This window comes from Mesorhizobium sp. ESP-6-2 (assembly GCF_020164675.1).
Lineage (GTDB): Bacteria > Pseudomonadota > Alphaproteobacteria > Rhizobiales > Rhizobiaceae > Mesorhizobium.
Genome location: NZ_JAIUGT010000013.1, coordinates 57554 through 114865, shown reverse-complemented (window position 1 = coordinate 114865; position 57312 = coordinate 57554). Strand labels below are relative to the sequence as shown.

Here is a 57312-nt window from a genome sequence, read left to right as displayed (position 1 = left end):
CTCGATGAAAAGATTGCCCCAGGGCGGGATCATGGCGACGAACGCCTGCGGCAGGATGATCCGGCGCAGCATTTGCGCGCGGCTCATGTTGAGCGCCGTTCCTGCCTCCCATTGGCCGCGCGCGACCGACTGGATGGCGCCGCGCACGCATTCGGATCCGTAGGCGCCAACATTCAGACCAAGCGCCAGCACCGCGACGGGAAACGCGTCGAGCGTGACGCCGAATTGCGGCAGCACGAAAAACAGCCAGAACAATTGCACCAGCGCCGAGGTGCCGCGAAAGATTTCGACATAGACAGTCGCCAGCCATCTGAGCGGCGCTGGACCATACATGCGCGCAAGCGCGGCGAGCACGCCCATGGCGACCGCCAGCAAGCTGCCGAGGACAGCGATCTCGATCGTCAGGACGGCGCCCTGCAATAGTCCCGGTAGGAACAGCCTGTACGTCTCCTGCGTCGCCAGCGCCGCGATCACGGCCAGCGAAACGACCAGCATGGCAACGAGCGTGCGGATGCCCATCTGCTTCTCCGAGGAAAAAAGAGGGCGGCGCTTTCACGCCGCCCAGCAGTTGGGAATTTATTCGCCCTTGCAGAGCTCTGCAGTCGTCTTGTTCGGCAGATAGTCCTTGCCGAAGCCGAGCGGCTCGACCAGCGCGATATGCTCCGGCGTGCCGAGGAACTTCTTCAGTTCGGCGTTGAATGCTTCCTGCAGATCGGTGTCCTCCTTGCGGAAGCCGAAGCCGCCATGGCCCTTCACCGACTTGCCGGCAACTTCACCGAAGGGCTTGGTCGATTCGACCCCATCGGCCTTCTTGGCCATGTCGGCGATCGAGAGCGCGGTTAGCGCGGCGGCATCGGCACGACCCGACTGGACGGCCGCGACCAGGCTGGATTGGTCGGGCAAGGAAACGACTTGTCCTTGGGCAACGCCGGCGTCCTTCGCATATCCCCCCTCGACGGCGCCCGCCATCACGGCGAGCTTGAGATCAGGATTATCCTTGATGCTCGAATAGTCCTTCACGCCTTTCGGATTGCCCTTCGCGACAAGCATGGCCTGGCCGATGCCATAGGACGGTTCGGAAAAATTGATCTCGGCGCAGCGCTTGGGATTGATGAACATGCCGGCGGCGATGATGTCGAAGCGGCCGGCCTTGAGACCCGGAATGAGCGAGCCGAATTCGGTCAGCACGCCGTCGACCTGCGCAATGCCCATCTTGGCGAGCACCGCCTTGGCGACTTCCGGCGCTTCGCCGGTCAATTTGCCGTCAGGCGTGGCGAAACCGAACGGCGCCTCATTGGCGAAGCCGACCCGGATATAGCCGTCCTTCTTGGCGCGTTCCAGCGTCGTTTCCGCATGGGCCAGCTGTGACGTGAATGCGGTCGCGGCGAGCGCAAGACAGGCTGCGGCCTTCACGAGCGCGCGGCGGGATATCTGTGACGTGAACATGCATTCCCCTTTTCTTCTTCGATAATTGTCGGCTCGAACGACGTTTCTCCACCATCGTGTCAAGCGCACTAAGAGGTATACAACTCATCTGGACATATCGCAAGACGCACTGTACGAATCTCGAAAAATCGCCACATAGCTTGATTTGACGGCTTGGCGATGTGCAAGTTGTGCACAATTAAAGGTGTGCTTTCTCGATGCGGGTACGAACCGCATTTGGATGAGGGCAGGAAGGAAAACGGCTTTGGACGCGTCGGGCGGGTTCAGCAAGGCGGAATACGCGCAGCGCCTGGCCGAGGTGAGGCAGCGCATGGCAAAGGCCGGCTTCGATCTCATCATCTGTCAGGATCCCAGCGTCAGCGAAGGCGGCGGCGAGTGGCTCTGCCACGTGGCCCGCGATCCCATCGTCATTGACTGACCATCAGCCCAGGACCGGCAACTCAAGGACACCTCAATGGACCGCAATCCCTTTTCCGAAGCCGAGATCGCCGGCCGCTTGTCGAAAGTTCGCACGGCATTGGTAGAGCGCAAGCTCGACGCCGCCGTCTTCGCCTCGCCGGAGACTGTTTTCTACCTCACCGGCCTCGACCATTGGGGTTATTTCGCGCCGCACCTCCTGATCGTCACGCTCGACCGGCGCCCTATCCTGGTCACCCGGTCGATGGAGAAGGTGACGATCGAGAACCAGGTGAAGGCGGCGGAATTCCGTGGTCACTCCGATAGCGAGACCGCGGCCGACCTCACCGCACGCGTCATTTCCGAACTCGGCCTGGCCGGCAAACGTATAGGCCTCGAACACTGGACCTCCGGACTCAGCCACGGCCTCGCCCTGAAGCTCGAGGCGCAGGCGGACGCCAAATGGAGCGACGTCTCCGGGCTGGTCGACAAGATGCGGTTGGTGAAGAGCGCCGAGGAACAGGTGCTGATGCGCCGCGCCGCCAAGGTCACGGATGCTGCGGCAGGTGCCGCGATCGCTGCCATCTCCGACGGCGCCGCCGAGCAGGAGGTTGCCGCCCAATGCGTGGCGGCGATGGTGCGCGCCGGCGGCCACGCGCCGGGCTTCGGCCCGTTCATCCGGCCCGCCGCCCGGCTCGGCGAGGAGCACACGACCTGGGGCGACGGCATCTATCGCAGCGGCGAGCCGGTCTTCGTCGAACTGTCGGGCTGCGTCTCGCGCTATCACGCACCGCTTGGCCGGCTGATCCGCATCGGCACCATCAAAGACGAAGATGCCGCCATGGCCGAGGTCACGGCCAAGGCATTCGATGCCGTCGTCAGGGCGCTCGAGCCCGGCGCCAGGGCGCGCGATGTCTACGCCGCCTGGCAAGGCGTCGCCGACGATGCCGGCCTCTCGCATTATCGCCGCCATCATTGCGGCTATCTCGTCGGCATCGGCCAGCCGCCCTCATGGACCGGCGGCAATTCGGTGACGGGCCTCAGGCACGATTCCGATCTCGAAATCGAGAGCGGGATGAGCTTCCACATCCTGTCCTGGCTGATGGGCACCGGCCGCGGCGACCATTTCATCTCCAACACCGTGCTGCTGACCGATGCGGGGGCCGAAGTGCTGACCCGCACCCCGGCCGGCCCGATCGTCCGCTAGACCATGAACATGGCGCGCTATTCGGCGTTTTCGATTTTCCGCAACGCCCTTTCCGGCCAGAAGAACTGGCGGCGCGCCTGGCGCGCGGCCGAGCCGAAGCCCGCCTATGACGTGATTGTCGTGGGTGGCGGCGGGCATGGCCTCGCGACGGCTTTCTACCTCGCCGAGAACCACGGAATCCGCAATGTCGCCGTTCTGGAGAAGGGCTATGTCGGCGGCGGCAATGTCGGCCGCAACACCACCGTCATCCGCTCCAACTACCTGCTCGACGGCAACACCCAGTTCTACGATTTCTCGGTCAAGCTGTGGGAAGGCTTGTCGCGGGCGCTGAACTTCAACGTGATGTTTTCGCAGCGCGGCCAGATCGTCACCGCCCATTCGGCCGATCAACTCGACACGTTCAGCCATCGCGCCAACATCATGCGCCTGAACGGCATCGACGCCGACATTCTCGACCGCGACGCGGTGCGCCGGCTGGTGCCCTATCTCGATTTCTCCGAAACCGCGCGATTTCCGATCCATGGTGCGATCCTGCAGGGGCGCGCCGGCACTGCCCGCCATGATGCCGTCGCCTGGGGCTATGCGCGCGCTGCCGACGGCCACGGCGTCGACATCATCCAGAACTGCGAGGTGACCGGCTTTGTCCGCGACGGCGAAAGGATCGTCGGCGTCGAAACCAGCAAGGGCCGGATCGGCGCCGGCAAGGTCGGCCTCGCCGTTGCCGGCCATACTTCGCTCCTTGCCGCCAAGGCCGGCCTGGAACTGCCAATCGAAAGCCATGTGCTCCAGGCTTTCGTCACCGAGCCGCTCAAGCCGCTGGTCGATCACGTCGTCGCTTATGGCGCAGATCATTTCTATGTCAGCCAGTCCGACAAGGGCGGGCTGGTCTTCGGCGGCAATCTCGACGGCTACAATTCCTACGCCCAGCGCGGCAATCTCGGCGTCGTACGCGAAGTGGCGGAGGCCGCGATAGCCCTGATGCCCTGCATCTCGCGTGTCAGGCTGCTGCGCCACTGGGGTGGCGTCATGGACATGACGCCCGACGCCAGTCCGATCATCTGCCCGACCCCGATAGAAGGGCTCTATCTCAATGGCGGCTGGTGCTATGGCGGCTTCAAGGCGACGCCGGCCTCCGGCTGGTGCTTTGCCCATATGCTGGCCACCGGCAAGCCGCATCCGCTGACCGCCGCCTACGCGCTCGACCGTTTCCGGACCGGCCACACGCTCGACGAGGCCGGCGCCGGCCCCTCGGCCTGGCTGCAATAGAGAGCGAGAGAAATGCTTCGTATCGACTGCCCATGCTGCGGCCCGCGCGACCATGACGAGTTCCGCTATGGCGGCGACGCTTCCGCGGTGCGCCCGGCGCATGACGATCCCGACCCGGAGGCGTGGTATCGCTATGTCTATGTGCGCAAGAACCCGGCGGGGCTGCACCGGGAATTCTGGCAGCATTTGACCGGCTGCCGGCAATGGCTGGTCATCGAGCGCGACACGAGGAACCACGCTATCGCATCGGTCGGCTTCGCCAGGAAAATGCCAGCATGAAAATGATTGGAAATCGTCTGGCCGCCGGCGGCCGCATCGACCGCACGCAGCCGCTCCGCTTCACATTCGACGGCCGCGAGCTGGGCGGCTATCGAGGCGATACGCTTGCTTCCGCGCTGCTTGCCAATCGGGTCATGCTGACAGGCCGCAGTTTCAAATACCATCGGCCGCGAGGCATCTTCTCGGCCGGCCCGGAAGAACCCAACGCGCTGGTCACGCTCGGAAGCGGCGGACAGCGCGAACCGAACCTGCCGGCCACGATGCTGGAACTGGTTGAAGGTATGGCTGCCGAAAGCCAGAACCGCTGGCCGTCCCTTGCCTTCGACATGCAGAGCGTCAACGGCCTGTTTGCGCCCCTCCTTTCCGCCGGCTTCTACTACAAGACCTTCATGGGTCCGACCCGCCGCGCCTGGATGTTCTACGAGCGCTTCATCCGCAAAGCCGCGGGATTGGGCCGGGCCGGCACCGAACCCGATCCCGACCGTTACGAGACCCGGCATGCATTTGCCGATGTTGCAGTCATCGGCGGCGGCCCTGCCGGCCTGTCGGCGGCGCGCGCCGCGGCAGCCAGCGGCGCCAAGGTCGTCCTCGTCGAGCAGGATTTCGTGCTCGGTGGCCAGCTTCTTGCCGAGCGCACCGATGGCAGGGCGGCAGCCTGGTTGACAAAGACCGAGGCGGAACTTGCAGACCAGCCCAACATCACCTTGATGCGCAAGACGTTGGCGTTCGGCACCTATGACGGTAACACGCTGGGGCTGATCGAGCAGCGCGACGGCCAGGTCGCGCAAGGCACAGCTCGGCAGGTCTTCACCATGCTGCGCGCCCGCTCGATCGTCTTTGCAGCCGGAGCCATCGAGCGGCCGCTGGTGTTCTCCAACAACGACCGGCCGGGCGTCATGCTGGCGTCCGCCGCCAGGACCTATTTCAACCGCTTCGCCGTGCTGCCAGGGAAGAATATCCTCGTGGCAACCATGAATGACGGCGCCTATCGCGCTGCTTTCGACCTCGCCGCCGCCGGCGCGCAAGTGACGGTCGCGGACCAGCGCGGCGCTCCGCCCGCCGGTCTGGCGGCGGAAGCCGGACGCCTGAACGTAGAGATCCGCTCCGGAACCCGGATCGCTGATCTGCGCGGCAGCCATGCGGTGAAGGCAGCACGGCTTTCCGGCCCGAGCGGCTACTCGGAAATCGCCTGCGATTTCGTCTGCGTCTCCGGCGGCTGGTCGCCGACCGTGCATCTCACCTCGCATCTTGGCGTCAGGCCCGTCTATCGCGACGACATCGACGGCTTCGTTCCGGGCGGCTTTCCGGCAGGCCAGTTCGGCGCCGGCGCGATGATGGGGCGCTTCTCGACCGCCGACGCGATCGAGGACGGCCACCGCGCCGGCATCGAAGCAGCATGCTTCTGTGGAAAACCGGCGGCCATGCCGGCGCCGCATGAACTCGATCTCGAAGAGGCCCCAGCCGCTCCCTTTCGTGCGATCTCTTCCGCGAGGCGCGGCAAGGCCTTCGTCGATCTCCAGATGGATGTGACCACCAAGGACGTCGAGCTCGCCCATCGCGAGGGCTATGAATCGGTCGAACACCTGAAGCGCTACACCACGCTCGGCATGGGGACCGACCAAGGCAAGACCAGCAATTTCGCCGCGCTTTCGGCCATGGCGGCGCTGCGCCGGGCAACGATCCCGCAAACCGGAACCACGACCTTCCGCCCGCCCTACGCGGCGGTCGCGATCGGCGCGCTGGCCGGCCGTGCCGTCGGTCATCATTTCAAGCCGGTCCGCCGCACGCCGATGCACGACTGGCACCTGGCAAACGGTGCCGAGATGCTCGAGGTCGGCCTCTGGATGCGTCCGTATTTCTATCGCGATGCCGGGCGCGACGTGAATGAAGCCTATGTCGCGGAGATGCGGGCCGTGCGCGGCGGCGCCGGGCTGATGGACATTTCCACCCTCGGCAAGATCGACGTGCAGGGACCGGACGCGGCCATCTTCCTCGACCGCGTCTACGCCAACAGTTTCGCCAAGCTTCCCGTTGGCCGCGCGCGCTACGGCGTCATGCTGCGCGACGACGGCATCGTCTTCGACGACGGCACCACCACGCGCTTGTCGCAAAATCGCTTCTTCATGACCACCTCTACCGCCAAGGCCGCCGACGTCTTGTCGCGGCTGGAATTCCTGCTCGACACCGCCTGGCCGGATTTGCGTGTCGCGGTCTCATCGGTCAGCGACGAGTGGGCGGCGATGTCGGTCGCCGGGCCAGGAAGCCGCGATGCCCTCGCCGCCGCCTTTCCCGCGCTCGATGTCTCCAACGAGACGCTGCCGCATATGGGTTTCATCGAAGCCGAGTATGAGGGGCGAGAGCTGCGCATCATCCGCCTCAGCTATTCCGGCGAGCGCGCCTACGAAATCTATGCCGGCGCCAGCGTCGGCAAACGGGTCTGGAGCCGCCTGCTCGAAGCAGGCGCGCCGTTCGGCCTCAAGCCTTACGGGGTCGAGGCACTCGGCGCGCTGCGCGTCGAAAAGGGTCACGTCGCCGGGCCCGAGATCGACGGCCGCACCACGCTCGACGACCTCGGCCTCGGCCGAATGGTCGGCAAACGCGGCGGATTCGTCGGCGACGTCCTGCGTCGCCGCGACGCGTTCCATGCGCCCGACCGCCAGCGCCTCATCGGGCTGGAATGCATCGAGGACGGCAAGCGCCTGCGCGGAGGCGCCATATTGTTCCTGCCCGGCGATGGGGTCACCGGCCACGGGCGCGGGCGGATCACCTCAGTCACCTTCAGCCCGGAACTCGGCCACTATGTCGGACTGGCGCTGTTCGCGGGCAATGCTGCGGCCGAAGGGGACGAGGTCATCGCGGCTTACCCGATGCGGGCAGAGACCGTTCGCGCCCGGATCGTGCCCTCCGTCTTCCTCGACCCCAAGGGAGAGCGCATGCATGGTTGAACCTGTACTGTCGAAGGATTTCAATCTGTGGGCGTCCGATTGCCCGATCGTCCAGATCGAGGGCTGGGACGGAACGCTGGCAAGATTCGAAGCGAGCGTCTCAAAGGCCTTGGGCGCGACGCTTCCTGCCAGCGTCGGCGAGACGGTTCGGCATGCCGGCGCTCTCGTCGTCAGGATCGCCCCCCGCCGTCTTTGGCTGATCGTCGAGACAAGTGCGCAACCGCCAACCATTGCGATCGATCCGGAATTGGGCTGCTCAGTTCCGCTCGGCGAAGGCCGGATGCGGTTCAGGATGGACGGTGCGCGTCTTCGGGACATTCTCTCTGCCTGCCTGCCGGTCGACTGGTCGTCCGCTGCTTCGGCCCCCGGCCGTGCCGTACAAACGTCGATCCATCACGTGCCGGCGCTCTATCTGCGAACGGGCGAGAGCAGCTGCGACCTGATCGTGCCGCGAAGCTTCGCCCGCAGCCTTGCCGACTGGATTGCCGCCGCGCGTTAAAGCAATTCCAGGAAAGGTGCGTAACGTTTTCCGCGCGCGATTGCGTAAGGAAAAGCTGGACCTGTTTGGCGCTCCTGTCGGCCGCTGAGCCCACATTGTCCGCGCGTGAATTCGACAGTGCCTCCTGGCATGGCGAAAGCCGATCACCCTGCCGCGGGGATGCGGCTCAACCGTCAATTATTCGCCGCCGGCACGACAGACATGATGATCTCCGTCCTATCCGCAGCCCTCGCCTCCTTAATCCATATCATGATTTCTGATACAGTCCAGATAATGCGTTGACATGACCTGTGGTCTAATCGAAGATGCCTGACCTAGCGGCATGCCCTTGAGAGCAGCCGCAACGGGAGGATACGGCATGTTATCGAGGAGAACTTTCATTCTGCTCGCAGGGACGGCCCTCGCCAGCAGGAAAGCCTACGCGCAGGCGCAAATTCCGACTTCGGACATTCCACGCGACCAGCTTCTGATACTCGAAAACCCGGAAGGCACGATCAAGAACGCGGGATGGTTCAACATCTGGGCCATCAACGCCGGCGGTCAGTCGACGGGTCTGCACCAGCAGGCGATGGACACGTTCTGGTATATCGATGCCGACCATGGGATCGACGGTGTCTGGGACAACTCCCTTGCGTCGGACAAGCCCCGGTACAATTCCGATTTCACTGAAATGACCGTGAAGCTGCGGTCCGGCATCTTCTGGAGCGACGGCGTCGAATTCACAGCCGACGACGTGATCTACACGGTGGAAACCCACATGAAGACCAGCGGTCTACGGTGGAGCGCGCCCATCCAGATCAATGTCGCCTCAGTCGAGAAGAAAAGTCCGACCGAGATTCTCTTCAAACTGAAAAAGCCGAACTCACGCTTCCATGCGCTGTTTACGGTCCGCTGGAACGCGATGTGGATGATGCCGAAGCACGTCTTTGAAAAGGCCGGCGACGTGCTCAAATTCGACTTCAACCCACCAGTGTCGCTCGGCGCCTACAAGCTGAGGAACTACGACCAGGGCGGCAAATGGTTCATCTGGCAAAAGCGCGATGACTGGAAACGCACCAGCGTCGCCCGTTTCGGCGAACCCGGTCCGACATATCTGGCCTATATCGATCCGGGGCCACCGGAAAAGCGGGTGATCGAGCAGCGCAACCACCAGCTGGATGTCATCCACGACACTTCGCCGGAAGGCATGTTCACGCTGGCCAAGGAATCCCCTTCCTCGACCAGCTGGTTCAAGGGCTTCCCTTACGCTCATCCGGACCCGACATTGCCGGCCGTTATTTTCAATCACCAGATCGAGAAGTTCCAGAACAAGGATGTGCGCTGGGCGTTGGCCTTGCTGATCGACATCAAGGCCCTCGACATGGCCTCGTATCGTGGCGCGGCGACGATCTCGGCGATCGGCGTTCCACCGACGGGTCTTTATCCAAAATACTATTTCGAGCCCATGGAAGAATGGCTGACCAGTTTCGAGGTCGATACCGGCAAGCGAAAGATCAAGCCTTACGACCCGACAATGGGCCAGCAGATCGCGGAGATGCTGCGGCCCTCGATGGGAGACAAGGTGCCATCGAAACCTGAAGACATCGCGACCGCCATCGGGCGCGGTTGGTGGAAGCGCGACCAGCAGGCTGCCGCCGAGCTGCTGGAGAAGGCAGGCTTCACCAAAAAAGGCGACGAATGGTACCAACCCGACGGCAAACGCTTCTCCGTCAAAGTCATGGTCGAGGGCGACCTTCGCCCGGTCATGACGCGGGCGGGCTCGCTGATCGTGCAGTTGTGGCGGCAGTTCGGCATCGACGCCCAGATCGACGTCGCGCAAGGCACTTTGATCGACCGGCGCGGCGTCGGCGACTTCGAAACCTTCATCGGGTGGAGCGTGGAGACTTGGGGCGGCCACCCCGATCTCTCCTTCTTCCTCGACAGCTGGCACTCGCAGTTCGTGGCAGAGCCCGGCAAGGTGCAGCCGCCGCGCAACTGGCAACGGTGGAAGGAGCCGCGTCTCGACAAGATCATCGAGGAGATCAGGACGATCGACTTCGATGCCCCTCGGGGCGTGGAACTCGGTCTTGAATATCTGAAGCTCGCGGCCGAAGAGATGCCCACGATACCTCTGATGTCCTACAATGTGTTCACCGTGATGGACACGACCTACTGGACCGGTTTCCCCAACGCAGAGAACGCGCCCTACACCGACCCGGTGCCGAACTGGGCCAATACCAAGTACATGATGGTGAAGCTCAAATCCACGAAGGCAGGCTAGCAGCAGACCCATCATCCTCAGGGCGGACGGAGGCGCACGCATGGTGCGCCCCCACCGCAGGGCAAGCCGCCAAACCGACCAGAGCGACCGATGCAAGCCTACGCCATCCATGTTCTCAAGCGTCTCGGGCAATTCATCCTGGTTGTCTACATCGGCATCACGATCACTTTCTTCATCACGCATCTGACCCCAGTCGACCCGGTCGAGCATGCGGTGGCGCAGGTTAGTTCGTTCGGCTTCTCCAGTCCTGAATCGATCGAACTCCTGCGCACCTCCCTGCGCGAGATGTACGGCGTGGGCGACGATCTCGGGCTGCAATATCTCAACTTCCTGAAACGGGTTGCGGTACTGGATTTCGGACCGTCCCTTTCGGCCTTTCCTACTCCTGTCGGCGTGCTGATCGGGCGCGCGCTGCCGTGGACGATCGGCCTGCTCGCGATCTCGACTCTGTTGAGCTGGTTCCTGGGCAACCTGCTGGGCGGCCTCGCCGGCTATTACCGGAAGAACCGGCTGCTCAAGGCGATCGGGGTGATCGCGATGGGAATGCATCCGGTACCCTATTACATCGTTGCCTTCGTCCTGCTCATTGTCTTCACCTTCCTCTTGCCGATCCTGCCCAGTGGCGGCGGATATGAGATGAATCTCACGCCCGGCTTCACGCCCCGCTTCATCGGCAGCGTCTTCATGCACTCCATTCTCCCAGCACTCTCACTGATCCTCGTCGGCATCGGCGGCTGGTTCATGGGCATGCGCGCACTCGTTTCCAACATCGTCACGGACGACTACGTCGTCTATGCGGAACTGGCGGGCGTGCCGCGGGGCCGCATCCTCACTTCCTACGTGATGCGCAACGCCTTCATGCCTCAGATCACTGGTTTGGCGATCTCCATCGGATCGATCTTCAACGGCGCCATCATCACCGAGCAGGTGTTCGGCTACCCCGGTATCGGGCGGCTGCTGGTCGATGCCGTTCACGCGGCCGACTATTCACTTGTCCTCGGCATCGCCTCGATTTCGATTATCTCGGTGTCGGCCGCCGTCTTCCTGATCGACATCATCTATCCGCTGATCGATCCGCGCGTGCAGGTGAAGGCATGATCCAGACCGTAAGGGATCTGTTCCGCTACAATGGCGAGTTCGCGATCGGCGCCATCATCATGCTGGCGGTGGTGGCGATGTCTCTCGCGTCTTTTTTCTCGCCCTACTCACCAATCGATTCCTACCTTGTCCCGATGGATGTGCCACCATCGGAACCCTATTGGTTCGGCACAAACTCGCGCGGCCAGGATGTCTTCTGGCAGCTCACTTTCGCCCTCCGCAACACGCTGGCCTTTGGCTTTGTGGTGGCTTTCATCAGCCGCGTGCTTTCTCTCATCGTCGGCCTCCTTTCGGGCTATCTCGGCGGCATGGTCGATCGCGTGCTCATGTCGATCAACGATACCTTTATCGTCATCCCGCTCTTTCCGCTCCTTGTGCTGCTCTACTTCGTCCTGCGTGACGAAATGACATGGATCATGCTGGCGCTGGTGATGTCTTGCCTCGGCTGGGCCTATGACGCCCGGCTGATACGCTCCGTGATGATCAGCCTGAAAACCCGCGAGTTCACCAATGCCGCCGTCTTCTCGGGCATGTCGACGCCGCGCATCGTCGCCGAAGAACATCTGCCCTATGTGCTGCCGATCGTGTTCTCGACTTTCATGAACAACATGAACTGGTCCATCGGCCTCGAGGTCACGCTGGCCGTGCTCGGCTTCACCGACGTGGACACCCCTACCATCGGCAGCATGATCTTCTGGGCCAACCAGCATAGCGCCATGGTTTCGGGCACATGGTGGTGGTACCTGTTCCCGACCTTCTTCATCACCCTGACATTCATCGGCCTCTTCCTGCTGTCGATCTCGATGAACGAGTATATCGACCCGCGCAGCCGGCTGAGCCGGATGGGGAACGGCTGATGTCGGACCGGGGTCTCGCGGATGGCGACGCCAGGGACGCGGTGCTGCGGACCAAGAACCTGCGGGCCTACTACCAAATGAGCTATTTCGGTATCGACCGCGAAGTCCGCGCCGTCGATTCGATCACCATGCATGTCCGCCGCAACGAGATCTATGGGCTGGCGGGCGAGTCCAGTTGCGGCAAGACGACGTTCATCAAGACAATCGCCGCCGCGATCCAGCCGCCTCTCAATGTGATCGGCGGTTCCATCCACTACAGCTTTCTCGACCGCGACATCTATGCGCTGGCGCCTGAGCAACGCGACGCCATTCGCTGGCGGCATCTGTCCTACATCATGCAGGGCTCGATGAGCGTCCTCAATCCTGTTCGCCGGGTCCGGCGGACCTTCGAGGACTTTGCCTTCCGGCATATGGGCCTGCAAAAAGATGCATTCCTGGAGGCCGTGAAAGCCCACCTTGCCCGCCTCCGCCTATCCCCCGATATCCTCCAGGCCTATCCGCATGAACTTTCGGGCGGCATGCGCCAGCGCGTCTGCATTGCGCTGGCGACGGTCTGCCGGCCCGATTTCATCATTGCGGACGAGCCCACCACCGCACTGGATGTCGTCGTCCAGAAGGACGTCCTCACCATGATCCGGGAAACGCAGCGTCAGTTCGGATCTTCGATGATCTTCGTGACGCACGATTTGACCGTGCATGCCAACATCGCCGATCGGCTTGGCATCATGTATGCCGGGCGGCTCGTCGAGGAGGGTCCGACGGCTGCCGTCTTTGCCAATCCGCTGCACCCCTATACCGCACATCTTGTGGCAAGCCTTCCCAGGATCGGCGACGTCACTGCGCGGCCGGCGCTGCCGGGAGCGCCTCCCAACCTGGCCGAGCCGCCGGCCGGATGCAGGTTTCATCCCCGTTGCCCCTTGGCGATGGACATATGCCGGCGCGAGGTTCCCGCCCTCACCAGGCTCGCGCCGGACCATCGCGTTGCCTGCTTTGCAGCCAGCACCGAGGTTCGCCCGAGTGCGGCCGACACGGGGACTGCCGAAGCGATCGGAGAGGAAGGCGCATGACCGGGACCAGCCTTCTCGAGGTCAGCCATCTCACCAAGTCTTATGCTCGCGGTGGCATTCTTGGGCGGCAGAGCTTCGACGCCGTCAGCGACGTGAGTTTCACGCTGCCAGCCGGGCGACCAGAAGTATTCGCCGTCATCGGCGAGTCGGGAAGCGGCAAGACGACCCTCGCCCGCATGATCCTGAACATGATTACGCCGACTGCCGGCAGCATACGATTCAAGGACGGGGATCTAACGGCGCTACGAAGGCGTTCGGCGCGACTTGCCTTCATGAAGCAGGTCCAGCCCATCTTCCAGAATCCGTTCGAAGCGTTCAATCCGTTGAAACGCGTGGATCGTTATCTGCTGATCTCGGCAAAGAACTTCATGGGAGCCAGGTCACGTGACCGGCGTGAGGAGTCCGCCAACGCCGCCCTTGAGAAAGTCGGCCTCTCCCTGGCGGAAATCCGCGGGCGCTTCCCGCACGAACTGTCCGGGGGACAACTCCAGCGCGTCGCGATCGCCCGCGCGCTCGTTTCCGAGCCCTCGCTGATCGTCGCAGACGAACCCGTGTCGATGGTTGACGCGTCGCTGCGCATGTCGATCGTCAACCTGTTCAGGACACTGCGCGACGGTCTCGGCGTGTCGATCATCTACATCACGCACGATCTGGCCACCGCCTATCAAATCAGCGACCGGATCATCATCATGCGCAAGGGAGAGATTGTCGAGAGCGGCCCTGCAAGGGATATCCTCGACCATCCGCAGCACCCATATTCGCAGCTCCTCAAGGACTCCCTTCTGTCGCCGGATCCCTCGGGAACGGGCGTGCTTACCGGTTCCGGCGTGGCCGCGCGGCAGGTGCGCGCCGGCGCCGACAATCCCAAACCGGAGGCGGGGGCTGTCCGGATCGAGTGAATTTCGCACGCATTCATCCACCAGGAAACAGAGCGGTAGGACCATGCAAAAGGCACAAGTGCGTTTCGACAGAGACTTCATCATCGGCGAGACGGACAAACGTCTGTTCGGCGCTTTTGTCGAGCATCTCGGGCGATGCGTTTATGGCGGCATCTTCGAACCCGGCCATCCCACGGCGGACAAGAACGGCTTCCGCCGCGACGTCCTCGAGCTGGTGAGAGAACTGGCACCCACGATCATGCGCTATCCCGGCGGCAATTTTGTCTCCGGATACGATTGGGAAGACGGCGTCGGCCCTGTCGAAAAGCGCCCTCGCAGAATGGATCTCGCCTGGAAATCGATCGAGACCAACCAGTTCGGGACCAATGAATTCATCGACTGGTGCCGGCTTGCCGACATCGAACCGATGCTGGCTGTGAATCTCGGCACGCGCGGGCCGGACGAGGCAAGGCACTATCTCGAATACTGCAATCACCCTTCCGGCACCACGCTTTCCGACCGTCGCCGATCGCACGGCTGGGACAAGCCGCATGACGTGAAATTCTGGTGCCTCGGCAACGAAATGGACGGTACCTGGCAAATGGGCGCCAAGACAGCCCAGGAGTATGGGCGGATTGCAGCCGAAGCGGCGAAGATGATGAAGCTGACCGACCCATCGATCGAACTTGCCGCCTGCGGTTCGTCGGGACGGAAGATGTCGACCTACGGGGACTGGGAAAGGGTCGTGCTGGAACACACGCTCGATCATGTCGAGTACATCTCGCTCCACACCTATCTCAACAACTATGCCGACGACACGCCCTCCTTCCTCGCCAGCCCCGACCTGATGGACAGTTTCATCGAGGAGGTCGTCGCTATCGCCGATTCCGTGGCGGCACGGCGCAGGTCGTCGAAGCGCATCATGCTGAGCTTCGACGAATGGAACGTCTGGTATCGGACGCGGCGTGGCGACGACAACCGCATTCAGACCGGGTGGCCGGTCGCGCCGGCCATCCTCGAGGAGAAATACAACATGCAGGACGCACTGGCCTTCGGAGGCGCCTGCATCTCACTGCTCAATCACGCCGACAGGGTCAAGGCTGGATGCCTCGCCCAACTCGTCAACGCTATCGCCCCTATCATGACCGAAACGGGCGGACCGGCTTGGCGTCAGACGATCTTCTGGCCCTTTGCCGACTTCAGCAATCTGGGCCGCGGACGCGTGCTGCGCACATATGTGGATGTGCCGACCTATTCCGCTCGCTACTACGACCCGACGCGGACCGAAGAGCTTTACGACAAGATCGAAGCCGTGCCGTTTCTCAAGCTTTCCGTGGTTCACTCCGAGGCTGACCGCACGGTGACGCTGTTCATGCTTAACCGCAACCTTTCCGATGGCATCGACGTGAGCATCGAGGCAACCGGCTTCGGCACGTTGACGAAGCGCCTGGCCCATGAACTACGACACAACGATCTCCTCGCCCTCAACACGAAGGAGGCGCCGGACGAGGTTAAACCGACTGAATTCAGTTCCATCGAAACGACGAAAGATCGAATTAGCATCAAGCTTGAGCCGGCGTCCTGGACCGTCGTGCGGTTCGACACATCGAAATGACGGGATAGGTCGGAGGAAGACGAGCCTTACCGTGCAAGGTGAAGGCGCATGACGATGTCCTGGTCGTAATTGCCGAAGCCACGGCCAAAGATGTTCACGCCGCCGGGATGTCGGGCATTGTCGTCGATGCCGATCCTCATCCTTATGGAGTGATGCTCCGCAAGGCCGATATCGGCTACGGTCACGCCGGAGATCGAGATGCCGTCAATGAAGGAGCCGGATTTGTTGATACGCCAGGTCTTGAGCTTGCCGTATTGCGAGCCTTCGAGCTTCCACCAGTTCGGCGTGTAGACGCCGCGCTTGTCGCCGAAATCGCCGGGCGAAGTCCATGTGCCGATGCGGTGGTCGTTCACCCAGAGCGTGATGTCGGAGGGCCAATCGAGATTGGTTCCCGGCACCTCGGATGACAGCTCCATCGAGAACTCCAAGGCCTCGACACGTGGGTTCACCAGCTTGGCGTTGTTGGGAAACTTGTATTCGACAAAACCACGCCCAAACCAGACAAGGGCAGCCTGGACGCGTCCTGGATCGAGGAAGAAGTCCGGTACATCGAGCAGACCGATCACTCCTTCGGTCGAACAAAGACCGCACGGAGCGTTGACCTCGCAGCCCGTGAACAGTCCAAGGGGCATCGCAACCTCGATCTGATTGTCCTTGCGGCGCTCTTCTCCTGAATCGAAGCGGAGGATGATCTCGTCGTATTTGGGGGCGCAGATCTTCTGGTGACCTTTCTTGGCCTTGATCGGGTAGGTATCGACCAGGCCGGCCTCTTCCAGCATCTGAATATTCGTGGCGACGGTGGATTGAGGGAGTCCGAGCTCCTTGCTGATCTCGTTCACATTCAACTTTCCCGACTTGTGGAGAAGCTGGAGAATGCGCATGCGGACCGGGGATGCCAGTCCTTTGAGGACCGGGACACCGTTATCCGGCGTCACGTTCAGGAAACTGCGTCTCATGCAAACTGCTCATGTGCGCTATATATCAGAAAGTCTGATCGCAAGCATACATGAGCGGGCGCTCAAAGCGCTATAGCGTGTTTTAGCCTGTCCGAGCATCTGGCGGGCGCGGCGACGACGGTCGATACAGTCGTCCGCATCGGCGAAGGCTTCGGTAAACTGTGGAGGCCGACACGCCACGCCAGCGCGCCGGCCTCCGCCCTGGTTCGTGGCTCAGTTGTGGCGGATTTCCGTGCCGAGCACCTTCAGGCACTCACGGATAAAGGCGGCCAGCGCCGTCCATCCCTTGGCCGACACCATCGTGCCATCGACATAGGCTTCCGTCGGCGAGAGGTCGATATAGGTTCCGCCCGCGAGAGTGACTTCCGGCTCGCAAGCGCCCAGCGCACCGACCTTCTTGCCGCGCACGACACCGTCGACCGCGATCAGGATCTGCACGCCATGGCAGATCGTGAAGATCGGCTTCTTGGTCTCGTGAAAGTGTCGAACGATCGTCTGCACACGCTTGTCGGTGCGGATGTATTCCGGTCCGCGTCCGCCCGCGCAGTAGACCGCGTGGTACTGGTCGAGCTGCTTTTCCGCATCCGAGAACGTCTTGTTGATCAGCGCGTAGTGCCCGAGCTTTTCGGTGTAGGTCTGGTCCCCTTCGAAATCGTGCAGCGAGGTCTTGATCAGGTCGCCTGCATTCTTGTCGGGGCAAACGACGTGGACCGTGTGGCCGACGGCTTCCATCGCTTGCTGGTAAACGAAAATCTCGTATTCCTCGGTGAACTCACCGGTCAGCATCAGTATCTTCTTGCCTGGCATAGCTCTTCCTCTCTGTTGTTGGCAGGCAAGGCGCGTCACGCGCCTTGTCTCATTCGGATTGCGGCCTTCAGAATGGGGAGTCCGGGAAATAGTATTCCTCGGCGTTGGCCTGGGTTATGAGCGGCGCATCGAGTTTGACGGCACCGCGAACCGGAGCCTGGCCGATCAAGTTCGCCACGGTCATGTAGATCGCGGTCTTGATCATCGCCGGCGGATACGGCGTCTCGACCGGTGTCATCGCATCCCCGTCTATCACCTTCTTCACGATGTCCTTCATGCCGTTGCCGCCGAGCGCCAGCTTGATGTCGGTTCGGCCGGACTGCTTGACGGCCTCGAGCACACCGAGAAGCATGTCGTCGTCATTGGCCCAGACCGCATCGATGTGCGGGTGCTTGGCCAGGTAATCCTGCATGAGCTTGAAGGCCTCGTCGCTGTTCCAGTGCGCATACTGCATGTCGAGCACCTTCAGGCCGGTGCCCTTGATGGTATCCTCGAAGCCCTTGATGCGCTCGTCGTCGATGACGGTGGGAATGCCGCGCAGCACGACGACGTCACCTTTGCCGCCCAGTTTGTCGATCATGAACTTCGCCGTGTTGGTGCCAACCGCGATGTTGTCGCCGGCAAGATACAGGTCCTGGACGGAAGGATCGGTCAATCCCCTGTCGACGACGGTGATGAACGTGCCCATGTCCTTGATGGCCTTCACCGGCTGGGTCAATTCCTCCGAGGTGTAGGGCAGGATCACCAGCGCATCCAGCTTGCGGCTGGCCGACAGATCCTCCAGCGCGCTTACCTGGTCGGCCGCCGAGGGCGACGTCTTAACGACCACGTCGACATCCGGGAAGGCCGCGTTGATTTCCTTTGCGGCGGCCTGCGCGTGATAGACGATGCCGGCCGTCCAGCCATGATCCGCCGCCGGGATCGACACCGCGACCACCTTCTTGTCGGCTGCAAGCGCCTGGCCGGCCACCATCAGTGCGCCGGCAGCCGCAACCGCAACCCATTTTCTGCTAAACATAAATACCTCCCAGAGATATGGACCACACAACAGGCGCCCGTCCGGTCCGAAGACGGGCTATTTCGAAAATCTTTGCACAAGCATGGCGATGATGATGATGACGCCCTGCACCGCGGCGACGAGGTATTCGGAAACGAAGTCCGACAGCACCATCAGGTTGGCGATCAGTTCCAGGATCACCGCACCGGCTATGGTGCCCCAGATGCGGCCCTTGCCGCCCCGCAGCGCAGTTCCGCCAATGACAACGGCCGTTATCACCTGCAGCTCCCAAAGCTGTCCGGTGGTCGGGGTGGCGGCCCCGAGGCGAGGCACGTAACAGATGGCGGCGACCGCCACGCATGCACCCTGGATGACATAGGCAATGGTGCGCGTCTTGACGACCGAGATGCCCGAATAGCGGGCGACGTCCTCGTTGGCGCCTACCGCCGCACATTTGCGGCCATATTTGGTCTTGTAGAGGACAAATGCGCCGATCACCGCAACGAGCGCCGACAGAAGGATCGGCACCGGAATGCCCGCGACGGTACCGAAATAGACCGGCCGGTACGCGTCCCGCAGCGAGCGATCGATCGGGATCGTGCCTCCATCGGTCATATAGGTGATCAGTGCGCGGAAGATACCCATCGTGCCGAGCGTGGCGATGAACGGTTCGATCCTTCCGACCGTGACGATCAGACCGTTCGCGAGGCCGCATAGAAGCCCCGCGATGACGGCTATCACCATGCCTGCCGGAATGGCCCAAAGGCCGAGGCTGGGGGCCATCATGTTCATGAACATGATCGTGACGCCGGCGATGAAGGCGACCATCGAGCCGACCGAAAGGTCGAGCCCGCCCGATGAGATCACGAACGTGGCGCCGACGGCTATGATGGCGACATAAGCACTGCGCGTGATCACGTTTCCCAGGTTTGTCGCGGAAAGAAAATCCGGATTGATGAGGAATCCCGCCACCAGCAGTGCGAACAGTGCAAGGAAAGGGCCGGCATCCGTCCACGAGAAATGGTGCTGCCTGTCGCTTCGGGCGGACATGGAATGGGTAAGCGCCGTCACTGTCTTCCTCCTTGGGCCGTGTCATGGCCTTTGTCGCTGGTCGCCAGTAGCGCGATGTTGCTTTCGATCATCGTTTCGCCCGAGACCTCGCCGCTGATCCTGCCTTCGCGCATGACCAGGATGCGGTCGCAGATGCCGACCAGTTCCTGCATCTCCGAGGAGATGACGATGCAGGCTTTGCCTTGGCCCACGAGCTCCTGGATGAAGGCGTAGATCTGTGCCTTGTTGGCGATGTCGATCCCGCGCGTCGGCTCATCGATGATCACGACCGACGGATTGGTCAGAAGCACCTTGGCCAGCAGAAGTTTCTGCTGGTTTCCGCCCGAAAGCTGCCCCGCCTGGTTGTTCAGGCTCTTCACCCGGATGTCGTAGCTGGAGACGGCCCGCGCGAGCGCCTCGGATTCGCGGCCGCGCAGAACCAGAAGTCCCGGATGCAGAAGGCCAAGTGACGAGAGGGTCAAGTTCGGCGCCAGCCGCTCCTGCAAAAGCAGGCCCTTGCCCTTGCGATCTTCCGTGAGATAGCCGATGCCCGCCTCTATGGCCTCGCGCTGCGAGCGTATCTGTATCGGCGACCCGTTGAACTCGATCGTCGCCGTCGCCGGCCGAAGCCCCACAATGCCTTCGAACAACTCGGTTCGCCCCGCCCCGATCATGCCGGCGAAGCCAAGAATCTCGCCTTTGTGAACGGTAAAGGACACGTCCCGCGCGTAACCCGGAACAGTCGCGTTTCGGACGGTCAGCATGGGCCGGCTCGTACGGACCTCGCGCTTGTGAGGATAAAGCGCGGCGAGTTCGCGCCCGACCATAAGCTGCGCCATGTCGGCCTGGCTCAATGCATGGCCGGGATAGGTGCCGATCATCTTGCCGTCGCGCAGGACGGAGACTTTATCCGCCAGCCGCTGCACCTCGTCGAGGCGGTGGCTGATGTAGAGGACGGCGATGCCCCGCGCCCTGAGCCCGAAGATGATGGCGAGCAAACGCTCGACCTCCCCGCCGGTCAGCACCGCTGTCGGCTCGTCGAAGATGACGACCCTGTGGTCGTCGAGCAACGCGCGGGCGATTTGCACGAGCTGGCGATCCGCCAGCGAAATGTCTCGGACCAGCGCGGTCGGCGAGACCTCGCAACCGATCTCGGCCAGTTTCGCGGCCGCGATGCGGCGCATGGCGCCATCATCGACGATTCCGCGCCTGGAGAGCTCGCGGCCGAGAAAGAGATTGTCGGTCACCGTGAGCGCTTCGGCCAGGAGGATCTCCTGATGCACCAGCGCGATACCTGCCGCCTGCGCCTGGTGAGGTGTCCTGAAACTCACGCGGTCACCGGCCATGGACAGGCCGCCGGCGGTTGGCTCGATGTAACCGGAAAGCAAGCGCATGAACGTCGACTTGCCGGCGCCATTCTCGCCGATGACGGCATGGATTTCGCCGGGGAAAATATCCAGCGTGATGTCCGACAACACGGTTACCGGGCCGTATTGTTTGCAAAGCCCTTCCGCGCGCAGCACCGGGGCCACAGCCGATGTGGGCTCCGGCGGCAAAGCGGTGACGCTTCCGTCGATGCGAGTAGCAACTGACATCGCGGCCTACTCGAATGCAGGCAGGAGCCTGTCCCGCGAATTCTCTATGTGCACGCGCATCGCCTTTTCGGCGGCAACCGGATCGCTGGCCGCGAAAGCGGCGAGGATGGCTTCGTGCTCGTCAAGTGCCTCTTCGGTGACCCGCGAGTGATACATCAGGCGGAAGATGTGGAAGTGGGTGTGCTGGTGGTTCAGCGTTTCGCGGATGAGCTCGTTCTGCGCGAACTCCATGACCTTGTCGTGGAAGATGGCATCCTGGCGGGCGAAGTTCGAATAACGCAGGCGTTCGTCCTTGCCCACGCGCCTGGCCATCACGCCAGCCGCCTCCTGCAAAATCATCAGCCGGGCTTCATCCAGCGCAGCGGCTGCCTTGGCGGCGGCTGCGGGTTCGAGCAGCAGGCGCAGTTCATAGAGCTCGTCGAAACGGCGCCGTGTGATCTGGGGCGCGGCCCGGTACCCGATAAGATGGGTTTTCACCACCAGGCCCTCGCCTTCCAGCCGCCCAAGAGCTTCGCGGATGGGCGTATGCGAGACGTTGAACTCCTTGACGAGGTTGTCGACGGTGATCCGCGATCCCGGAGCTATCTTCAGCGACATCAGCTGCTGGAAGATCGCCTCGTAGACGTCCTCCGACAGGCTGTTGGCACGCTGGATGCGGCCCGTCAACCGAGCGTCGTTGTCGACGGTAAGGTCTGGATTCTGCATGTTTTGCCTCTTGACAGGAGCGACCTCTAACACGATGCTCCGCGTAATTCAATCCTATATCCTATACGATTTTATAGAGGATATTTCGTGAGTCAGGAAAACTCGACGACGGCTCTGGCCCGTGCCTTGCCCGAACCACGCCACGCACGCTGGGCAAGCGATGATCTCCGATCCCCCGCTCGCCAATCCATATTCGAAGGACACAGTTCATGACTCTATTTGCAGCAGCCCGGTTGCCGCGGGAGATTCTTTTCGGCAAAGGCCAGCGTCACGCGCTGCCTGATGTTGCCGCCAGATATGGCCGGCGCGCATTCATCTGCACGGATGAGCGTTTCGCCGGGACGGCAATGTTCGCGCAGATCAGCGCCGCACTGAGAGCAGGCTCGATCGAAACGCTCGTGTACGATCGCATCCTCCCGGATGTCCCCCGTGACAGCGTTGCCGTCTGCGCCGCCCATGCGAAGGACTTCAAGCCGGACATGGTGATCGGGATCGGTGGCGGCAGCTGCCTGGATATGGCCAAAAGCGCCGCGCTGCTGATCAGTCACGGCGGGCGGCTTCAGGACTACTACGGGGAATTCAAGGTGCCCGGCCCCACGCTCCCGGTAATCGCGGTCCCGACCACCGCCGGCACCGGTTCGGAAGTGACGCCGGTGGCGGTGATCTCCGATCCGGAACGGACGCTGAAGGTCGGCATTTCCAGTCCCCATCTCATTGCCGCGGTCGCGCTCTGCGATCCGGAACTCACCGCGACATGCCCGCCCTCCCTCACGGCAATTGCCGGAGCCGACGCGCTCACCCACGCGATCGAAGCCTTCACGTCCGCCAAACGTGGCGCCGATCCGCATTTGCCGCAGCGGCATGTCTTTGTCGGCAAGAGCGCCCTGACCGATCATTTCGCGCTGCTCGCCATCCAGCTCCTGGGCCGCAGTCTCGAAAAGGCGTACCGGGACGGCTCGGACGAAGATGCACGCGCCGATGTTATGATGGGGGCGCTTGCGGCCGGCTGCGCTTTCGGCACGGCCGGAACTGCGGCTGCCCACGCCGTGCAATATCCCGTCGGTGCGCTTACCCACACGCCGCACGGATTGGGCGTGGCGACGATGCTTCCCTACGTGATGAGCTACAACCTGCCCGCCGCGACCGATGAAATAGCGGCGGTCGGCGCTGCTCTGGGGGTGACGGAGACAAAGAGCGCCGAGGCGACCGCGCGCGCCACCATCGATGAGGTGGCCCGGCTGTTCGGTGCCATCGGCATCACCCGTACGCTGGCCGATCTGGGTCTTCCACACGACAAGATCGACTGGACCGCCGAGCAGGCGCTCGGCATCGATCGGCTGATCAAGAACAACCCTCGTCCTTTCGACATCGCCGCGATGCGGCGGCTGGTGAGGGCCGCCTATGACGGCGACATGGCCGCAAGCTCAGTCTGACCAGAGGTGATGAGATGAACGTACCCCAAGGGCAATTCAACGAAGATCCGGACATGTTCGACTACACCACATTCTCGCACGGCCTCTATATTAACGGACACTGGCGACAGTCTTCCGACGGTCGCCTCATTGAGGTGATCGATCCTTCCACGGAGGCCGTGATTGCGGCCGTCCCGGACGCTACGATTGCCGATGCCGCCGCTGCCGTCGAGGCGGCTGCGAAGGCGGCTGCGGGCTGGCGCGCAACCGCGCCGCGCAAGCGTTCGGAAATCCTGCGGCGTTGTTTCGAATTGATGGTCGAACGGTCCGATACGCTGGCGGCGCTGATCTCGCTGGAGAACGGCAAGGCGCTGCGCGACGCGCGCGGCGAGGTCGCCTATGCGGCTGAATTCTTCCGCTGGAATGCCGAGGAAGCAGTCCGCATCAGCGGCGAATTCGGCATGGCGCCGTCAGGCGCCAACCGGATCGTCGTCGACTATCATCCGATCGGCATCTGCGTGCTCATAACGCCCTGGAATTTCCCCGCCGCCATGGCGACACGCAAGATCGCGCCGGCGCTGGCCGCCGGCTGCACTGTCATTCTGAAGCCCGCCAGCGAGACGCCACTGACCGCCTACGCGCTCGCCGCGCTGTACGAGGAGGCGGGCGTACCCGCCGGCGTCGTCAATGTGCTCACCACCTCGAACCCCGGACCGGTGACCGCCGCCATGCTCGCCGATCCGCGGGTCCGCAAGCTATCCTTTACGGGTTCGACCGGCGTGGGTCGCGTTCTGCTGGCCGAAGCAGCCAAGCACGTCATCTCATGCTCGATGGAACTTGGCGGCAACGCCCCCTTCATCGTCTTCGATGACGCCGATCTGGACGCGGCCCTCGACGGCGCCATGGTCGCCAAGATGCGAAACGCCGGCGAGGCCTGCACGGCAGCCAACCGCATCTACGCACAGGCCGGCATCCATGACGCGTTTGCCGAAGGTTTGCGCCAACGCATGGCCGCGCTCAAGCTCGGTTCAGGCACCGACCCGGACACCGAATGCGGTCCGATGATCACCAGGAAAGCCGTCGACAAGATCGATCGGTTGGTCAAGGACGCGGTCGCCCGCGGCGCCAGGATCCTGTGCGGCGGCGTGGTCGCCGACGACAAGGGCTATTTCTATCCGCCGACCGTCCTTCGGGACGTGCCCGCCAATGCCGAGATGGCACAGGAGGAGATATTCGGTCCGGTGGCCCCGATCAGCCGCTTCGAGAACGAGGACGAAGTCATCGCGCGCGCCAACGACACGGAATACGGCCTAGCCGCCTATATCTATACGCGGGATCTGGCCAGGGGCATGCAGGTGGCATCTAGGATCGAAACGGGCATGGTCGCGCTCAATCGCGGCCTGATGTCGGATCCGGCCGCACCTTTCGGCGGCGTCAAGCAGAGTGGCCTTGGCCGCGAAGGCGGACAGAAGCACGGCATTGCCGAGTTCATGGAGGCGAAGTACATCGCCGTCACCATGTGAACGGGCAGCCCATGCAGAATGATCCTTTCCGCATCCGCGACCATGTCGCCGAATTCGACGATATCGTCGCCGAGATCGTTCGTCGCAGCACGGAGGTGCGCGCGACAATACCGATGGTTGCCGACATCGCCTATGGAGCCGATGCCACCGAGACCATCGATCTGTTCTTTCCGGAGGGCAAACGCGACCGCCTGCCGGTCCATATGTTCATCCATGGCGGCTACTGGCGCATGTTCTCCAAGCGCGACTATTCCTATGTCGCCGAGACGGTGACGCGCGCCGGCGCAATCGCGGTCATCGTCGATTATGCGCTGATGCCGGCCGTGAGGATGGCCACGATCGTCGACCAGGTGCGGCGCGCCAAAAGCTGGGTGCTCGACCATATCGGCGATCGCGGCGGCGATACCAAGCGCCTGACCGTGAGCGGACATTCAGCCGGCGCCCAGCTTGCGACGATGCTCTTCCATGACGACGGCCGGACATCGACGATCAAAGGCGCGTTGCTGCTTGGCGGGCTCTACGACCTGAAGCCGCTTCAGACCTCCTTCCTTGCCGCCGAGATCGCGATAACCGACGAGGATGCAGCCAGGTTCTCGCCGCTCACCCGCCGTTTCGATCCGTCAGTGTCGGTCGAGATCGCTGTCGGCGCCGATGAAACGCCGCCATTCCACAGCCAGGCCGAGGCGTTTGCGCGACATCTGAAGGAGCAGGGACTACAGGTCTCGCAGACCACCCTTCCTGCGACCAATCACATGAGCAGCGTTCGCGACCTCGGCTTGGCCGACACCGACGCAGCGACCCTGCTGACAAACCTGGTTTCCCTCTGAGGCCATTGGCGTCGGCGACTTTAGCCAGGGATATTCAGCCGCCGCCCGCCGCGCAGCTCCCGCCCTCCGATCCCGTGCAGATCACCCCTCCGCCCTCGGGCGGGCATTTTGTTATCCTCGGCTTGCTCGATCCTGAAGCCGGATGCTCGGCGCCGCGTCTGTTGCGAGACGAACATCCCCAGCAGGCTCTGCGAAAACTCAGCCGGATACGGCCCTGACCCCTGCGGCCTTGTCGGCGCGCAGCAGCATGCCGAAGAGGTCGCGTGGCTCGTCCGGGTCCGCCAGCAGATCGAGCTCCTCGTAGAGGCCGGTGCGCTGAAGCTGGTCGCGGACGTAGCGCAGCGCGGAAAAGTCCTCGATCGCAAAGCCGACGGAATCGAACAAGGTGATCTGGCTGGCATCCCGGCGGCCGGCCGCCTTACCGGTCATCACTTGCCACAACTCTGTCACGGGATGGTCAGGCTCGAGTTGCTGGACTTCACCCTCGATGCGCGACTGCGGCGGGTATTCGACGAAGATGTCGGAGCGCAGCAGTATGTCGCGATGCAGCTCCGTCTTGCCGGGGCAATCGCCGCCGACGGCATTTATGTGCACGCCCGATCCGACCATGTTGTCCGTCAGGATGGTCGCGGAGCGTTTGTCGGCGGTGACCGTCGTGATGATGTGAGCCCCTTCCACCGCCTCCTGCGCCGACGCACAGATCGCGATATCGAAACCAAACGCGGCAAGGTTTTTCGCGCATTTCAAGGACGCCGACCGGTCGATGTCATAAAGGCGAAGCCTGTGGATGCCGAGCAGGGCCTTGAAGGCGATGGCCTGGAATTCCGACTGGGCGCCGTTGCCGATGATTGCCATGCAGTCCGCCGCATCGGGGGCGAGGTATTTGGCCGCGACGGCCGACGTCGCCGCCGTGCGCAATGCGGTCAGGATGGTCATTTCCGAAAGCAGCATCGGATAGCCATTGCCGACATCGGCCATCACGCCGAAGGCCGTCACGGTCTGGCGCCCGTCGCGCGTGTTTTTTGGATGACCGTTGACATATTTGAAGCCGTAGAGCTGTCCGTCGCTCGTCGGCATCAGTTCGATGACACCGTCGATGCTGTGCGATGCGATGCGCGGGGTCTTGTCGAACAAGTCCCAACGTCGGAAATCCTCTTCGATATAGGCGGCGAGATCGATGAGAAAGCGATCGATGCCGACGGCAAGGACCAGCCTCATCATGTGATCGACGCTGACGAAGGGCACGATGTTCAGCTTGGGGGTCACAGCTCAATAACTCCGTGTGGGACGGTCCATGATCCGCCGGCCCATAAGGCTCGCGGTCAGGTCCACGAGAAGGGTCGCGGTGCGGTTGCGTTCGTCGAGTGCGGGATTGAGCTCGACCAGGTCGAGGCTGGTGACGAGACGGCTGTCGTGCAGCATTTCCATCACCAGATGAGCCTCGCGAAAGGTGGCGCCGCCCGGCACGGTGGTGCCCACGGCCGGAGCGATGGACGGGTCGAGAAAATCGACATCGAAGCTGACATGCAGCATCCCGTTTTCAGCGCTGACCCGCTCAAGAAAGGCGCGAAGCAGTGGGGCCATGCCATATTCGTCGATCGTGCGCATATCGTGCACGGTGACGCCCGCCTTGCGAAGCGCTTCGCGCTCCGCCGGATCGACGCTACGGATGCCCAGTGTGCAGATACGGGCCGGATCCACGCAAGCCGCCAAGCTGGGAAAGTAGCCTTCGAAGCCTGGTTGCCCGCTGGCATAAGCCAGCGGCACGCCATGCAAATTGCCACTGGTCGTGGTGTCGAGCGTATGAAAATCAGGATGTGCGTCGAGCCACAGCACGAACAGGGGGCGGCCGGCTTCCGCCGCCCGGCGGGCGATGCCGGCCAGCGTGCCGGCGGAAATGCTGTGATCGCCACCAAGGAAGATCGGCATGGCGCCGGCGCTGGCGGCATAGGCCGCCTCCGTGATCGCCGCCGTCCATGCGACGATTTCCGGCAGCGCCTTCAAGGCGGCATTGCCGTGGCTGATCGGGCGCAGATCGGCAGAGGCGACGGTGCCAAGGTCGGCCAGCGTATGCCCGAGTTCAGTGAGTGCGGCCGCCAGGCCTGCGGTACGGAGCGCGCTAGGACCCATCTCGCAACCCATCCGGCCTGAGCCGACCTGGATCGGTGCCCCGACGATCGTGCAATGCATTCCTATGTCCCCGCGCGCGTTTTCGATCGCCTATTGGAGCGCGGATAACCGGCAGGATGAACATATCAAATTGGCAAATTTGTTGAAATGGGCTATCAAAATGGAATGATTTGATTGCATTCAGAGCCATGGATCAGCTTGACGAACAGCTCATCACGCTTTTGAGGCATGACGCGCGGCGCAGCATCTCGGACCTTGCCCTAGATGTCGGCGTCTCGCGGGCAACGGTCAGGTCCCGCATGGAGCGTCTTGAAAAAGCCGGCGCGATCATCGGTTATACCGTCATTCTGCGAGCCGATGCCGTCGACCAGCGTGTACGCGGCATCATGATGGTGGAAATCGAAGGGCATGCCGCCGATCGTGTGATCCGCGCCCTTGGCGGCTTCTCGGAGGTTTCGACGATCCATACCACCAACGGCCGCTGGGATCTGGTAATAGAACTGGGGACGCAGACACTGACCGAATTCGACGCCGTGCTGCGGCGCATCCGCCTGATCCCCGGCATTACCGGCAGTGAGACCAGCCTGTTGTTGGCGACACCCCGGAGCACCAAGGCACGGCTTTGATCGCTGTCTGTGAATAGGTTGGCTGGCCAAACCGGCAGTGCTGCCCTGCATCGTTGTGCGGCACGACCGTAAAATGGGCTCGGACTTGTCCAACGTGTGGCAACCTCCAGCAGGGCTGCATGAGCGGCGAGATCTGTCATCGACCCGCGTCACGCGACACCAAGCGCAAAGTCGGCCTCGTCCTACTGGTGCTGGCGTTCCGGCTCGACCGTCTTGAACGGCGGGATGAGTTCCTTGCCTCTCGAGGTTAGATCAGCCTCGCCTCGAACTCGTGCGGCGACATCGCCCTGACGCTGCACGCCACCGTTAGGTGAACCGACGCGCTGACGTAGCGTGGTGCGCCTCAAACTTGATCATGCCGCATCGACTGCGGGCGCTCAAAACCCCATGCGGCAAAGGCTTTCAAGATCCGTTTTTGCTATTCCCTCGAGGCCGAGCGCGGGAAGAATATCGTTATCCCCCCTGAGATCGCGACCGTAAGCCGCCGATAATATCGAAACTCCAGACTCGTGGAGTGTCGCCGGTTTCTCGGTGATCTTGCCCAACAATACGGTCGGCAGCAGTCCGAACGGAACATCCTCGAGAATGTAGCGGCTTTCGATTGTTGTCGGACCAAAGCCGCCACGGCCTTGACGATCCATCTCCTGGTTCATCTCCGAAACGGTTCCCTTCGGAACATGAAACGACAATGAAAAATGCTCCTGGACGGTGCGAACCGCGATACCAAAATGGGCGGCGATGGCTAGCCGTTCGGCATCCAGAGCCTCGATAAGGCGGCCAGCGGCAGGGGTGACGTTTCCCCCCTGGCTCCATTGCTCGGCTTTTTCCATGCGTGTCAGATTGAGAAGGGCAATTCCCAAGTGGTTTTGCGGATTGAGGTTGCTGAGCGCGATCGCAAGCATGCCGTCGCGCTTGACGAAACGATCACCGAATAAGCTCGTGCAAAGTGCGTATCCTTCATCCTGAGCTTTGAAAGGCAGCGTCGCGACGTCAAGCTTCTGGCGAATGGTGGTGACATGGACTTCGGTTGGTCCGAGTTGTCGACCGGTCAACAGTGTTGTGCCCCAAAGGACGATCGGCAAGCTGACCTTGCGCTCCGCCAACCGCTTGGAGAGATACAGTGCCCCGAACGAACAATGCGAACTGATGATGACCGGGATTCCATCGATCAGATGGGGGGCGGCAGCATCCATCACCATCCTGTGGCCGTAAGCCGGAAGTGCAATCACCACCACGTCCGCGTTGGCGATGGCATCCTTGCAATCCTTGGCGATGCGCACGGGTACCGTCGCCACGATGTCCCCCGTCGCTTTCAACAATTCGCCGGTAGCCAACGCCTTGGTGCGCTGTCCCGACGGTGACCAAAGCATTGGCGAATGCCCCGATCCTGCCAAATAGGCGGCAAGGCCATAAGCAATTGCTCCGGCGCCCAGAATACTCACGCGCATAACATTCCTCCTGTCGCAGGCTTTGTGGTTCGAGAATCCCTGCCGCCTTCACCTGAAGCCAGAGCCGCGTCTGACGTCCCTGTCCGCCTCCGATCCGGATTCTGGCGCTGAAGCCGGCATATGCACAAAGCCCGTAACGAACATTCGTTTCCGCTTGACATATATCAAAAACGAATGAGACGATGTCAATCATACGGATTACGCATGTAGGAGAAACATGGAAACCCGGGACCTTCAGACCTTCCTTGCGGTTGCTGCCAGCGGCAGCATCACCAGGGCGGCTGACATGCTCGGGCGTTCCCAGCCTGCGGTGACGCGCACCATTCAGGAGCTCGAGGCCGAACTTGGCTTCGAATTGCTGCATCGGATCGGTCGACGAGTGCAGTTGTCTGAAGAAGGAGTCGCGTTCGAGGAGGAAGCACGACGCCTGCTGATGTCCTTCACCGAACTCGCAGCGCGGGCCAAGATGATCGCCGCCGGCAGAGGGCGAATCCTGCAGATCGTCACCACCTCCGCGATCGGCACCGGCTTGATCCCGACGGCCTTGGCCGAACTCCAAGGTGCCGAGCTTCCGCACGAGACGCATCTCGGGCAGTTTCTTCCCTCGACCGTCGCTCAGGAAGTGCGTAGCGGACGTGCCGAGGTCGGGTTTTCAAGCCTGCCGCTCGATACGCCCGGTCTGGATGTCCTGCGGCTCTATTCGGCGCCTGATGTTGCTGCCGTGCGGGAGGGTGATCCGCTCGCCGAACTAGATGTCATACCGCTTTCCGCTTTTGCCGGCCGCCGCGTCGCCACGTTGCTCAACCCGCTGCGTTTCCAGTTGCATGTCTCCAAGGCGTTGGCGGCCAGGGGCATCGACACCGGGCCAGTAATCCGCACGAATACCGCCTATGGCGCGCTGCAGATCGTACGCCGGACTGGTGTTGCGGCTGTCATCGATCCCCTCACCGCCTATGGCGTGGGCTTGCCTGGGGTCGTCATCCGGCCGATCGACGTAACCGTCCTCTTTTATTGGGGTGTTGTGGCTGCCGAAAAACGCCCCCTTCGTCCAGTCGCGCAGGCGTTGGTGGATGCGGTCGAGGCGGTGGCTGAACGGTCGATCGTCGGCTTCAAGAAACTCGATCCGACCCTGGCCGGCCAATTGGTGACCGATCCTGCCTCCGGCACAAATCACGGAACGGGAATATGAAGCACACCCCCAGTTCGCTCCCCGCGAGAGGTCTAGCCGCGCTGGAAGCACAACTTGCTCAGGATCTCGATTTTCTCGAACTGCCTGCCAAGCCATGGGTTCCCGCGCGTTCGCGCGATGGCGTGCCGGTCCGTGACGTCGTTGTGATCGGCGCCGGCATGTGCGGACTTGCTGCCACCGCAAAGCTGGTGCTGACGGGGATAACCAATGTCGTCGCCTACGACGCGGCTCCGGCCGGCTTCGAAGGGCCATGGATAACGTTTGCCCGCATGCAAACGCTCCGGTCGCCGAAAACGCTGCACGGTCCGTCGCTCGGCCTGCCGCAGCTGACATTCCGCGCCTGGTTCACGGCACAATGGGGCGTTGAAGCATGGCGGTCGCTGGACAAAATCCCCAAAGGCCAGTGGATGGACTACCTGGTCTGGTACCGGAACGTTCTTGGTCTGCCAGTGCGCAACAGCGTGCGCATGACAGGCGTTGCAGCCGTTGGCGATCTGATTGCGATCGATGTCGAGGGCGCGGAAACCAGCCGGGTTCTCACCCGTCGTCTCGTTCTAGCCACCGGTCGGTCCGGTCTCGGCGGTTTTGCCGTGCCTGATTTCCTCAGGGGCATCGATCGCTCCTATTGGGCCCATTCTGCCGACGACATCGATTTTGATGCACTGAAAGGCAAGCGTGTGGCGGTTATCGGCGCCGGTGCCTCTTCGATGGACAATGCCGCGACAGCGCTCGAGGCGGGCGCCGGTTCAGTCGACATGTTGATCCGGCGCAAGGAAATGCCGCGCATCAACAAGCTGACCGGGATCGGCAGCCAGGGTGTCATCCTCGGCATGTATCATTTGCCTGACGCCTGGAAGTGGAGATTCTTCGACTACACCGCCTCGACCCAGACGCCGCCGCCGCGTTCATCGACGCTTCGCGTGTCTCGTCATGCGAATGCCCGCTTCTTTCTCGACTGCGGCGTAGTCGCGGTGAAGGAAGATGCCGGAGGCCTTCTAGTCGAAACCACGCAAGGGCCGATGCGCTACGATTTCATGATCGCTGCGACCGGCTTTTCAAATGATTTCAGTGGTCGCCCGGAATTCGCCGCCCTCGCCCCACACATCCGCACCTGGTCGGATGGTCGATATACGCCGGACATGGGGCCGCCGCGCGCAGGCATGTTGGAGGCACCGGATCTCGGCCCTGCCTTCGAATTTCGCGAGCGCGTGCCCGGTTCCTGCCCGATGCTGGCGCATGTCCACTGCTTCAACGACGCCGCCATGCTGACCCATGGCAAGGTGTCCGGCGATATCCCGGCCGTCAGCGCTGGCGCCGACCGTCTGGTCCGCGGCATTGCCGCGTCGCTGTTCGCCGAAGATGTCGAAACCCACTTCGCCAATCTGATCGCCTACGATACCCCGGAACTTCTGGGCGACGAATGGGTCGATTCAACACCCTTGTTGCATAAGGAGGCCGCACTGTGATCGACGCAATGGACAAGGCTGCAGGTCTTTCACCGGACGATGCCCTTTTCGCTGCACGGCGGTTTCGGCCCGAATTCGTGCGAGGGGCTGAGGAATGTCGCCTCTCCGTCCTGCAGCCGGCAAACGATCAGGGGCTGGCGCCGAATTTGCGGGTCGCTCTGGCCCGTCGCATGGCAGCTCTGAACGCCGATCCCGTCCTGATGGCCGAATATGATGTGCAACTAGCTCAGCTTGGTCCCACGGAGCAGCTTCTGTCCTTGGCCCGGGGGGAAACGGATTTGAATGAACCCCTGGCGACCATCGCCCGACATGTTGACCTGATCACCCTGACGCCGAGAAAGGCGGAGGCGAGCCACATTGCCCTGCTCGCCCAAGCCGGATTGAACAATCCCCAGATCGTTGCGCTCTCCGAATTGACTGCCTTCATCAACTTCCAGACCCGGGTCGCGACCGGCTTGCGATTGATGAGGCGGGCATGATTTCCTCGGTGCGCCTGAAGCCGCTGAATTGGCATCCCTATATCGCACCGGTCGAGCTATCGGAGGCAACGCCGGAACAGCTCGAAGCGATGAAGGTTACGCCGTCGGCCAAGAAAGTTTCGGAATATGTGCGCACCCTTGTGCATGATCCCGAGAGCTATATTGCCCGCACGGTGTTGTTCAACGCGATCATGTACGTCGAGGGCGGGCTTGCCCGTCCCGACCGCGAGCTTGGCGCATTGGGTGCCTCGATCGTCAATGGCTGCAAATTCTGTGCCGTTGTTCACGCTCGCCGGCATGCGGAGCTGACCAAGAGCGATGAAGTGGTCACCGCGCTGTATCTCGACAAACCTGAAAAGCTTGGGTCGCGCGATGCGGCAATCTACAACTTTGCCCGCCGCCTGTCGGCGGCGCCGTCGGAAGCGACGGCAGACGACATCGCCTCGCTGCGATCAGTCGGCATGAATGATGCCGAGATCATCGACCTCGTCCACGCCATAGCGATCTTCGGCTGGGCAAACCGGCTGATGCACGTCCTGGGCCATGCGGAAAGCGGATGATGACGTCGCATACAGTCAAGCCAGTCCGTCCCACACTTTCCGAAGGGCCAACCAGCAATGCTTGAACTCAAAGATATAAAGCTGTCTTACGGAAGTACGCAGGTCCTGAACGGCGTCAATCTCTCGGTAAAGCGGGGTGACGTGGTGTCGATCATCGGCCCCAGTGGCACCGGCAAGACCACGCTGCTGAAATGCATCAACTATCTGGCCAAGCCGTCGTCAGGAACCATTTCGTTCGATCAGATTGGGATGGATTACCAGCGTGCCGACAAGGCCGCTGTCCAGGCGATCCGGTTGAGGACCGCGATGGTCTTTCAGCAGTTCAACGTCTTCAAGAACATGACGGTCCTCCAGAACGTGATGGATCCGCTCGTTGTGGTGCAGCGCAAATCCAGGGATGAGGCGCAGGAAATCGCGCTCAGAGAGCTCGATCGGGTCGGTCTCTCGTCGAAGCGAGACAGCTATCCATCCCAGCTCTCGGGCGGCCAGCTCCAGCGCACCGGCATCGCACGCGCGCTGGCGGTGCGTCCTGACGTCATCCTCTTCGATGAGCCTACGTCATCGCTGGACCCCGAACTTGTCGGTGAAGTTTTGAAGGTGATCAAGGATGTCACGTCGTCAGGGATCACGTCGCTGCTTGTGACCCACGAGATGCAATTCGCAAAGAACATCTCGAACCGGATCGTCTTCATGGACCGTGGCGTGGTTGCCGCCGACGGCAGTCCGGCTGAAATCTTCGACGCGCCTTCCAGTCCACGACTGGCTCAATTCCTGCAGTCAGAACTCGCTTTTCAATAGCTCAACAAGAAGGGAACTCAAGAAATGTCTGCAATCACATCCGGTTTTTCCCGCCGCTATGTCCTGGCCGTCGCTGGTGGCATCGCAATTGCCCTCGCAACCGCTGGGATCAGCTATGGTCAGGCCGTCCGGACGGTCAAGATCGCGACGTCTGCCGAATCCAAGCCGCTGGCCTGGGGTGCGATCGGCGTCGAACCGCAAGGCTATGAGCCCGATCTTCTGAGGGCGATCAATGCGAAGCTGCCGCAATACAAGTTCGAAATGGAAGGTGTCTCTGACATCGCCCAGGAAACCGGCCTTGCCACCGGGAAGTACGACATCGCCGTAGGTGGCTACTACAAGTCGCCCGAGCGAGAGAAGCAATTCATCATTCCAGAGAACCCGATGGGCGCCAGTCTGATGAAAATCTACAGCAAGAAAGACAGCGGCATAAAGGAAATGAAGGACCTGGTCGGCAAGAGGATCGTTCCGACGACGGCAGGTGGCGGAACCTACAAGTTCATCATGAACTGGCAGAAAGAGAATCCGCAATACAAGCTCGACGTCACGGCATCGAGCGCCGGGATCCCCTACCCGAACCGCCTGGATGAAGTTCAGAACGGCAAGTTCGACGCATTGGTTCTACCGTCTAACCTCGGTGAGCAGGCGGTCATCGATAACAAGAAACTCGATATCGTCGCATCCGATCCGGTCTACAGCAACAACACGTACATGCTGATTCACCGGTCAGCGGAAAACAAGATCCTGGCTGAGGACGTCAACAAGGTGCTCAAGGAACTGAAGGACGACGGCACGATCGACAAGCTCTCGCAGAAGTGGTTCGGCGAGGACATCGTGAAATACATGAAGTAACGGGGCGTCCTCAGCTGCAGCTGGATGGTCGGCGCCAAGGTTGAACTGCAAGAAGGAGTGTTCAAGGTGGATGTGTCTGCTATGATTCCCGAGTTGCTCTCGGCGTTGCCGCTGACGCTGGCCATCACTTTTACGGCCCTCATTGCCGGCTTCTGCCTAGCTCTCCTTGCGACAACTCTCCGGGTCCGCAGGGTACCTGTGATCAGTCACCTGGCGGACCTCTACGTATCCTATGCCCGGAGTGTTCCCGTCGTCCTCCAATTGTTCGTTGCATTTTACGGGCTTCCCTTGTTGGTAATCCTGTTCGGCTCCGAAGATTTTTTCTCGCCGACGATCGCCGCGATGGTGGCATTGAGCTTTTATCACGGCGGCTACCTGTCAGAAGTCCTGCGACCTGCATATCTGGCCGTCGATCGCGGCCAGCATGATGCGGCAGACAGTCTTGGATATACCTTTCGCCAGAAAATCGCGCGGGTCATCGGGCCACAAGCAGTGCACTTCGCGTTGCCGGGCTACGGGAACTCCGTCATCTACCTGATCCATAACGTTGCGCTGGTGATGTACATCGGGGCGGCGGATGTCATGGCGACCGCGCATTTGATCATGGAGCGCGACTATAATCAGTACCAGTTCGAAACCTATCTCGTGCTGGCGGTCATCTATTCGGTGATGTGCCTGATCGCATGGCTCATCATCCGCTTCTTCGAGCTTCGTTCCCCGATGCAGGCACCGGAGGCTACGACATCTGCTCAGATCAAGAACACACTGATCGCGAGCGTGTGACCTAACAAGGGTATTTGACCATGTTTGAGACCGATATCCTGCTCCAGGACTCGCGGGAAATTCTGGGCGCCGTACCCGTAACGCTTGCAATGGCCCTTACGATCTTCGTCCTCTCGACGATGGTCGGCAGCCTGTTTGCGCTCGTGGAATATAGACGGATTCCCGCACTGCGAGAGCTCGTCATGGCCTACAAGGTCGTCTTTAAGGGCGTTCCGATGGTGATCGTGATCTTCCTCGCCTATTTCGGTCTTCCCCCCGCGCTCCAGTTTCTGTTTTCATTGGTTGGCATAGATTTCAACGCCCACCAAACGCCCAATTGGGTTATCCTTGTCATTGCGGTGACCGGCTGTGTCGCCGCGTTCCAGGCGGAGATTATCAAAGGAGCCCTCAATGCCTTTGACAGCGGTCAGGCAGACGCAGCCTATTCGCTTGGCTATACAAGGGGCCAACTGTTTCGACGGGTGCTATTTCCCCAGGTCGCCCTGACGGCAATTCCCGATCTGACAACCTCGATGATGGTTATCATGAAAGCACTTTCACTCGGATTCGCCATCGAAGTTGTCGATATTTTCGCGCAGTCACAGCTGACCGCCGCGTTGAATTTCTACTATCTCGAAGCCTTCGTAATTGCCGTCGTGATCTACATGGCGATTGCCTATCTCGTCACACAGATCGCCGACAGGCTGGAGCAAGCGCTTAGGGTACGGACGTGAGGATGTAGAATAGAATCTTCTAGCAAGATCGGCTTGTCTTCCGCAGAAGCATCCTGGTAGTCGGCGCCGCAATCGATGCGCGCCTCGAGCCGTGCGGCGTCAAGTTCCGCGAACCGTCACGGCGACCGACCTTACCTGGTGCGGAGCCGCGGATTGGGCGTGCCTTCGTTCCGAAACATCCAACGGGTCGCGATTTTGGTCGACAGCTTGCTGACCAAAGATAAAATGCCGATATCGATATTGGCGGAGTGCAGGCGTGAGAGTTCTTCAGCTATTGGCATTCCTCCGTTCCCAAGGACACGCTGCTGTTTTCGCTATGGACGACCTGGTGCAGGGATGCATGACTTCTCGTCGGGTAGTAGCCAGACCGGAATCCGGAATACGGCGGGTCGTTTTGGTTGCGACCACGTTGCTGGCGGCTCACGTGGCTTTCGTCCAACCTGTGCAAGCAGAAAACCGGATGTGGGTCGCTGGCGAAAATGCCAAGCGGCGCAGTTGTCCATCGATGGAATGCGGCATCGTCGGGATGCTGTTTTATCGCGAGACGGTCATCGTCTACGAGACGGACCACGAATGGTCGCGCATAACCGGCTATTCCAATGCCGGCTGCTACAAAGGAGAGTCCACCTTCGTGGAATCGGGACGCAATGACTGCAGCAAGGAGAACGGCATCTCGAACGGCAAATTCGCCGAATGGGTGAGATCGGATTTCCTGGCTCCGGCAAAGCCACCATACGAGCCCGAGATCGAGGGATAGAGCCGAGACAATTTGCGGCCTCTCGTTAAGAATGCGATAACCAATTGGTAACGGTGCCTGCCTAGCTTCGTGATCCGATGGCCGGATCGCCCGGCCACATTTTACACGGAGCGGCGACGGGCGGGGCGGATGTATCTGGTACTGGAGAAGCTTGTCGCCTTCCCGGCGTCATTGTTGAAATTCGCCTTGAGGATCTCGGTCGTCATCGTGTTTTGCGCCGCCTCTGCTTCCGCCGTGCAGGCCAATTCCAGATTTTCAGCCATTGTCATCGATGCCAAGACAGGCAAGACCCTCTACAGGGATCATGCGGACGCTCCGCGCTATCCAGCGTCTCTCACCAAGATGATGACGCTCTACCTCATCTTCGACGCGCTCGAGAGCGGCAGGATCTCGAAAGGCACGGCGATACCGGTGTCGGCCAGTGCCGCCAACGAGGCCCCCTCCAAGCTCGGACTGAAGCAAGGTCAAACGATCACCGTCGAACAGGTCATATTGGCGCTGGTAACGAAGTCCGCCAACGATGCCGCGACGGCCATTGGCGAGTTCCTCGGCGGATCGGAGGCCGGCTTCGCACGTCTCATGACGCAAAAAGCACGACAGTTAGGAATGACCTCCACCACGTTCAGGAACGCCAACGGACTGCCCGATACAGCCCAGAAGACCACGGCGCGCGACATGGCACGTCTTGGCCTGGCGCTCAGGGATCATCATCCTGGCTATTATTCCTACTTCAACACCCGATCCTTCAAATACAAAGGTCGGCGCTTCGGCAATCACAACCATCTGCTCGGCCGGGTGAAAGGCGTGGATGGGATCAAAACGGGATACACGAATGCCTCGGGCTTCAACCTGGTTTCTTCCGTCGAGGCGCAGGGCCGCAGCATCGTCGCGGTGGTGATGGGCGGACATACGGTCGGGAGCCGAGATGCACGCATGAAGCGTCTCATCAGCCGCTATCTGGCTAAGGCTTCCAACGGTCCGGACCGGTTCAGGATCGATCGTGGCGGAGAAAGCGCATTGGTCGCCTCCGCGGCTTCGAACGCATCGGTGCCCACTCCGACGTGGAAGCCGGCTCAGGTGGCCGATTCCCGAGCCGCTTTCGCCGCTGAGGCGATGGGCGATGGGTCCAGGGAGCAGGCCTTGTCTGCCGATGCCATCGATCTGATCAGCACCGCTTCCACCCACGAAGGTCAATGGATCATCCAGATTGGATCGATGCCAAGCAAGGCCGCAGCTCGTGAAATCCTTTCACTGGCGGCTCGCAAAGCGCCAAAACTGCTTTCGAAAACTTCTGCTTTTACCGAGGCCTTCGAAAAAGGTGGCGATGTGTACTACCGCGCCAGATATGCCGGCTTCGACAACAAGTCGGAAGCGTGGAGCGCTTGCGGGCGGCTGGCGCTCAAAAACATCGATTGCTACGCGCTCACTCGGTAGGTGGGATCGAACGCCCATGCGAACGCTGCAACTCGCCTCTCCCGACGTCCTCTCACCAGGACCATGCGGCAATATCGAAAGATGTCCTCGAGCCCTCTTCGATCCTTCGCATGGGGCTTCGCTGTGAAACGCCGCGGCTGTGCGCCTCGGAGCGACGTCGTCTCGTCGACTTATCAAGACACCGGTTGCGGCTTTTTCGTCACGGGTAGCGTCCTTCGTTGTTGCCTCATCGCTGCACTATGTGTTGCAACTGTCACAAAGGCCGGCCCTCAAGCTGCCGCCAATGGGATTGCCTTGCCCCGCTTCGCGTCGTTGAAGAGTTCTCCTGTGAATATGCGGGTCGGACCGGGCACCCAATATGACGTCGAATGGGTTTATGTCCGGCCGAGGATTCCGCTTGAAATCTACCAGGAATATGGAAACTGGCGGCGCGTGCGAGACTGGCAGGGAACATCCGGCTGGGTCTTCGGTCCGCTTCTTTCGGGGCGAAGGACCGCTGTAACCGCCCCATGGAGCAAGGACAAGATCGCGCTGCGCCGGAAGCCTTCGGTTTCCAGCCTCGTCACCGCCTGGCTGGCGCCGGAAGTAATTGTCGAACTGGTGCGCTGCGACGGGCAATGGTGCAGGGTTGCGGTCAATTCGCTGGCAGGCTTCGTCAGGCAAACCCGCCTTTGGGGCATCTATCCTAACGATACACTCTAACAGCAGCACTCGTCGGAAGGCTGCTGCTGGTCGGCCGGTGATGGCATCTCGCGTCGCCTTCAGCCAAATCAAACCTCGCGAGAAGAACGCCGAGTTGAGGGCGTTCCGCACAACCGTGGCTCACATTTGGCCGGCGACAGAGCCCTCCCACCTGTCGCGAGCCTTTGCGACGGCCTGCCCGACTATTCCGGCGGCCGTCGAGCAATGGACTTCCTCAAGTCAGCCATCGCCCAACACTACCTCCGCGGGCAGCTTCCAAACATCATTCGGCAGCTTCGACCGATCTCGATGCCGGCACGATCCGCGCGGCACAATATTTGAACTCCGGGATCTTACCGTAAGGATCGAGCATAGGATTGGTAAGCATGTTGGCCGGGCTCTCGGCAAAGCAGAACGGCATGAACACCATGCCATCGGCGACCTCTCGATCGGCCCGCAGAATGGCTTCGACGACGCCGCGCCGCGTCTCCACGTTGATCACGTCTCCCTGCGCAAGGCCGCGGCGCTTGATCTCGTAGGGATTCATCGCAGCAATGCCGTAGGGCTCGATCGCGTTGAGCACCCCGGCGCGGCGCGTCATGGCGCCCGTGTGCCAGTGCTCCAGCAGGCGCCCGGTGGTTAGCACCAGAGGATATTCGTCGTCGGGCACCTCGTCGGGAGGCAGGAGGTCGGCGGGCACGATGCGCCCGCGGCCATCCGCGGTCGGGAACCCGGTGGTGAAGACGATCTCGTTGCCAGGAACATCAGGACCATCGGCAGGATAGACGACGGACTCCTCGCGTTCGATGCGCTCCCAGGAAATGTGCTTCAGCGACGGCATTACTTGCGCCATTTCGCCGAAGACGTCCGAAACGTGCCTGTAGTTCCAATCCAGCCCCATGCGTCTGGCAAGCTCGATGATGAGATCGAGGTCCTGCCGCGCCTCGCCCGGCAGGTTGACGGCCGGCCGGCCGATCTGCACCTGCCGATTGGTGTTGGTGTAAGTGCCGAGCTTCTCCGCATGCGCGGAGGCAGGGAGCACAACGTCGGCATGCCATGCTGTTTCGGTCAGGAAGATGTCCTGAACAACCAGATGCTCCAGCTTGGCGAGTGCGGCGCGCGCATGGCTCTGGTCGGGATCGGACATGGCCGGGTTCTCGCCCATGATGTACATGCCCCGGATCTCGCCGTCATGGATCGCGTCGACGATCTCGACGACGGTCAAGCCGCGTTTGGGGTCGAGCGTCTGGCCCCAGAAATTCTCGTACTGGCCGCGGATATCGGCATTCTCCACCGATTTGTAGTCGGGGAAATACATCGGGATGAGGCCCGCGTCCGAAGCGCCCTGGACATTGTTCTGGCCGCGCAGCGGATGCAGGCCTGTGCCGGCGCGCCCGACATGGCCGGTGATCAGCGCCAGCGCGATCAGGCAGCGCGAATTGTCGGTGCCGTGGGTGTGCTGCGAAATGCCCATACCCCAAAAAATCATCGAGCGCTCCGCCTTGGCATAGGTGCGTGCCACCTCGCGCAGCACACCGGCCTCGATGCCGCAGACGGGAGCCATCGCCTCGGGCGAAAAATCCTTCACCTTAGCCCTCAATGCCTCGAAGCCGGAGACATTGGCCTGGATGTACTGCTCGTCATAGAGCCTCTCTTCTATGATGACGTGCAACAGCGCGTTGAGCATCGCCACGTCGCTGCCCGGCTTGAAGCGCAGCGCATAGCTGGCGTGGCGCATCAGTTCCTGGCCGCGCGGATCCATCACGATCAGCTTGGTGCCGCGCTTTGCCGCTTGCTTGAAATAGGTGGCGGCCACTGGATGGTTTGTCGCCGGCCGCGCCCCGATGATGATCACGCATTCGGCCTTCATGGCGTCCATGAAAGGCGCCGAGACCGCGCCAGAGCCAACGCCCTCCATCAAAGCGGCCACGGAAGAGGCGTGGCAGAGCCGGGTGCAGTGGTCGATATTGTTGGTGCCGAAACCCTGCCGGACGAATTTCTGGAAGAGATAGGCCTCCTCGTTCGACCCCTTTGCCGAGCCGAAGCCAGCCAGCGCCTTGCCACCATGCTGGTCGCGGATGCGTTTCAGCCCGCTGGCAGCGCGCTCCAGCGCCTCTTCCCAGCTGGCCTCGCGGAACACTGTCAGCGGGTCGACATTGCGCAAATCAATGTCGCCGGCCTTCGGCGCGTCGTCGCGCCGGATCAGCGGCTTCGTCAGCCGTTCGGGCGACATCACATAGTCGAAGCCAAAGCGGCCCTTGACGCAGAGCCGGTTCTCGTTCGCCGGACCGTTGCGGCCGTCGACCTGGACGATTTTATTGTCCTTGACGGCGACCTGCGTCTGGCAGCCAACGCCGCAAAACGGGCAGACCGTGTCGACGACCTTGTCGAACGCCTGGACGACACGTGTCTTGCCGGTCTCGTCCATCAGCGATTTCTCGTAGAGCGCACCAGTCGGGCAAGCCTGGACGCATTCGCCGCAGGTGACGCAGGTCGACAGGCCCATCGGATCGTGCATATCGAAGACAGGAATCGAGTGATTGCCGCGCTCGGCCATGCCGATCACGTCGTTGACCTGCACCTCGCGGCAGGCGCGCACGCAAGCGCCGCAGGTGATGCAGGCGTCGAGATTGACGGCAATGGCCGGATTGGTGATGTCGAATTCTGGCGCTAGCCCCTCCTCGGTGAACTTGGAACGGTATCGGCTGCCCGAAATCCCCATCGAACCGGCCCATTGCCAGAATGCCGACTGGTTGTCTGGACCGTCGCTCGCCGGTCGCATGTTGCTTGCGAGGAGCTCGAATACCATCTCGCGTGATTTGCGGGCGCGTTCGGTGTCGGTTTTCACGACCATGCCGGCGGAAGGCTGGCGAACGCAGGAGGCAGCCAGCACGCGCTCGCCTTCGATGTCGACCATGCAGGCGCGGCAATTGCCGTCGGGGCGATAGCCCGGCATGTCGACATGGCACAGATGCGGAATCTTTGTGCCCTGGCGCTTGGCGATATCCCAGATGGTCTCGCCAGGGGCGGCGCTCACGGTTTGCCCATCGAGGGTGAATACCACGCTCTCGGCCATCAAAGGTCACTCCGGAAATGCGTCAGCAGATGATTGATCGGATTGGGCGCCGCCTGGCCCAGGCCGCAGATCGACGAATCGCGCATCACCGCTTCGAGGTCGCGAATCTTGTCTTCCGGCATCTGGCCCTGCTCCTGCAAGATGGCCACCAACTTTTCGGTTCCCTCGCGACAAGGCGTGCACTTCCCGCAGCTCTCATGCTTGAAGAATTTCATGAGGTTGAGCGTGACCTGCTTTATATTGTCGGCCCGCGAGAACACGACTATAGCATGGGAGCCGACGAAGGCGCCCTGCTTGGCCAGATCGCCGCCGAAATCGAGCGGAATGTCCCCCAGTGCCGCTGGCAGGATGCCGCCTGAGGCGCCGCCCGGCAAATAGGCCTTGAACTCATGACCGTCCGCCATGCCGCCGCAATAGTCGTCGATCAATTCGCGTACCGTGACGCCGGCCGGCGCCAGCTTGACGCCGGGATTTTTCACCCGGCCGGATACGGACCATGAGCGGATGCCGGGGTGGCCGGGCCTGCCCTGCGCAGCGAACCATTGCGCGCCCTTTTCGACGATGTCGCGGATCCACCAGAGCGTCTCGACATTATGGTTGAGGGTCGGCCGTCCAAACAGGCCGACCTCGGCGATGTAGGGGGGGCGGTGGCGCGGCATGCCGCGCTTGCCCTCGATGCTTTCCAGCATCGCACTCTCCTCGCCGCAGATATACGCGCCGGCGCCGCGGCGGAGCTCGATGAAGCCCGGCTTGACGATGCCGGTGGCCTCGAGTGCGGCGATCTCCTGACGAAGAATGGCGAGCACCGCAGGGTATTCGTCACGCATGTAAAGATAGATCCGTTCCGCCTCGACGGCGTGCGCCGCGATCAATGCACCCTCAAAGGCACGGTGCGGATCTCGCTCGAGATAGATGCGGTCCTTGAAGGTGCCGGGCTCACCCTCGTCGCCATTGATCGACATCAGACGCGGGCCTGGATAGGAGCGCACGAACTGCCACTTCTTGCCGGCGGGAAAACCCGCACCGCCCAGACCCCTCAAGCCCGCATCGCCCAGGGTGGCGATGAGCTCGTCCGTGGTCAGCGCCCCAATCCGTACCCGCTGCAAAAGCTGGTAGCCGCCCGCCTGCCGATACGCCTCAAGCCCGACATAATCGGGCACGCTCACACCGGTATCCGCTGACGCGGCCATGCGCCTCAGGCCCTCGGCGGTTGCCTGGTCGACCTCGCGATCACCGATACGCGCGGCAGGCGCGCCAGCGCAACGGCCCATGCAGGGCGCGCGCATGACCCTGATCGCCGCTGGATCGGCGCCCGCTTGCAATTCGGCCAGGAGGGTGTCGGCGCCTGCCAGCATGCAACTCACTGAATCGCACACGCGGATTGTCAACGGCGCAGGCGGCGTCTCGCCTTCCTTCACAACGTCGAAATGGTCGTAGAAGGTCGCCACCTCGTAGACCTCGGCCTGCGACAAGCGCATATCTTGCGCCAGCGCCCGCAAATGCCGCGCCGACAGGCAGCCATATCGGTCCTGGATCAGATGAAGGAATTCGATCAGCAAGTCGCGCCGTCGCTGGCGCGCGCCCAGGAGCGCCTGGATCTCGGCGAGCGCGGCGTCTTCCAACGGCCTGCCCTTTGGTCCGCGATCACGCGGCCGTCGTTCCTGGATCGTCATGTGCTCACCTCCCCGAGTGAAACGCCCTTACCTCTTAACGATATCCCGCGGGCCAGGATGTCGACTATGAGGCACGACATGTCCCCTGCACGACCAGCGCAAGCATTGCCTCGCAAATCTTGGGGCCGCCGCCGATGGGGTGCAACTCGTCACATCGTCGCGGGCTGCGTCTTTTCGATCATGAACACGATGCGATCGCCGTCGCGTTCCGTCGCTTCAAGTCGCTCGCCCATCTCGTTGAGCAGATTGGGGATATCGATGACCGCCAGCGGGTCCGTGCAGTGAACCTCGAGCCGCTCGCCCGGCTTCAAGGCTTTCAGCGCCTTACGAGTCTTAAGTGCTGGTAAAGGGCACTTAAGCCCGGTCAGATCCAACTTCGTCGTGGTTATCATGATCGGCATGATGCCCGACGGGGCCTGACCCCGTCAATCGAGCCCGGGTTGCGGCTCTCGTTTCGAGGACGTGATCCGACGGCTCTCACATAAGACTGGAATAGGGGAGGAACTGGACCGTGTGACCTGGGTCGACACGGACTATCTCCTCTCCCAACTCGACGAGACCATCGGTCGCGACCAGGGATGACAACAGTCCTGCGCCTTCCCTGGGAAACTTCGTCGCTTCGTAGCATCCATCCGCGGCCGCGCGTACGCTTGCTCGCACATACTCGCGCCGTCCCTGCTTTTTGCTATAGGAAAAGGCGGCCCGCATAGCGATCGGGGTCGGCGGTTGCTGGAGGGCTCCCGCAAGGGCGAGGATTGCCGGGCGGGCAATATGCGCGAAGGTGACGAAGCTCGCCACCGGATTGCCAGGAAGTCCGATCAGCGGGGTTCCATCGATCACCCCCATGGCGACCGGCCGGCCCGGCTTGATCGCGACGCGCCAGAACACCAGGGTTCCGGCACTCTCGACGGCGGCCTTCACGCAATCTGCCTCGCCTGTCGACACACCGCCCGAAGTCAGGATCAGGTCATGGCTCAATGCCGCTTCGCTCAGCTTTTCAGCGATCAGGCTACTGTTATCCACGAGGATACCGAGATCGGTGATGTCGCAGCAGAGTCGAGCGAGCATCGCCGTCAGCATGAAACGGTTGGAGTCGAAAAGCTGCGCCGGTCCACGCATGTCTCCCGGCGCGACGATTTCGTCCCCGGTCGAGAACACTGCGACGCGTATCTTGCGCCTGACCTGAAGTTCGGTGAACCCCAATGCGGCGGCGAGCGCGATATCTTGCGGCCGCATCCGGTGGCCCGCCGGGAGGACGGCCTCGCCCAATGCGACATCTTCACCCGCAGGGCGTACATTGGCACCCTTTTGCAGGCCGGGCGGGAGAAGGATCCTGCCGGAGCCGTCGATGCTCACGTCTTCCTGCATGAACACCGTGTCGACCCCGTCGGGCATTGGAGCACCAGTGAAGATGCGTACCGTCTGGCCCGGCGGCACAGGTTCATTCGCCGCCATGCCGGCCTGAACCCTCCCGGCAACGGCGAACGCCGTCTCGACAGTCTGCGGCAGGTCTACCCCTCGCACGGCGTAGCCGTCGACCGCGGAATTGGTGAAGGGCGGCAGCGGCAGCGATGCTACCATCTTTTTTGCCAGGACGCGCCCATCCGCCAGCAAGAGCGGGACCCTCTCGACCTCCTGTACGGCGCTGAGTTTCGAGGCGATCAGCGCGGCAGTCTCGTCGATGGGCCGCATCTGTCCGCCGAAAGCGAAGCAGTCATCCGAAATTTGCGCCATTCATATTCCCACTCTACGAGCGTGTCGGCTTCTTCGTAATCGCATCAATCCGGCTTTTTTTAATCAGCTTCGGTTGAACAGCCTGTAAGATACGGCAAGCTAGCGCAGGCGCGAGCCAGAATACGACGTCAGGAGACTGCCATGCATTTGATGCTACGCCAACCGGAACACGCCATCATCACACCCGATCCGCAAGACCAACGGCTGACGGAGCTGGTTGCGGGCATCGACCATACAGGCGCGACGGTAGAGGTCCGCGTTCCGATCGAACGTGCCCTGACGCTCTATCTCAACGCTCAGGAGATCGTCACGATGATGACGGTCAACGACTACCCTGAATATCTTGCGCTCGGCTATCTGCTGAACCAGAACATGCTTCTGCCCACCGATGTGGTGACGGACGTCGAGTATGACGAGGACCTCCAGGTCGTGGTCGTTCGCACCGAGCGCAACACCGACTACGAGCAGAAGCTCAGAAAGCGAACGCAGACCTCGGGTTGCGCCCAAGGCACCGCCTTCGGCGACGTGCTGGAGGCGATCGAGGACATCACGCTCCCGCCCGCTGAGCTTCGCACCTCCTGGCTCTACGAGCTGACGCACAAAATCAACACCACGCCGTCGCTCTATCTGGAAGCAGGCGCCATCCATGGCTGCGTCCTTTGCAGGGAGGGCACGCCAATCTGCTATATGGAAGACGTCGGCCGCCATAACGCTGTCGACAAGATCGCCGGCTGGATGTACCGCCACGCCATCGATCCGGGGGACAAGATCATCTACACGACCGGGAGGCTGACCTCAGAGATGACGATCAAGACGGTTCGGATGGGCATTCCCATCCTGGTTTCGCGCTCCGGCTTCACCGCCTGGGGCGTGGCGCTGGCCCGCCAAGTGGGGCTGACGCTGGTCGGCCGGGCGCGCGGCAAGCGCTTCACCGCACTTTCGGGCCAGGAGCGGATCGTCTTCGACCAGGATATCGCTTCGGTCGATGAGGAAGCGCCGCGCAACCGCCGCAAGGGTGCCGAGCATGACGACTGAGCGGCCCATGACGCTGGGCGTCGTGCTCGCCGGCGGTCTGGGTCGGCGCATGGGCGGCGGGGACAAGCCGACGCGCGTGATCGGCGGACGCACGATGCTCGAGCATGTCATCGAACGGCTAGGACCGCAATGCGACGGGCTCGTTCTTAATGCCAATGGCGACCCCGTTCGCTTCGCCCGTTTTGGCCTGCCCGTCGTCGCCGACACGATCGAGGGTTATCCGGGGCCGCTCGCCGGCATGCTCGCCGCGCTCGATTGGACGGCGGACAACAGGCCCGACGTCGAGTGGGTGGTCAGCGCCGCCGGTGATTGTCCTTTCCTGCCGCGCGACCTCGTTGCACGCCTCCAGCGGGCGCGCATGACCGAGGGGGCGGATTTGGCGGTGGCGTCATCCGGCGGTCAGGCGCATCCGGTCATCGGGCTCTGGAAAGTCGCCCTGCGGGACGAATTGCGGCATGCGTTGACCAACGAGGGCCTGCGCAAGATCGACCGGTGGACCACCCGCTACGGCCTTGCCACCGTATCCTGGCCGGCAGAGCCGGTGGACCCGTTCTTCAACGCCAACACGGTCGACGACCTCGCCGAAGCCGAGCGGCTGGCCGCGTTGCTCGCCGCTAGCTAACCCGGCCGGCTGAACCCCGCGCGCTCCAGCGCCGAATGCACCTCGTCGGCCTGGAGGACTTCGAGGAACGCGTGCACCGCGGGCCGATCCTTTCGCGCGCAAACCAGCGCGAAGTCGTAGTGCTCTTCGGTCAACGGGATAAGACCGAGCCCGGCCGCACGCGCGACCGGCGCGATGGTGACGCCCCAGTCGGCGCGCTTCTGCGCTACCGCCGCGGCCACGGCATTGTGTGTGCGCGGCTGGTTCCAGTAGCCGTCCGGGCGTTCCGCGCCGAGCAGTTGGTCGATCAGGATACGCGTTCCCGAGCCTTGGTTGCGGTTGACCATCATGCAATCGGGATCGGCGAGCGCGGCACGGACCGCGTCCTCCGCGCCGAGGCCCTCGAAGCGCCCGTCCCCTCGGCGGAACACCAAACCTTGCATGCGCCGCCAGCCTGGCACCAGTTCGAGTCCGTCACCGAGGAAGGGCGCGTTGTAGTTCCGCGTCTTCGGGTCGAAGAGATGAATGGGAGCGAGATCGCACTCGCCGCGCTTGGCCGCCGCAAGACCGCCCAGGCTTCCCACAGAAAGCGAGCGCACCGAAATCCCCCGACGCGAAAGTTCGCCAACGACCAGATCGAGGCCGACGCAATGACTGCCGATGACAACGAGATCGGGAACGCGGACCCGCGGCGTGAACAGCGTCACCGGCACGTCTACACCGGCAGGCACGTGATCGGCCAGTGCCTCGATGCGGATGAAGCCGTCCGCCTGGGTAAAGGATGTTATCGCTCCCGAGCCCTTACCAGTCGGATAGGCCGTCAATCCTCCCTGCCCTTGCACAAGGGAGACCATCGCGAATTCGGTCCGTCCGAGTTCGGAATGAACCCGCAACGGAAGGCTTGCGGTGACCTGAGCATCGACGCGCGGCGGCAGCCCCGCCATGCGCCGCAGGGCGGGTACCACCATGTCATGGAAGGTGAACATGGCCGAGGTCGGAAATCCCGGCAGGACGATGACCGGCTTGCCCCCGCACACCGCCAGGCAAAGCGGCTTTCCGGGCTTCAGCGCCACGCCGTGGGCGATGATGCCGGGCTTGCCCAGTCGGCCGATAATGCGATGCGTGACATCCCCTGCCCCTTTGGACGTGCCGCCCGACACGATCATTACGTCGTGGGCGGCGAGCGCCTCGCGCATAGCCGTCTCAAGCGTTGCCTCGTCGTCTGGAAAAGCGCCGAGAAAATGCGCTTCGCCGCCATTTTCAGTGACCGCCGCAGCGATGATCGGTCCGTTGGCATCATAAATGCCGGCCGCCCGCAGCGGCTCGCCCGGCTGAACGAGTTCATCGCCAGTGGAGAGCACGGCCACGCGTGGCCTGCGCGCCACGGCCACTTGTGCGATTCCGCACGCGGCGAGCATGCCGATTTCGCGCGAGCCGATTTGCGTTCCGGTGCGCAGCACGACCTCTCCTCGCGCCATGTCAGATCCCGCATTGGAGACAAACTGGCCGGGCGAGATGCCGCGCCCCACCTCGATGGCACTCAACCCCACCGGATGGGTATGCTCCACCATGATGATCGCGTCCGCGCCACGTGGCAGCGGCCCGCCGGTTGCGATGGGCGTGGCGGTTCCGGTCAGAACGGGGAGTTGCGGAACCGTGCCGCAGGCAATCGCTTCCGCATTCAGTTCAAGCCGAACGGGACGGGTTTCAGAAGCAGCAGCCAGGTCGGCCGCACGTACTGCGAAGCCGTCGACATTGGAGCGGTCGAAGGGCGGCACGTCGACCGGCGCCGCCACGTCTTCGGCAAGAACCAGCCCGAGCGCGTCGGCCAGCGTCCGCGTCTCGGTCGGTAACGGGCGGGGAAACAGCGCTGCCTCGAAGCCCGCCAGCGCAGCTTCGCGCGACAATATCGTCAGGAACTGCTCCTGCCCGCTATTCTGCTGGGCCGATGATGGAGAATTCGTCATAGCGGCTCACTCGATCAAAAGTTGCGGAGCGGAAAGGCGGAGATGGGCGTGCCGAAGGCATACCCCTCGCTATCGCCCGGGACCGCAAGCCAGGCGTCGGCAAGCCGCATGGCGTCCAGCGAAAAGTCGCCGACGGCGAGCGGCGTCCACATATCCCGTTCCTTCCCGAGCAGAACGAGCTCGTAGAGTCCGACCGCGGATGAGATTTTCCGCGACAGCGGCAAGATGATGCCGGGCCGTTCAAATCTGCCCGACAGGCGGTCCAGGACTGGCTGGACAAGCGCAAGGAACCCGGCGAAAGCTTGGTGCGGCGATCCGGCCAATGCGACCACCGGTGTTTTGCCGAGCCGGCCTATCGCCGTTGTCCCCCCGGGCCTTAAGGCAATGCCGTGCCCAATCAACACCCCGCGCCGCGCCAGAGCCTCGGCGGTCACGTCGGCGTGGCCGTCGCCAGTACCGCCGATCAGGAGCAGAAAATCGCATGCCTCGCCATCAAGAGCGGCAATGATCGATGCCGCGTCGCGCTCTACGGTATCTATACCGGCAATCGAAACGCCCGAGGCACTCAGGCTCTCGACCACGAGCCGCATGGAGAATGTCTCGTGACTGTCGGCAGCGACATCGATTGCGCGCACGCGCGGGCTCCGTATGGCAAGCTGGCTCAGTCCCACTTTGCGGGCGACCAGCAGGTCGGCGAAGCCGATCGCCTTTCCCTCAAGCATTGGCGGGCGGGCCGCCGCCATATCCTCGCCCGCCCGGCGCACACCCTGACCGGGCACGGCTTCAGCTGCTGCTTGGATCATCGGTCCACTGCAATCGACGAGGCCGGCCTGCAGCACACAGTCGCGATTTTCAGGCATGACCTCACCCGTCTCGACCCAGGTCGGCGCGACCGGCAAAACTAAGGGCGAATAGGCTGATGCCCCCACAAGGTCGAGGGCGCGACACGCCCAGCCGTCGATGGCAGCGATGTCTCGCGCAGGCTGAGCTGGCACGACAGCCGGCATCCCGGCAGCGACATAGCCCAAGGCTTGTTCAAGCGGCACCAAGCGCGGGGTGACGGGCATCACACCATCGAGCAGCGCATCGAGCGCCGCTTCCAGGGGAGTCAGCGGGCCCTTCGAAGAAAACATTCTCGTCATGGCGCGATATTGAAGCAGACGCGAGCCCGTTTGCAACCCAGCTTCAAGAACGCTCGCGCTGCGCATTCGGGAAGAAGAGCTGCTGGCCGTCGATCTTGTATTCTCCGATCGCCTTCTGGCCCTCCGGAGAAACCAGCCAATCGATGAAGCGCTGGCCGGCCTCCACTTTGACGCTTGGATGCTTGCGAGGATTCACCAGCATCACGCCATACTGGTTGAAGAGCCGCTTGTCGCCCTCGAGGGCAATGTCCAACTCGCCACGATTCTTGAACGACAGCCAGGTGCCACGATCGGAAAGCGTATAGGCGTTCATGGCCGCCGCGGCGTTGAGCGCCGCCCCCATGCCCTGCCCGATCTCCTTGTACCACGGGCCCTTGGCTGCCTCGATGTCGATGCCAGCCGTCTTCCACAGACCCAATTCGGCCGAATGGGTGCCGGACCTGTCACCGCGCGACACGAAGGCCGCTTTCTTGGCTTCGATGGCGATCAGCGCGGCTGCGATGTCCTTGGTCCCGCTAACGCCCGCCGGGTCGCTTTTGGGGCCCACGAGGACGAAGTCGTTGTACATCACGTCGAAGCGCTTCACCCCGAAGCCTTCCTCGATGAACTTCTCCTCCTGCGCCTTGGCATGGACGAAGACCACGTCGGCATCGCCGCGCCGACCGGTGTCGAGCGCCTGACCGGTGCCCTGAGCGACAACCTTCACGCTGATGCCGGTTTTCTTCTCGAACAGCGGCAGGATGTAATCAAACAGGCCAGAATCCTGGGTCGAGGTCGTCGACGCCACGACGATCGACTGGTCCTGGGCAGGCGCGCCGCCCGCTAGCATCAGAAGCACCACAAACGCAGAGAACATTCGGCGGGTCAGCATCTCAATCTCGGTCCAAGTTGATCAAAGCACGAGCTCGCCGCGCACGAAGGCAGCGGCTTGCGGGGTCGCGGGGCGGTCAAGGAAGTCGTCGGCGTCGGCATGCTCGCAAACGCGCCCCCGGAGCAGAAAGACGACGTCTCCCGCGATCCTGCGTACCTGGCCGAGGTGATGCGACGCCATGATGATCTTCGTGCCCGATTGGGCAGCCGTGATGATGATCTGCTCGACAAAACGCGTCGCCGCCGGATCGAGGCTGGCTGTCGGCTCGTCGAGCAGCAGGATTTCGGGCTGGCGTGCCAGGGCGCGCGCGAGGGCCAGCCGCTGCTGCTCGCCACCGGAGAGATGCCGTGCCGGACGTGCCGCGAGATCGAGAAGACCGACGCGCTCGAGCAGTTCCTCCGCGCGCGGGGCCCGGAGCCGGCGCGGACAGCCGGCTTGAGCCAGTGCATAGACGACATTCGCGGCCGCCGAGCGGCGCAGCATCACTGGCTTCTGGAACAGGATCGCGCGCCGTGTCGGCGGGGAAAGCATTCGTCCCCCCCAAGTCAGGGTTCCAGCAGAAGGAGCAACAAGCCCCATGCAGAGTCGCAGCAGGGAGGTTTTGCCCGACCCGTTCGGGCCGACAACCAGAGTCGGCGCGCGCGGCCCGATCGTCAGGTTCACCCGGTCCAGGATGGTCGTCGCACCGGCGACCAGCGACACGTCATCGAAGACAAGTGGAAGATCGCTCTGAGCAGCCCGCATCCCTAGCCGGCCCGTTGCTCGGACCAAACCCGCACGCCCCAAGCGGTGGCGTTGATCAGCAGGATGAGGAAAATCAGCATCAGGCCGAGTCCCATGGCGAGCGGCAGGTTTCCCTTCGAGGTTTCAAGTGCGATTGCCGTCGTCATGGTGCGGGTGAAGCCATCAATGTTGCCGCCGACGATCATCACGGTGCCGACCTCGGCCGCCGCCCTGCCGAAGCCCGCGAGCAGAGCCGTGACGAGGCTGAAGCGGCCGTCCCACAAAAGCGTGGCGACCAGGCCCGCCGGCCCGACCTGCATCGCAGTCAGTTCCTCACGATACTCGCGCCACAGATCCTCGACAGTCTGGCGAGTCAGCGCGGCAATGATGGGCAGCACCAATAGCGCCTGCGCGATGACCATGGCGGCGGGTGTGAACAAGAGGCCGAACTCGCCAAGCGGCCCGGATCTCGATAGCAGCAGGTAGACCGTCAGCCCGACCACCACCGGCGGCAGGCCCATGAAACCGTTCAGCAGCACGACGATCGCCGAACGACCGGGAAAGCGTGCCAGCGCGATAATTGCGCCCAGCGGCAGGCCTGCGACCATGGCGATCGCGACAGCCGAAAGGCTCACGGCGAGCGACAGGCGCACGATGGCAAACAGCGTGGCGTCGCCGCCCGCGATCAGTTGCCATGCACCCAGCCCTTCCGACATTGCTCCTCGCAGTCCTGTCCAGCGTCAATGTCCTGCAACTCCTCCGTCAGAGTCAAATCCTTGAACCTATTCAGGAATATGCATATCAATGCAGGATGGATTTGCTAACGACGTCCGAAGCCGCCGATTATCTGCGCATTGGCGAGCGCAAGCTTTATGACCTAATCGCGGAGGAGCGTATCCCGTGCAGCAAGGTGGCGGGCAAGTGGCTGTTTCCGCGGCATGAACTCGACCGCTGGGTCATGTCGGGGTTGGTCCGGCCCGCAGGAATGACCCAATCCGAGCCGCCGCCGATCGTCGGCGGCAGCCAGGACGACCTGCTCGAATGGGCTTTGCGCCAATCAGGCTCCGGCCTGGCCTTTCTGACGGAAGGCACGGAAGCCGGCGTGACACGCCTGCTGCGCGGCGAGGTGTCTGCCGCCGCGATCCATTTCCACAGCCGCGACCCGGACCCGAATGTCGCCGCAATTGCGACCAGGCCGCGGCTTTACGATGCGGTTCTGGTCGGATTCGCCCGCCGCGAGCAAGGCCTGCTGCTCGCGCCAGGCAATCCAAAATCGCTCAACAACCTGACCGGCGTACTTGCGACCGGCGCACGCATCGCGGTTCGTCAACGCGGCGCAGGCGCGGACATGCTGCTCACGCAATTGCTGGCGGACTCCGGCGCGAAACAAGACGACGTCAATCGGTTGGAGCCTCCCTGCCTGACCGGACCCGATCTCGCGGCTGCCGTGCGCGTTGGTAGGGCCGATTGCGGAATTGCCACGCGCGCGGCCGCACGCGCCGCTGGCCTCGATTTCGTTCCATTGGCCTGGGAAAGCTTCGATCTCCTGATGCGGCAGCGGACCTACTTCCAACAACCGATCCAGGCGCTCCTGCGTTTGCTAGGGCAGGAAATCTTCGCCAGCCGCGCCGCCGAGCTTGCCGGATACGATCCATCGCCGGCCGGGCAGATACGGTTCTTCAAATAGCAGCCGACCCCGATCAAGCCGCAGCTCTCATCCCAGATCGATTTCGCCCTCGACGACATGGCGCAGGCCTGCCGGCTCCGAGGTGATGACGGCCCTCACGGTCAGTCGGCCCTGTCCTTTCAGGCCCTTCTCCGCCACGGCTTTCTCGATTGCCTGCTGCGAAGTCACGCCGACCTGCTTGAGGAACTTGCGCATGGAGACGTTGAAGGGATCGGTTTCCATATTCTGGGTCATATGATTGCCTCGAACGGTGTGAGCGATTGGCCGGTCCGGCAAGCTTGGTGCCCGCAACGGCGGCGCTGCGCCAACGGAGCACGGAATGCCCCGGGGTGCAATGAGGACGACGTTCGCACCATGTCTGACGGCCGTTGGTCCGTTCCTCTGCGGCATAGAAGCGCGTGGTGCCGAGCTCCGCGGTCATGGCGGAGCGGTGCGGGCGATTGCCGTGACGGCCGATGGGCAAACAGCGATCACCGGTGGTTTCGACGCCAAGACGATCATCTGGTCGATCAGGACCGGCCAAGCGAGGGAGGTGCTGCTGTTCCACGATAGCCAGTCGGCGCCGTCCGCAAGGCCGTTTCGCGGGCACGGCCAGACGGCCCTCTCTGGCGGAAAAACCAGGCAGCAAGTGGCAACTGACGAAGAGCATGATGGATAGCCGTTTTTCGCCCGTCAGCGCGCCCTAAGCAATCCTGGTGCCGCTATGAGCATCGAACAAATGCACCTTGGATATCATGATCTCCAACCCAACCTCTTGATCAAGTTTGAAGGGCGGCTGATCCCGCACCTCGGCCACGAGGTCGACTCCACCTGCACTTAATGTAAGCTCCTGGGCCTCACCGGTCGGCTCGACCACTTGCACCCTCGCCTGAGAGTGGTTGCCGCCAACCGAAATGTGCTGCGGACGAATCCCGTAAACTACCCCATTCCTGTCGCCCATCCGAGAATCCGCCGGCAAGGGTAAGCGCAAGCCCTGATCGGCGACGAATGCGCCGTTGTCGATGCGGCCCTCGATCAGGTTCATTTCCGGCGAGCCGATAAAGCTTGCGACGAACAGATTAGCTGGATTCTCGTAGAGCTCGGAAGGGCTGCCGATCTGTTCGATCCGGCCTTTGTTCAACACCACGATGCGGTCGGCACCCTGGACGTATTCGAGGGACCGATCTCAAATCGGAAGCTGCGCGACATCCTTGGGTTCCGGCAAGAGTATGACTGGCGCACACAGCCTGCGGATTCTTGACTGGTGGCGGAGAAGGCTGCGGTAGATGGGGATGTTCCTGAGGCCAAGGTTGGCGCAGAGACCAGATTTTCCTGAACTCAAGCAGCGCGCCGGGTAAACGTAGCACTCGGTTCACGAATATTGCCGGCGCTGCCGTGCCACACGGCTTCAGGGCCTTTGGCCGGGCTGGTCCAACGTCTGCTCTCTAGCTCACGCAGTTTGGAGCTAAACGGCGGGTTGGAGGCGCAAAGCTGCCATCCGCAGACGATGCGTCGGCGAGTGTCTAGACCATCGCATTGGCGAACCGCTTCGTAGCCTAATGGCGGATAACAACAATGGTAGGCCCGGAGGGCGACGTTTTCTACTGGACGTCAACACGTTAGCGGACGGTCGGCAACCCGTTTCCTTCATATTCTCTGGTATGGTCTGGCGAACCTAAGGACCGGGGCGAGCACTAGTTTTTAATACGCGTGGTATCTCTGTCTTATCGCGCAAAGGGTTCGATGCATGTTGACCCATGGCATGGGCCTGACGGTTTAGGGGGCCAATAGCGGACGGCGACTCCGAAGGTAAAAACCATAGGCCAACTTTATCCTGCGGTCCAAATCGAGGCGTAACACCCAAGTGACAACTACTCGTTTCCTTAGTATCTGGCGATCGCTCTCCGGTGTCGGGATGGCCCTCGGCATGCTGTTCTTCGCGGCCGCCCTGACGCCGACGCTCGTTCCCCGCACCGACCTGACGCAAGGCGTACTGGCGGGCGCGTGCTTCGCCATCGGCTACAGCCTTGGCGTCGCCTTGCGGTGGCTATGGAAATATCTCGAGATTCCGGAACTGCCGCCACGGCCGCGTTTGCTGTCCAAGGCGATCATCCTGGTCCCGTGCCTGGCCCTTGCCCTTGTGGCACTGTGGCGATCCGGCGCGTGGCAGAACTCCATCCGCGCGGTGATGGGCATGCCGGCTGTCGATGGCGCTCATCCCGTCAATGTCTGCGCCCTGGCCATTTGCACCTTCATCGTCGTGCTCGCGCTGGCGCGCCTTGTCGCTTGGCTGGTGCGCGCCATCGCCGGGGCACTGAGACGCTACATACCCCGGCGCCTGGCGAATGTCGCCGGCGCCGCTGTCGCCGTGCTGCTCATCTGGTTGCTGGTGAGCGACGTTGCGATCCGCGCGATCTTCGGCGCGCTCGACTCCTCGTTCGCCAAGTTCGACGCACTCATGGAACCGGAGCGCCAGCAGCCTAGCGAAGCCTCCAGGACCGGAAGCCCCGCCTCGCTGGTCAGGTGGGACGAGCTCGGCCGCGCCGGCCGCGAGTTCATCGCGGACGGTCCCGCCGCCGCCGAGATAGGGACCTTCACCGGCCGGCCGGCGCAACAGCCGGTTCGGGTCTATGTCGGACTGGGAGCGGCAAACAGTGCGCAAGCCCGCGCGAAACTCGCGCTGGAGGAGCTGAAGCGGGCGGGCGGCTTCAGCAAATCCACGCTTGTGGTCATCACGCCGACCGGCACCGGATGGATCGATCCGGCCTCGATGGATGCGCTCGAATATCTATGCCGAGGCGATGTCGCCAGCGTCGCCGCGCAATATTCCTATCTGAGCAGTCCGCTGTCGCTGCTGGCGCAGCCGGAATACGGCGCCGAGACGGCCCGCGCGCTGTTCCTCGAAATCTACGGCTACTGGACGACCCTGCCGAAGCAGTCGCGGCCGAGGCTTTACCTACACGGACTCAGCCTTGGCGCCATGAACTCCGAAAGATCGGCCGGGCTGTTCGAGATATTCAGCGACCCGATCAGCGGCGCACTCTGGAGCGGCCCGCCCTTCGAAAGCCGCATCTGGCGCTCGGTCAGTGATACGCGCAACAATGGCTCGCCGCAGTGGCTGCCAATCTTCCGCGACAGCAGCTTGGTCCGGTTCATGAACCAGAACGGCCCGGCGGTGGCGCCGGACACGCTCTGGGGGCCGCTGAGGATCGTCTACCTGCAA

The 57312-nt window shown here is 62.3% G+C and carries 54 protein-coding genes (2 of these 54 only partly in view); 32 read left to right on the top strand and 22 right to left on the bottom strand.

Annotation, left to right across the window (positions count from 1 at the left end; genetic code table 11):
• Together ehuC and ehuB are read right to left on the bottom strand one after the other, a co-directional pair.
• On the bottom strand, positions 1–519 hold the 5' portion of the coding sequence (ehuC, locus tag LB532_RS27685) for an ectoine/hydroxyectoine ABC transporter permease subunit EhuC (protein ID WP_140641928.1). 210 nt of this gene lie to the left of the window's left edge; 519 of the gene's 729 nt are visible here — the first part of the coding sequence; its start codon is at positions 517–519; its stop codon lies off the left edge, out of view.
• A gap of 57 nt (positions 520–576) precedes the next feature.
• The gene (gene ehuB / locus LB532_RS27680) at positions 577–1446 is read right to left on the bottom strand and encodes an ectoine/hydroxyectoine ABC transporter substrate-binding protein EhuB (protein WP_140641926.1); all 870 of its coding nucleotides are present in this window, start codon (positions 1444–1446) and stop codon (positions 577–579) included.
• 244 nt (positions 1447–1690) lie between these two features.
• Between ehuB and LB532_RS27675 the strand changes: the two genes are divergently transcribed.
• The 12 genes from LB532_RS27675 (at position 1691) to LB532_RS27620 (ending at position 15813) form a co-directional block, all read left to right on the top strand.
• The gene (locus LB532_RS27675) at positions 1691–1864 is read left to right on the top strand and encodes a hypothetical protein (protein WP_181169445.1); all 174 of its coding nucleotides are present in this window, start codon (positions 1691–1693) and stop codon (positions 1862–1864) included.
• A 36-nt stretch (positions 1865–1900) separates the two neighbouring features.
• Positions 1901–3049: a M24 family metallopeptidase gene (locus LB532_RS27670; RefSeq protein ID WP_140641924.1), complete on the top strand. Its 1149-nt coding sequence runs from the start codon at positions 1901–1903 to the stop codon at positions 3047–3049.
• Positions 3050–3058: 9 nt separating this feature from the next.
• Complete coding sequence (locus LB532_RS27665) at positions 3059–4315, top strand: sarcosine oxidase subunit beta family protein (RefSeq protein WP_140641922.1); 1257 nt, start codon at positions 3059–3061, stop codon at positions 4313–4315.
• A gap of 12 nt (positions 4316–4327) precedes the next feature.
• Complete coding sequence (locus LB532_RS27660) at positions 4328–4594, top strand: sarcosine oxidase subunit delta (protein WP_140641921.1); 267 nt, start codon at positions 4328–4330, stop codon at positions 4592–4594.
• Complete coding sequence (locus tag LB532_RS27655) at positions 4591–7539, top strand: sarcosine oxidase subunit alpha family protein (RefSeq protein ID WP_318011252.1); 2949 nt, start codon at positions 4591–4593, stop codon at positions 7537–7539. The genes LB532_RS27660 and LB532_RS27655 overlap by 4 nt, the downstream gene beginning before the upstream one ends.
• A complete protein-coding gene (locus LB532_RS27650) occupies positions 7532–8038 on the top strand; it encodes a sarcosine oxidase subunit gamma (RefSeq protein ID WP_140641919.1) in 507 nt (168 codons plus the stop codon). Before LB532_RS27655 ends, LB532_RS27650 begins: the two co-directional genes overlap by 8 nt.
• A gap of 358 nt (positions 8039–8396) precedes the next feature.
• A complete protein-coding gene (locus LB532_RS27645; RefSeq protein WP_140641917.1) occupies positions 8397–10298 on the top strand; it encodes an ABC transporter substrate-binding protein in 1902 nt (633 codons plus the stop codon).
• A 90-nt stretch (positions 10299–10388) separates the two neighbouring features.
• Positions 10389–11396, top strand: coding sequence for an ABC transporter permease (locus LB532_RS27640; protein ID WP_140641915.1), 1008 nt, complete (start codon positions 10389–10391; stop codon positions 11394–11396).
• Positions 11393–12253 (top strand): ABC transporter permease, encoded by an 861-nt coding sequence (locus LB532_RS27635; RefSeq protein ID WP_140552078.1) that lies wholly within the window; start codon positions 11393–11395, stop codon positions 12251–12253. Before LB532_RS27640 ends, LB532_RS27635 begins: the two co-directional genes overlap by 4 nt.
• A complete protein-coding gene (locus tag LB532_RS27630) occupies positions 12253–13320 on the top strand; it encodes an ABC transporter ATP-binding protein (RefSeq protein WP_140641913.1) in 1068 nt (355 codons plus the stop codon). The genes LB532_RS27635 and LB532_RS27630 overlap by 1 nt, the downstream gene beginning before the upstream one ends.
• Positions 13317–14219, top strand: coding sequence for an ABC transporter ATP-binding protein (locus LB532_RS27625; protein ID WP_224557485.1), 903 nt, complete (start codon positions 13317–13319; stop codon positions 14217–14219). The genes LB532_RS27630 and LB532_RS27625 overlap by 4 nt, the downstream gene beginning before the upstream one ends.
• 43 nt (positions 14220–14262) lie before the next feature.
• Complete coding sequence (locus LB532_RS27620) at positions 14263–15813, top strand: alpha-N-arabinofuranosidase (protein WP_140641909.1); 1551 nt, start codon at positions 14263–14265, stop codon at positions 15811–15813.
• A gap of 26 nt (positions 15814–15839) precedes the next feature.
• Here LB532_RS27620 and LB532_RS27615 read toward each other — a convergent pair whose 3' ends face one another.
• From LB532_RS27615 to LB532_RS27590, 6 genes are all read right to left on the bottom strand, one after another.
• Positions 15840–16769 carry an ArsR/SmtB family transcription factor gene (locus LB532_RS27615; protein ID WP_140641907.1) on the bottom strand — a complete coding sequence of 310 codons (930 nt, stop codon included), beginning with the start codon at positions 16767–16769 and terminating at the stop codon, positions 15840–15842.
• A 213-nt stretch (positions 16770–16982) separates the two neighbouring features.
• Entirely contained in the window at positions 16983–17576 is a 594-nt protein-coding gene (locus LB532_RS27610) for a DJ-1/PfpI family protein (RefSeq protein ID WP_140499290.1), read from the bottom strand.
• Positions 17577–17643: 67 nt separating this feature from the next.
• Positions 17644–18594: a substrate-binding domain-containing protein gene (locus LB532_RS27605; RefSeq protein ID WP_140641906.1), complete on the bottom strand. Its 951-nt coding sequence runs from the start codon at positions 18592–18594 to the stop codon at positions 17644–17646.
• Between the two features lie 57 nt (positions 18595–18651).
• Positions 18652–19623 carry an ABC transporter permease gene (locus LB532_RS27600; RefSeq protein WP_140642111.1) on the bottom strand — a complete coding sequence of 324 codons (972 nt, stop codon included), beginning with the start codon at positions 19621–19623 and terminating at the stop codon, positions 18652–18654.
• 17 nt (positions 19624–19640) lie between these two features.
• Positions 19641–21218 carry a sugar ABC transporter ATP-binding protein gene (locus LB532_RS27595; protein WP_140641904.1) on the bottom strand — a complete coding sequence of 526 codons (1578 nt, stop codon included), beginning with the start codon at positions 21216–21218 and terminating at the stop codon, positions 19641–19643.
• Positions 21219–21224: 6 nt separating this feature from the next.
• Positions 21225–21923 (bottom strand): GntR family transcriptional regulator, encoded by a 699-nt coding sequence (locus LB532_RS27590; protein WP_140641902.1) that lies wholly within the window; start codon positions 21921–21923, stop codon positions 21225–21227.
• 209 nt (positions 21924–22132) lie between these two features.
• Here LB532_RS27590 and LB532_RS27585 point away from each other — a divergent pair, with 209 nt between their 5' ends.
• The 3 genes from LB532_RS27585 to LB532_RS27575 are packed head-to-tail and all read left to right on the top strand — an operon-like array spanning position 22133 to position 25685.
• Positions 22133–23356 (top strand): iron-containing alcohol dehydrogenase, encoded by a 1224-nt coding sequence (locus LB532_RS27585; protein ID WP_140641900.1) that lies wholly within the window; start codon positions 22133–22135, stop codon positions 23354–23356.
• A 14-nt stretch (positions 23357–23370) separates the two neighbouring features.
• A complete protein-coding gene (locus tag LB532_RS27580) occupies positions 23371–24858 on the top strand; it encodes an NAD-dependent succinate-semialdehyde dehydrogenase (RefSeq protein WP_140641898.1) in 1488 nt (495 codons plus the stop codon).
• A gap of 11 nt (positions 24859–24869) precedes the next feature.
• Positions 24870–25685: an alpha/beta hydrolase gene (locus LB532_RS27575; protein WP_140641896.1), complete on the top strand. Its 816-nt coding sequence runs from the start codon at positions 24870–24872 to the stop codon at positions 25683–25685.
• 198 nt (positions 25686–25883) lie between these two features.
• Here LB532_RS27575 and LB532_RS27570 read toward each other — a convergent pair whose 3' ends face one another.
• Positions 25884–26951: an ornithine cyclodeaminase gene (locus tag LB532_RS27570; RefSeq protein WP_140641894.1), complete on the bottom strand. Its 1068-nt coding sequence runs from the start codon at positions 26949–26951 to the stop codon at positions 25884–25886.
• 3 nt (positions 26952–26954) lie between these two features.
• Positions 26955–27875, bottom strand: coding sequence for an arginase (rocF, locus tag LB532_RS27565; RefSeq protein WP_140641892.1), 921 nt, complete (start codon positions 27873–27875; stop codon positions 26955–26957).
• Between the two features lie 128 nt (positions 27876–28003).
• Here rocF and LB532_RS27560 point away from each other — a divergent pair, with 128 nt between their 5' ends.
• Complete coding sequence (locus LB532_RS27560) at positions 28004–28441, top strand: Lrp/AsnC family transcriptional regulator (RefSeq protein ID WP_140641890.1); 438 nt, start codon at positions 28004–28006, stop codon at positions 28439–28441.
• Positions 28442–28818: 377 nt separating this feature from the next.
• Here LB532_RS27560 and LB532_RS27555 read toward each other — a convergent pair whose 3' ends face one another.
• Entirely contained in the window at positions 28819–29889 is a 1071-nt protein-coding gene (locus LB532_RS27555; protein WP_140641888.1) for an NAD/NADP-dependent octopine/nopaline dehydrogenase family protein, read from the bottom strand.
• A 217-nt stretch (positions 29890–30106) separates the two neighbouring features.
• On the opposite strand from LB532_RS27555, the gene LB532_RS27550 reads away from it, so the two are divergent.
• The 11 genes from LB532_RS27550 to LB532_RS30285 all read left to right on the top strand — a co-directional run bounded on the left by LB532_RS27550 (position 30107) and on the right by LB532_RS30285 (position 39622).
• The gene (locus LB532_RS27550; RefSeq protein WP_140641886.1) at positions 30107–31078 is read left to right on the top strand and encodes a LysR family transcriptional regulator; all 972 of its coding nucleotides are present in this window, start codon (positions 30107–30109) and stop codon (positions 31076–31078) included.
• On the top strand, positions 31075–32544 hold the full coding sequence (locus LB532_RS27545; protein ID WP_140641884.1) for an NAD(P)-binding domain-containing protein: 1470 nt from the start codon (positions 31075–31077) through the stop codon (positions 32542–32544). The genes LB532_RS27550 and LB532_RS27545 overlap by 4 nt, the downstream gene beginning before the upstream one ends.
• A complete protein-coding gene (locus tag LB532_RS27540; protein ID WP_140641882.1) occupies positions 32541–33023 on the top strand; it encodes a CMD domain-containing protein in 483 nt (160 codons plus the stop codon). The genes LB532_RS27545 and LB532_RS27540 overlap by 4 nt, the downstream gene beginning before the upstream one ends.
• Entirely contained in the window at positions 33020–33583 is a 564-nt protein-coding gene (locus tag LB532_RS27535) for a peroxidase-related enzyme (protein ID WP_140641880.1), read from the top strand. Before LB532_RS27540 ends, LB532_RS27535 begins: the two co-directional genes overlap by 4 nt.
• Before the next feature lie 57 nt (positions 33584–33640).
• The gene (locus LB532_RS27530) at positions 33641–34381 is read left to right on the top strand and encodes an amino acid ABC transporter ATP-binding protein (protein ID WP_140641878.1); all 741 of its coding nucleotides are present in this window, start codon (positions 33641–33643) and stop codon (positions 34379–34381) included.
• Between the two features lie 24 nt (positions 34382–34405).
• Positions 34406–35233 carry a transporter substrate-binding domain-containing protein gene (locus tag LB532_RS27525; RefSeq protein ID WP_140641877.1) on the top strand — a complete coding sequence of 276 codons (828 nt, stop codon included), beginning with the start codon at positions 34406–34408 and terminating at the stop codon, positions 35231–35233.
• Between the two features lie 66 nt (positions 35234–35299).
• Entirely contained in the window at positions 35300–36016 is a 717-nt protein-coding gene (locus LB532_RS27520; RefSeq protein ID WP_140642110.1) for an amino acid ABC transporter permease, read from the top strand.
• 20 nt (positions 36017–36036) lie between these two features.
• Positions 36037–36729 (top strand): amino acid ABC transporter permease, encoded by a 693-nt coding sequence (locus LB532_RS27515; RefSeq protein ID WP_140641875.1) that lies wholly within the window; start codon positions 36037–36039, stop codon positions 36727–36729.
• Positions 36730–37189: 460 nt separating this feature from the next.
• The gene (locus tag LB532_RS27510; RefSeq protein ID WP_140641873.1) at positions 37190–37486 is read left to right on the top strand and encodes a hypothetical protein; all 297 of its coding nucleotides are present in this window, start codon (positions 37190–37192) and stop codon (positions 37484–37486) included.
• Positions 37487–37720: 234 nt separating this feature from the next.
• Positions 37721–38920, top strand: a complete 1200-nt coding sequence (locus LB532_RS27505; protein WP_224557481.1) for a D-alanyl-D-alanine carboxypeptidase — start codon at positions 37721–37723, stop codon at positions 38918–38920.
• Between the two features lie 327 nt (positions 38921–39247).
• Positions 39248–39622 carry an SH3 domain-containing protein gene (locus LB532_RS30285; RefSeq protein ID WP_281407144.1) on the top strand — a complete coding sequence of 125 codons (375 nt, stop codon included), beginning with the start codon at positions 39248–39250 and terminating at the stop codon, positions 39620–39622.
• Positions 39623–39884: 262 nt separating this feature from the next.
• Here LB532_RS30285 and fdhF read toward each other — a convergent pair whose 3' ends face one another.
• The 4 genes from fdhF to glp form a co-directional block, all read right to left on the bottom strand.
• Complete coding sequence (gene fdhF / locus LB532_RS27495; protein WP_140641869.1) at positions 39885–42677, bottom strand: formate dehydrogenase subunit alpha; 2793 nt, start codon at positions 42675–42677, stop codon at positions 39885–39887.
• Positions 42677–44350, bottom strand: coding sequence for an NAD(P)H-dependent oxidoreductase subunit E (locus LB532_RS27490; protein ID WP_140641867.1), 1674 nt, complete (start codon positions 44348–44350; stop codon positions 42677–42679). The genes fdhF and LB532_RS27490 overlap by 1 nt, the downstream gene beginning before the upstream one ends.
• A 149-nt stretch (positions 44351–44499) precedes the next feature.
• On the bottom strand, positions 44500–44751 hold the full coding sequence (locus LB532_RS27485) for a sulfurtransferase TusA family protein (protein WP_224557479.1): 252 nt from the start codon (positions 44749–44751) through the stop codon (positions 44500–44502).
• 76 nt (positions 44752–44827) lie between these two features.
• Positions 44828–46084, bottom strand: a complete 1257-nt coding sequence (glp, locus tag LB532_RS27480; protein WP_140641865.1) for a gephyrin-like molybdotransferase Glp — start codon at positions 46082–46084, stop codon at positions 44828–44830.
• A 150-nt stretch (positions 46085–46234) separates the two neighbouring features.
• On the opposite strand from glp, the gene LB532_RS27475 reads away from it, so the two are divergent.
• Both LB532_RS27475 and mobA read left to right on the top strand, forming a co-directional pair.
• Positions 46235–47119 carry a formate dehydrogenase accessory sulfurtransferase FdhD gene (locus tag LB532_RS27475; protein ID WP_411908904.1) on the top strand — a complete coding sequence of 295 codons (885 nt, stop codon included), beginning with the start codon at positions 46235–46237 and terminating at the stop codon, positions 47117–47119.
• A complete protein-coding gene (mobA, locus tag LB532_RS27470) occupies positions 47109–47741 on the top strand; it encodes a molybdenum cofactor guanylyltransferase MobA (RefSeq protein WP_181169444.1) in 633 nt (210 codons plus the stop codon). Before LB532_RS27475 ends, mobA begins: the two co-directional genes overlap by 11 nt.
• Here the strand turns inward: mobA and LB532_RS27465 are convergent.
• The 5 genes from LB532_RS27465 to LB532_RS27445 are packed head-to-tail and all read right to left on the bottom strand — an operon-like array spanning position 47738 to position 53139.
• Positions 47738–49687 carry a molybdopterin biosynthesis protein gene (locus LB532_RS27465; protein ID WP_140641862.1) on the bottom strand — a complete coding sequence of 650 codons (1950 nt, stop codon included), beginning with the start codon at positions 49685–49687 and terminating at the stop codon, positions 47738–47740. The genes mobA and LB532_RS27465 overlap by 4 nt on opposite strands.
• Positions 49688–49701: 14 nt before the next feature.
• Positions 49702–50895 carry a molybdopterin-binding protein gene (locus tag LB532_RS27460; RefSeq protein ID WP_318011251.1) on the bottom strand — a complete coding sequence of 398 codons (1194 nt, stop codon included), beginning with the start codon at positions 50893–50895 and terminating at the stop codon, positions 49702–49704.
• The gene (locus tag LB532_RS27455) at positions 50873–51685 is read right to left on the bottom strand and encodes an extracellular solute-binding protein (RefSeq protein ID WP_224557478.1); all 813 of its coding nucleotides are present in this window, start codon (positions 51683–51685) and stop codon (positions 50873–50875) included. Before LB532_RS27455 ends, LB532_RS27460 begins: the two co-directional genes overlap by 23 nt.
• A gap of 36 nt (positions 51686–51721) precedes the next feature.
• Complete coding sequence (locus LB532_RS27450; RefSeq protein WP_140641858.1) at positions 51722–52444, bottom strand: ATP-binding cassette domain-containing protein; 723 nt, start codon at positions 52442–52444, stop codon at positions 51722–51724.
• A gap of 2 nt (positions 52445–52446) precedes the next feature.
• Complete coding sequence (locus tag LB532_RS27445) at positions 52447–53139, bottom strand: ABC transporter permease (protein ID WP_140641856.1); 693 nt, start codon at positions 53137–53139, stop codon at positions 52447–52449.
• Between the two features lie 95 nt (positions 53140–53234).
• On the opposite strand from LB532_RS27445, the gene LB532_RS27440 reads away from it, so the two are divergent.
• Positions 53235–54110 carry a helix-turn-helix transcriptional regulator gene (locus LB532_RS27440; protein WP_140642102.1) on the top strand — a complete coding sequence of 292 codons (876 nt, stop codon included), beginning with the start codon at positions 53235–53237 and terminating at the stop codon, positions 54108–54110.
• A 27-nt stretch (positions 54111–54137) separates the two neighbouring features.
• Here LB532_RS27440 and LB532_RS27435 read toward each other — a convergent pair whose 3' ends face one another.
• Positions 54138–54344 (bottom strand): DUF6494 family protein, encoded by a 207-nt coding sequence (locus tag LB532_RS27435; RefSeq protein WP_140499366.1) that lies wholly within the window; start codon positions 54342–54344, stop codon positions 54138–54140.
• A gap of 196 nt (positions 54345–54540) precedes the next feature.
• On the opposite strand from LB532_RS27435, the gene LB532_RS27430 reads away from it, so the two are divergent.
• Positions 54541–54768, top strand: a complete 228-nt coding sequence (locus LB532_RS27430; RefSeq protein WP_181169443.1) for a hypothetical protein — start codon at positions 54541–54543, stop codon at positions 54766–54768.
• Between the two features lie 24 nt (positions 54769–54792).
• Here the strand turns inward: LB532_RS27430 and LB532_RS27425 are convergent, their stop codons facing one another.
• Entirely contained in the window at positions 54793–55236 is a 444-nt protein-coding gene (locus LB532_RS27425) for a TOBE domain-containing protein (protein WP_281407143.1), read from the bottom strand.
• A 780-nt stretch (positions 55237–56016) separates the two neighbouring features.
• On the opposite strand from LB532_RS27425, the gene LB532_RS27415 reads away from it, so the two are divergent.
• A protein-coding gene (locus tag LB532_RS27415) for an alpha/beta hydrolase (protein ID WP_224557477.1) crosses the window boundary here: on the top strand, positions 56017–57312 show its 5' portion. It continues 315 nt past the right edge of the window; only the first 1296 of its 1611 coding nucleotides appear in the window; the start codon lies at positions 56017–56019; its stop codon lies off the right edge, out of view.

Bases quoted from the DNA above. Each gene is read 5' to 3' on its own strand.
- LB532_RS27550 (WP_140641886.1), top strand. From the start codon at position 30,107: ATGGAAACCCGGGACCTTCAGACCTTCCTTGCGGTTGCTGCCAGCGGC.
- LB532_RS27545 (WP_140641884.1), top strand. From the start codon at position 31,075: ATGAAGCACACCCCCAGTTCGCTCCCCGCGAGAGGTCTAGCCGCGCTG.
- LB532_RS27670 (WP_140641924.1), top strand. From the start codon at position 1,901: ATGGACCGCAATCCCTTTTCCGAAGCCGAGATCGCCGGCCGCTTGTCG.
- LB532_RS27485 (WP_224557479.1), bottom strand. From the start codon at position 44,751: ATGCCGATCATGATAACCACGACGAAGTTGGATCTGACCGGGCTTAAG.
- LB532_RS27640 (WP_140641915.1), top strand. From the start codon at position 10,389: ATGCAAGCCTACGCCATCCATGTTCTCAAGCGTCTCGGGCAATTCATC.
- glp (WP_140641865.1), bottom strand. From the start codon at position 46,084: ATGGCGCAAATTTCGGATGACTGCTTCGCTTTCGGCGGACAGATGCGG.
- LB532_RS27475 (WP_411908904.1), top strand. From the start codon at position 46,235: ATGCTACGCCAACCGGAACACGCCATCATCACACCCGATCCGCAAGAC.
- LB532_RS27650 (WP_140641919.1), top strand. From the start codon at position 7,532: ATGGTTGAACCTGTACTGTCGAAGGATTTCAATCTGTGGGCGTCCGAT.
- LB532_RS27510 (WP_140641873.1), top strand. From the start codon at position 37,190: ATGTGGGTCGCTGGCGAAAATGCCAAGCGGCGCAGTTGTCCATCGATG.
- LB532_RS27455 (WP_224557478.1), bottom strand. From the start codon at position 51,685: ATGTTCTCTGCGTTTGTGGTGCTTCTGATGCTAGCGGGCGGCGCGCCT.
- LB532_RS27535 (WP_140641880.1), top strand. From the start codon at position 33,020: ATGATTTCCTCGGTGCGCCTGAAGCCGCTGAATTGGCATCCCTATATC.
- LB532_RS27600 (WP_140642111.1), bottom strand. From the start codon at position 19,623: ATGTCCGCCCGAAGCGACAGGCAGCACCATTTCTCGTGGACGGATGCC.
- rocF (WP_140641892.1), bottom strand. From the start codon at position 27,875: ATGCATTGCACGATCGTCGGGGCACCGATCCAGGTCGGCTCAGGCCGG.
- LB532_RS27610 (WP_140499290.1), bottom strand. From the start codon at position 17,576: ATGCCAGGCAAGAAGATACTGATGCTGACCGGTGAGTTCACCGAGGAA.
- LB532_RS27605 (WP_140641906.1), bottom strand. From the start codon at position 18,594: ATGTTTAGCAGAAAATGGGTTGCGGTTGCGGCTGCCGGCGCACTGATG.
- LB532_RS27560 (WP_140641890.1), top strand. From the start codon at position 28,004: ATGGATCAGCTTGACGAACAGCTCATCACGCTTTTGAGGCATGACGCG.
- LB532_RS27660 (WP_140641921.1), top strand. From the start codon at position 4,328: ATGCTTCGTATCGACTGCCCATGCTGCGGCCCGCGCGACCATGACGAG.
- LB532_RS27465 (WP_140641862.1), bottom strand. From the start codon at position 49,687: ATGACGAATTCTCCATCATCGGCCCAGCAGAATAGCGGGCAGGAGCAG.
- fdhF (WP_140641869.1), bottom strand. From the start codon at position 42,677: ATGGCCGAGAGCGTGGTATTCACCCTCGATGGGCAAACCGTGAGCGCC.
- LB532_RS27530 (WP_140641878.1), top strand. From the start codon at position 33,641: ATGCTTGAACTCAAAGATATAAAGCTGTCTTACGGAAGTACGCAGGTC.
- LB532_RS27450 (WP_140641858.1), bottom strand. From the start codon at position 52,444: ATGCGGGCTGCTCAGAGCGATCTTCCACTTGTCTTCGATGACGTGTCG.
- LB532_RS27645 (WP_140641917.1), top strand. From the start codon at position 8,397: ATGTTATCGAGGAGAACTTTCATTCTGCTCGCAGGGACGGCCCTCGCC.
- LB532_RS27555 (WP_140641888.1), bottom strand. From the start codon at position 29,889: ATGCGCGTGAGTATTCTGGGCGCCGGAGCAATTGCTTATGGCCTTGCC.
- LB532_RS27635 (WP_140552078.1), top strand. From the start codon at position 11,393: ATGATCCAGACCGTAAGGGATCTGTTCCGCTACAATGGCGAGTTCGCG.
- LB532_RS27615 (WP_140641907.1), bottom strand. From the start codon at position 16,769: ATGAGACGCAGTTTCCTGAACGTGACGCCGGATAACGGTGTCCCGGTC.
- LB532_RS27590 (WP_140641902.1), bottom strand. From the start codon at position 21,923: ATGCAGAATCCAGACCTTACCGTCGACAACGACGCTCGGTTGACGGGC.
- LB532_RS27625 (WP_224557485.1), top strand. From the start codon at position 13,317: ATGACCGGGACCAGCCTTCTCGAGGTCAGCCATCTCACCAAGTCTTAT.
- LB532_RS27620 (WP_140641909.1), top strand. From the start codon at position 14,263: ATGCAAAAGGCACAAGTGCGTTTCGACAGAGACTTCATCATCGGCGAG.
- mobA (WP_181169444.1), top strand. From the start codon at position 47,109: ATGACGACTGAGCGGCCCATGACGCTGGGCGTCGTGCTCGCCGGCGGT.
- LB532_RS27515 (WP_140641875.1), top strand. From the start codon at position 36,037: ATGTTTGAGACCGATATCCTGCTCCAGGACTCGCGGGAAATTCTGGGC.
- LB532_RS27525 (WP_140641877.1), top strand. From the start codon at position 34,406: ATGTCTGCAATCACATCCGGTTTTTCCCGCCGCTATGTCCTGGCCGTC.
- LB532_RS27585 (WP_140641900.1), top strand. From the start codon at position 22,133: ATGACTCTATTTGCAGCAGCCCGGTTGCCGCGGGAGATTCTTTTCGGC.
- LB532_RS27435 (WP_140499366.1), bottom strand. From the start codon at position 54,344: ATGACCCAGAATATGGAAACCGATCCCTTCAACGTCTCCATGCGCAAG.
- LB532_RS27595 (WP_140641904.1), bottom strand. From the start codon at position 21,218: ATGTCAGTTGCTACTCGCATCGACGGAAGCGTCACCGCTTTGCCGCCG.
- ehuB (WP_140641926.1), bottom strand. From the start codon at position 1,446: ATGTTCACGTCACAGATATCCCGCCGCGCGCTCGTGAAGGCCGCAGCC.
- LB532_RS27440 (WP_140642102.1), top strand. From the start codon at position 53,235: ATGGATTTGCTAACGACGTCCGAAGCCGCCGATTATCTGCGCATTGGC.
- LB532_RS27655 (WP_318011252.1), top strand. From the start codon at position 4,591: ATGAAAATGATTGGAAATCGTCTGGCCGCCGGCGGCCGCATCGACCGC.
- LB532_RS27490 (WP_140641867.1), bottom strand. From the start codon at position 44,350: ATGACGATCCAGGAACGACGGCCGCGTGATCGCGGACCAAAGGGCAGG.
- LB532_RS27665 (WP_140641922.1), top strand. From the start codon at position 3,059: ATGGCGCGCTATTCGGCGTTTTCGATTTTCCGCAACGCCCTTTCCGGC.
- LB532_RS27580 (WP_140641898.1), top strand. From the start codon at position 23,371: ATGAACGTACCCCAAGGGCAATTCAACGAAGATCCGGACATGTTCGAC.
- LB532_RS27460 (WP_318011251.1), bottom strand. From the start codon at position 50,895: ATGCGCAGCGCGAGCGTTCTTGAAGCTGGGTTGCAAACGGGCTCGCGT.
- LB532_RS27575 (WP_140641896.1), top strand. From the start codon at position 24,870: ATGCAGAATGATCCTTTCCGCATCCGCGACCATGTCGCCGAATTCGAC.
- LB532_RS27445 (WP_140641856.1), bottom strand. From the start codon at position 53,139: ATGTCGGAAGGGCTGGGTGCATGGCAACTGATCGCGGGCGGCGACGCC.
- LB532_RS27630 (WP_140641913.1), top strand. From the start codon at position 12,253: ATGTCGGACCGGGGTCTCGCGGATGGCGACGCCAGGGACGCGGTGCTG.